Origin of the sequence: Mesorhizobium sp. B2-3-12, assembly GCF_006442205.1 — a bacterium.
Taxonomy (GTDB): domain Bacteria; phylum Pseudomonadota; class Alphaproteobacteria; order Rhizobiales; family Rhizobiaceae; genus Mesorhizobium.
This window is the reverse complement of sequence record NZ_VFVR01000001.1, coordinates 276,664-333,274: the sequence shown is the minus strand read 5'-3', so window position 1 is coordinate 333,274 and position 56,611 is coordinate 276,664. Positions and strand designations below refer to the sequence as shown.

The following is a 56,611-nucleotide window of genomic DNA, read 5'->3' as shown; positions in this document are numbered from 1 at the left end:
TGCAGCCGGAGCGCACCGAGATCCACTGGAACGATCTGGTGCGGGGCGAGGAGACGGTGGATCTGGCTTCGCTGTCCGATCCGGTGCTGGTGCGCGAGGACGGCACCTATCTCTATACGCTGCCCTCAGTCGTCGACGACATCGAGATGGGCGTCAGCCATGTCATCCGCGGCGACGACCACGTCACCAACACCGGTGTGCAGATCGCCTTGTTCAAGGCGCTTGGCGCCGAGCCGCCCGTCTTCGGCCACCACAATCTCCTGACCACGGTCTCGGGCGAGGGGCTGTCGAAGCGCACGGGCGCGCTCTCCATCGAGAGCCTGCGCGAAGACGGCATCGAACCGATGGCCGTCGCTTCGCTGGCCGTGCTGGTGGGCACATCGGAGAATGTCGCGGCCGCGCATGATTTGACCGAACTCGCCGGCCATTTCGACCCGGCCGCGACCTCGAAATCGTCGTCCAAGTTCGATCCGGCCGAACTGTTCGTGCTGAACCGGGTACTGCTGCATCACATGCCGTTTGATGAGGCTCGGGACCGGCTGATGGTGCTGGGCATTTCCGGTGAACAGGCCGAACCGTTCTGGCTGGCGGTGCGCGGCAATCTCGACCGGCTGGCCGATGCGGTTGCCTGGTGGCGTGTCCTGCGCGAGGGACCGCGGGAGAAGCCCGAATTTTCCGACGACGACCGCGATTTTCTGCACCAGGCGCTGGATCTCCTGCCCGAGGAGCCGTGGAACGGGACGGTCTGGAAGGATTGGACCGGCAAGGTCAGGGAAGCGACCGGCCGCAAGGGCAAGTCGCTGTTCATGCCGCTCAGGCTTGCCCTTACCGGACTGCCTTCGGGGCCGGAGCTTGCAGATCTATTGCCGCTGATGGGTCGGGAAGGAACGTTGGCCCGACGACCCTGATCTTGCGCTGTTCGGGAGGCACGGCCGAAACGGGCGATGTCACCGGCTTGGCCGAAAGGCGCTTGATGGCTTCACGGTCGAGCCCGCCTTCCATATTGGCCAGGGTCTCGGGATCGGCGCCCGGATCGGGCTTCGTGGCCGGCACCGGAACAAACGGCGCCGCATCCGGTTCGGGCTGTGCCTGTTGCTGGCTTGGCGGGTTGCCGCCAATGATCTGGAAATTCTGCGCGGCATTGCAGCCGCAAGCGGGCGGTCGCGACATGTTGGGCTGTTTGTAGAGATAGGCGGTCGGCAATTCGCCGTAGGGCCTGCCGGTGACCGAGGACGTCATCGATGCCGAATCGTCGTCCATGCCGCGCGAATAGAAGACCTGCATCTCCGTGCCGGGGCATGCCGATTCGCAATTCTTCTGGTCGCGCTCGAAATCGCCGGCCGAGGCGGCGTTCGACATGGGGAAGAAATAGCCGTCGCAAGTGCGCACGCAACTGGTGTGGAATTCGCCGCCGCCGCCCGCAACGTCCGGAATGCCGGGCTGATTCAGGACGCGGCTGACGTCGCCTTCCTCGCCCGAATCGTCAGGCTGGTCCAACGCATCGATCCGCCGGTTGTCGCCGCCGAAAAGCTGGTCGAACAGGTTCGCATTGCCCCCATCTTCCCGATCGGCGTCTTCACGGCTGGCTTCCCGCATGGGCGCGCGGCGGGGAGCCACGGCATCGTCACGGCAGTCATTGGCGTCGAGCGCCGCCAGGATGCGGCCCCGGTCGCGGCGTGAACCGCCGTCGGCAAGCTGGGCACGCTTGGCCTGCAGGCTGTCGAGATTGGCGTTCATGCGATCGATGGTGGCGTTCAGCCCGGCGCACTGGTTGATGTTGCGCGAAAACAGCGAGAACCCGCAGCCGGCGCTGTTCGCCTGGCCGCGAGCCTTGGAGATCTGTTCGCGCTGCCTTTCGATCGCGGCGTCGTATTTGCGGACCAGTGCCGGGCCACCCCCGCCGCCGCGCGAGGCCGCGGCGAGATCGGCCTCCAGTTGACGGCAGACCCGCGAAGCGGCTTGCGGCTCATTGACCGCCGCGCCGGACAGCAGCAGGCCAAGCAGAACGGCGGCATGCGCCTGCTTCAAACCTCCGCTTGCCATCCGCCTCGATCCCGCTTGCCTGTGGTCGCCAAGGCTACCCCGTTCGCGGTTAATCGTCCATTTCGGAAAGTCGCCTTGTTGCCGGCTGAAAAGCGGCAGCCATTCAATATGCCCGTCAGGCGATGGGCCCGGCCAGCCGTCAGAACTTGTAGTTCATGCCGATCCTGACGGTACTGAACGCGTTGTCGAAAACGGTGTTGGAGTTAGGCGCGTAGTTGATCGTCTGGTCCCGCAGGTCGACATATCGATATTCGGCATTCGCCGACCAATGATCGGTGATTGCCTGCTCCAGCCCCGCGCCAATGGTCCAGCCAACCTTGGTGCTCTTTTCGGAAAAGCTGTTGGCTGACCCATCGAGATATTGGTTCTCGACGCTACCGAAAGCGAGGCCGCCGGTCCCGTAGATGAGGGTGCGGTCGAACGCATAGCCCGCCCTGGCGCGGATGGTTCCGAACCAATCCACCTTGGTGTCGTAGACATCGGCCCCGCTGACATTGACCTCGTCGGAATGGCCCTTGATATCGGCACCCGAAATATCGGCCTCGATTCCCAGAACCGCGGCGTTGACCTGGTAATTGTAGCCGATCTGGACACCGCCCAGGAAACCGTCGGTGTCGTAATCCTGCGAACCCCGGATCGTCGGCGTGTTTGGCAGATTGTAGGTGGCATCGGTGCTGCCAAAACCATAGCCGAGATGCCCGCCGACATAGACGCCGGACCAGTCGTGCACGGCCGGCTCCGACCCGATGGCGTCGGCGGCGAACGCCTTTGCGCCAATCACAGTCAGCATTGCCGAAGCGAGCAACAGGGCTCTCATGACATTCTCACGGCCTGGTAAGACGGCGGTGACCATATCAAATTAACCGGTTCCGAGAAATCCGCATTCGTTCAATGTCGGATTTCTCGGTTAAGCGTTGTTGGTCCGCAACACTCGATCCGGCCAACGTCGCCCGCCGCGCGTCGGCAAGACGGCCGAATCTATCCGTGTCGCGGGGCCGGTTCAGTCCAGATTGGCGATCGCCTGCGCCTTGTGCGCGGCCTCGACCACGGCCAGCGCGGTCATGTTGACGACGCCGCGCGAGGTCACCGAGGGCGTCAATATGTGCGCCGGCTTGTCGGTGCCGAGAAGGATGGGTCCGACATGTAGCGCATCCATCATGGCCCGCAGCGCCGTCAGCGTGATGTTGGCCGAATCGAGATTCGGGAACACAAGAAGGTTGGCTTCACCCTTCAGGCGCGAATGCGGATAGACGCGTTGGCGCAGATGCTCCGACAAGGCCGAATCGGCGTGCATTTCGCCATCGCACTGCAGCTCTGGCGCGATACGCGCCAGGATGGCAGCGGCCTGCCGCATCTTCAGCGCGCTCGGCGAATCGCGCGAGCCGAAATCCGAATGCGACAACAGTGCCGCCTTCGGCTCGATGCCGAAGCGCTGGATTTCCTCGGCCGCCAGCACGGTCATCTCGGCGATTTCCTCGGCCGTCGGGTCGACGGAGACGTGGGTGTCGGTGAGGAAGATGATGCCGCGTTGCGAGATCAGCATGGACAGGGTCGACAGGTCGCGATCCTTGATGCCGGTGCGCGGCCCAATGATCAGCGTCACATTGCGCAGATGCCGCTCGAAACGGCCTTCGAGGCCGCAGACCATGGCGTCGGCATCGCCGCGCTTCAGGGCCAGCGCCGCGATCACCGTATTGTCGGTGCGCACCATGGTGCGTGCCGCCTCCGTCGTCACGCCGCGCCGTCCGGCGAGTTCGATCAGGAGGTCGACATAGTGGCGGTAGCGCGGATCGTCCTCCGGGTTGATCAGGCCGAAATCGAGGCCTGGCTTGATGCGCAGGCCGTAGCGCTTGAGCCTGACCTCGATGACATGCGGGCGGCCGATCAGGATCGGCTCGGCGATGCCTTCCTCCAGCACCACCTGGGCTGCTCGCAACACGCGTTCGTCCTCGCCGTCGGCGTAGATGACGCGCTTGGCGCTGGAGGCCTTGGCGGACGAGAACACCGGCTTCATCACCAGGCCGGAGCGGAAGACGAAGCGGTTGAGCTTGTCGATATAGGCGGCGAAATCGGTGATTGGCCGTGTAGCGACACCAGTGTCGCAGGCTGCCTTGGCGACCGCCGGCGCGATGCGCAGGATGAGCCTGGGATCGAAAGGCGAGGGGATCAGGAATTCGGGCCCGAAGACCGGCGTCTCGGCTGAATAGGCGCGTGCGGCGACGTCCGAAGGCTCTTCGCGGGCAAGGGCGGCGATGGCCCGCACCGCCGCCATCTTCATCTCCTCGTTGATGGCGCTGGCGCCGCAGTCGAGCGCACCCCTGAAGATGTAGGGGAAGCAAAGCACGTTGTTGACCTGATTGGGAAAATCGGAACGGCCGGTGCAAATCATCGCATCGGGACGCGCCGCGCGCGCCACTTCCGGCATGATCTCCGGATTGGGATTGGCCAGCGCCAGGATCAACGGTTTCGGCGCCATGTGCTGCAGCAGTTCCGGCTTCAGCACGCCGGCGGCCGAGAGACCGAGGAAAACATCGGCGCCTGGGATGACGTCGGCCAGCGTGCGCGCCTCGGTGTCCTTCACATAAGGGTCCTTCCAGCGGTCCATCTCGTCGACACGGCCCTTATAGGCGACGCCGAAACGGTCGGTGACCCAGATGTTCTCGACGCGCACACCGAGCGAAACGAGCAGATTGAGGCAGGCAAGGGCGGCTGCACCCGCGCCGGAGGTGACGACCTTGATCTCCGAAATGGTCTTGCCCGCGAACTCCAGCCCGTTGAGCACGGCGGCGGCGACGATGATGGCGGTGCCGTGCTGGTCGTCATGGAACACCGGTATGCTCATGCGAGCCTTGAGGCGCTCCTCGACTTCAAAACATTCCGGCGCCTTGATGTCCTCTAGGTTGATGCCCCCGAAGGTCGGTTCCAGTGCGGCAACGGTCTCGACCATGCGCTCGATTTCCGGCGCGTCGATCTCGATGTCGAAGACGTCGATGCCGGCGAATTTCTTGAACAGGACCGCCTTGCCCTCCATCACCGGCTTGGAGGCCAGCGGCCCGATATTGCCGAGGCCGAGCACGGCCGATCCGTTGGAGACGACACCGACCAGGTTGGCGCGCGCCGTGTAGTCGGCGGCTGTCGCCGGATTGTCACGGATCTCAAGGCAGGGAGCGGCGACGCCGGGCGAATAGGCGAGCGCCAGGTCGCGCTGGTTGCCGAGCGGCTTGGTTGCCTGGATCTCGAGCTTTCCCGGCGTCGGGTGCTTGTGGAAATAGAGGGCGGCTTCGTCGAGGTCCGAACGTGCCGTTTTCTTGTTCTCGCCTTCCATGCGGCCGCTCCTCGAAACCTGCTTCGGCAGTCCTTTTAGCATGAGGCCAAGGTTTTTCACGACGCTAATTGACGCGCCGGCAGCTTTAAATGCCGGCGCGTCAAAATCCGTATTTGTCAGATGGTTACGGCCGTTTCATGCCAAGCCGGGTTGCGTGCCGGGCGAGCGCGCCGATCAAAATGCGCTGACGTAGAGACCGCCATCGACGGGTATGTTCTGCCCGGTCAGATAGCCGGCATGAACAGAGCACAGGAAGGCGCAGATCTGGCCGAATTCCTCCGGCGTGCCGAGCCGCTTGGCCGGTACATCGGCACTGATGCGTGTCTTGCGCGCTGCGGCGGCCTTGGGATCCTCTGGCGTGCCGGCCTCATGCGGGCCGCGCAGCCGGTCGGTGTCGAGCTTGCCGGGCAAGAGGCTGTTGATGGTGACGTTGCGATCGACCACCGTGCGCGCCACGCCGGCAAGGAACGACGTCAGGCCGGCGCGCGCACCCGATGACAGGTCAAGGCCGGGAATGGGGACATAGACCGACAGCGAGGTGATGTTGACGATGCGCCCGAAGCCGCGCGCCGCCATGCCGTCGATGACCGCCTGCACCAGTTCGATCGGCGTCACCATGTTCTGGGTGACGCCTTCGAGGATTTTTCCGCGGTCGAGCTCGCGGAAATCGCGCAAGGGCGGACCGCCATTGTTGTTGACCAGGATGTCCGGCTCGGGGCAGGCGGCGAGCAACGCCTTCTGCACCTCCGGGTTCGAAACGTCGCCGACGACCTCCGTCACCGTCACGCCATGGCGCTGGCGCAGCTCCGCGGCGGTTTTCGCGACCAGCTCCGCATTGCGCCCATTGACGACGATGTCGCAGCCCGCCTCGGCCAGCGCCATGGCGCAGCCGCGCCCAAGCCCCTTGCTCGAAGCACAGACGATGGCTTTCTTTCCGCGGATACCAAGATCCATGACGATTTTCTCCTTTGATTTGCCCGGCAGGCTAGCCCTCGGGCTGGACCAATCGCAACCGTCATACGGTTGTTGCATGAATCGGCGCATAGGCTGCTTGAAAGCAAGGGTGAAATCGCGATGTCAGGCCAAGAGCCCCGCACTTTCCGCAGCATGTTCATTTCCGACGTCCATTTGGGCTCGAAGGCGGCCAAGGCCGATTTCCTGATCGATTTCCTGCGCTACCACGATGCCGACATCATCTATCTGGTCGGCGATATCGTCGACGGCTGGCGCCTCAGGCGCAGCTGGCACTGGCCGCAAAGCCACAATGACGTCGTGCAGAAATTGCTGCGCAAGGCGCGCAAGGGCGCCTCGATCACCTATATCGCCGGCAATCACGACGAATTCGCCCGCCAGTTCCAGGGCGTGCATTTCGGCGGCATCGTCGTTGCCGACCGCGCCATCCACGAAACCGCCGATGGCCGCCGGCTGCTGGTCATCCATGGCGACCAGTTCGACACCGTCGTCCACAACCAGCGTTGGCTCGCTTATCTCGGCGACCATGCCTATGACGCCGCCATGCAGGTCAACCGGGTGATCACCCGGCTGCGCCAGTTGCTCGGCCTGCCTTACTGGTCGTTTTCGTCCTGGGCCAAGGTCAAGGTCAAGAAGGCGGTGAACTTCATCGGTTCGTTCCAGACCGTGCTCAGCGAGGAAGCGCGCCGTTCGCATGTCGACGGCGTCATCTGCGGGCACATCCACCATGCCGCCATCGAAAGCTATGGGGACGTGCAATATATCAACACCGGCGACTGGGTGGAGAGCTGCACCGCCGTAGTCGAACATTTCGACGGCCGCATGGAAATCCTGACCTGGGCGCATGTCCTGCCCGAGGCGCCTGACGAGCCCTTCATTCCGATGCTCATCGAGGACAGGCCAATGCTGATCGAGAACAGGGTGCAAGCCGCCTGAGGCGCAAGCCGGCGCGCGCTTTCTGGTGTTGATCGACTGGTCCAGCCGGTTTCGCCCGGTTTTTCCTCATGTTAAGGATCGGCTTGCGCTGCTCGCCGGTCGTTGAGCGCAGCGTCATTGGATCGATTCATGCCGCTGCCGCCGCTTTCCCCCGAACAACTCGTAAAGCCGAGCCGTTTTGAGCTGCGGATGAGCTTGATCTTCGGCACGTTGTTCATATCGCTTGGCACCCATCTGCCCTATTTCCCGCTCTGGCTGCAGGCCAAGGGGTTTCACGCCGAGCAGATCGCCGTCATCCTGGCGGCGCCGATGTTCCTGCGTGTGATGACGACGCCGCTGCTGACGACACTCGCCGATCGGGCCAGGGACCGCGCCGATGTCTATGTCGTGCTCGTGGCGGCCTCGCTGCTGATCTCCGCGGGGTATTTTCTGACGCCGACCTACTCGACGGTGCTGGCGGTGTCCTTGCTGCTCACCATCGTCTGGACGCCGCATTCGCCGATCGCCGATTCGCTGGCGCTCTCGGGCGTGCGCCGCTTCGGGTCCAATTATGCCAGCATGCGCAAATGGGGGTCGATCTGCTATCTCCTGGCCAATGTCGCGGGCGGCTTCATCCTGGCGGCCACTGGTCCCGGCGCCGTTCCGGTGATCATATTCCTTGCCCTTGGCGTGGCACTCGTCGCAGGGCTGATGGCGCCGGGCCTGGGGCGGCCGCGCAAGGCCTCGCCGCTGTCGGCGGCGGAAATCCAGCATGCGGCGCCGGGCCTGTTCAACGCCTATTTCCTCTACTTCACGCTTGGCGTCGGCATCATCACCGCCAGCCACGCCTTCCTTTACGGTTTCGTCTCGATCTATTGGAAATCGATCGGCATCAGCGATTCCGTCGTCGGCCTGCTATGGGCATGGGGCGTGGTGTCCGAGGTCTGCATGTTCTTGTTTTTCAACCGTATATTCGCCTCCGTCTCCGTCGTCCAGGTGATGCTGATCGCCGGCATCGGCTCGACCGTGCGGTGGATCGCCTTTCCGCTGGTGTGGCCGCTCGGCCTTGGCGTCGGCGGTTTCTTCGCGGTGCAATCGCTGCATTCGGTGTCTGTCGCGATGGTGCTGATCGGCCTGCAGAAGATGATCGCCGAGACCGTCTCGGAAGAACGCACGGGTGCCGCGCAAGGCATCGCCTATTTCTTCAACGGCTTCTTCATGGCTGCCGTCACGCTTGCCTCCGGTCCGCTCTATGACCGTCTCGGCGTCGACGGATTCCTGGCGATGATCCCGATCGCGATCATTGGCCTCGTGCTGATCGGGTTTGCCGCGCGCTCAGCCCCACAGCGCCCGGTCCGGGGGTGAGACGAGCGATCCCTGGTAAAGGAGACCCGGCACACGATCCCGGGCAAGCAGCAGCGGGCCGTCGAGGTCGACGAAATCGGCGTCCTGGGCCAGCAGGATCGCCGGCGCCATTGCCAGCGAGGTGCCGACCATGCAGCCGACCAGGACGCCAAAACCCAGTTCACGGGCGCGCTTGCGCAGGATGAGCGCCGCCGTCAGCCCGCCGGACTTGTCGAGCTTGATGTTGACGGCGTCGTAGAGGCCGACAAGGGTTTCGAGATTTTTTGCCTCGTGCACGCTTTCGTCGGCACAGATCGGCACCGGGTGCGCGATCCTGCGCAGGATTTCGTCGCGGCCGGCGGGCAGGGGCTGTTCGATGAGCGCAATGCCAAGCTCCGCGGCAAAAGCGAGATTGGCCTCAATGTTTTCGTCGGTCCAACCCTCATTGGCATCGAGAATGATACGGCTTTGAGGCGCAGCTTCCGTCACCGCCCGAATCCTCGCAATGTCGTTGTCGCCGCCGATCTTGACCTTCAGCAACGGCCGGCCGGCGTTGGCGCGGGCTTGCGCCGCCATCGCCTCGGGTTCGCCGAGCGACAGCGTGTAGGCCGTTTCGAGCTGATGCAACGGGGCCGGCCAGATTGCCTCAGCCACCGGATTGCCGCTGATCTTGGCTTCGAGGTCCCAAAGGGCACAGTCGATGGCGTTACGAGCGGCCCCGGCAGGCATGGCATCGAGCAGGGTGGTCCGGTCCATCCCGCCTGCGATCCGGTCGCTCATCGCCTCTATCGCGTCGCGCACCCCGTCCATGGTCTCGCCATAACGCTTGTAGGGCACGCATTCGCCGCGCCCGACATGGCCGTTTTCGCTGATCGTGCACGTGATCACTTCGGCTTCGGTCTTGGAGCCGCGCGAAATGGTGAAGATGCCGGCAATCGGAAAACGCTCGGCCTCGACCGAAATGACACGCGCCATATTTTTCTGCTCCGGCTGTGCGAGAAGGGTTGTCGGCAAATCGACAAGGTCGGACCCATCAGGCTAAACAGGACGCCATGTTGACCATCGGTAAACGCGACGCAAGCGGCACAGATGCCACGGGGACTGACCACGACCCGCGCGTGGCGGTCGGCGAGGAGGCTGGCGTGCTCGGCTGCGCGTTCTCCGGAGTCTGGACGACGCGGACCGTGGCGCTGATTGACGCCGACATGCGCAACATCGAAAAACGAAGCGGTTTCAAAACCTTGGCGCTCGATCTTTCGAAAATCGAGAAGATCGACACCGCCGGCGCCTGGCTGATCGATCGGCTGGTCAGCGTTTTCGAGAAGAAGGATGTCGAGGTACGGTTGCAAGGCCAGAGCGAGATCGCTTCCATCCTGCTCGACGCGGTCGGCGAGGCCGTCCGACGCGAGCCCGAATCCGGGCCCAAGCGGCCGCCCAACATCGTTATCCGCACGTTGGAGGCGGTCGGCAGGCGCGTCTACGAGATGCGTGACGATTTCCTGGCTTCCATGAACATATTGGGCGCCACGATCCGTGGCGCGCAGATGAAGCTCGGCCGCGGCCATGCCGTCAATCCCGCGGCGATCTTCAACCAGATCGATCGCATGGGCGTGGGAGCCATCCCCGTGGTGGTGCTGATGTCGGCCATTGTCGGCGCCATCGTTGCCCAGCAAGGCGCCTACCAGCTCAGCTATTTCGGCGCCGATATCTTCGTCGTCGACCTGGTCGGCGTGCTGATCCTGCGCGAGCTCGGCGTCCTGATGACGGCAATCATGATCGCCGGCCGCTCCGGCAGCGCGATCACCGCCGAGATCGGCTCGATGAAGATGCGCGAGGAAGTCGACGCGCTCAAGGTCATCGGCCTCAATCCGATCGGCGTCCTGGTCTTTCCGCGCCTGGTGGCGCTGGTGATCGCCTTGCCGTGCCTGACGATCATCGCCAATTTCGCGGCGCTCGGCGGCGGCATCGTCGCGGCCTGGCTCTACTCCGACATCCCCCCGGCAGCGTTCCTTGACAGGTTGCGCGTCGCCATCGATCTCAGCACCATTTTCGCCGGGCTGATCAAGGCGCCGTTCATGGCGATGATCATCGGCACGATTGCGTCCGTCGAGGGCATGAAGGTCGGCGGCAGCGCCGAATCGCTCGGCCAGCACGTGACCGCCTCGGTGGTGAAGTCGATCTTCGTCGTCATCATCCTGGATGGGCTTTTCGCCATGTTCTACGCAGCGATCGAGTTCTGATGGGATGACCAAGGGAAACGGAGTCAAGGCGGAGCATGAGGACGAAGGCGAAACCGTGCTTTCGGTGCGCGACGTCACCGTCGCGATCGAGGACAAGCTGATCCTCGACAAGCTGTCGCTCGACATCAAACGTGGCGAGATACTGGGTTTCGTCGGTGCCTCGGGCGCCGGCAAGTCGGTGCTGTTGCGCACCATTCTGGGTTTGATGCCCAAGCAGTCGGGAACGATCAAGCTGTTCGACGTCGACGTCGACAAGGCCAGCGATCTCGATCGGTTGCGGATCGACATGCGTCTTGGCGTGTTGTTCCAGCACGGCGCGCTGTTTTCGGCGCTGACCGTCATGGAGAACGTGCAGGTGCCGATGCGCGAATATCTCGACTTGCCGAGAAAGCTGATGGACGAACTGGCGCTGCTCAAGATCGAGCTCGTGGGACTGCCGCCGGACGCGGCGCAGAAATTCCCCTCCGAGCTCTCCGGCGGCATGATCAAGCGCGCCGCGCTTGCCAGGGCGCTGGCGCTTGATCCCGACATCGTCTTTCTCGACGAGCCGACGTCCGGCCTCGATCCGATCAGCGCAGCCGAGTTCGACGAGCTGGTCGTCAAGCTGCGCGACACCATGGATCTGACCGTTTACATGGTGACCCACGACCTCGATACGCTGTTTACCGCCTGCGACCACGTGGCGGTGCTGGGCAAGAAGAAGGTATTGGTCGAAGGCACCATCGACGACATGCTGAAGAGCGAGGAGCCGTGGGTGAAATCCTATTTCCGCGGAAAACGCGCCCGCCAACTTGATCTTGCGGCGCGTGCATAGCCATAAGTGAAGCAATGGAAACCAGAGCCAACTACGTCATTGTCGGCATTTTCACGTTGGCTGCGATCCTCGCTGCCTTCGGCTTCGTCTATTGGACGGCCGCGATAGGCGACAAGGGCGAGACGACGCTTCTGCGGGTGCGTATTCCAGGCTCGGCCTCGGGTCTGGGCCGCGGCAGCTTCGTGCTGTTCAACGGCGTCAAGGTCGGCGACGTCAAGCGCGTCTATATCGACGTCGACAATCCGACCGTCGCCATCGCCGACACCGAGATCGACCGCTTGACGCCGATCACCAAGTCGACCCAGGCCGATATCGGCCTGGCCGGCCTGACCGGGCAGGCCAATATCGAGCTCAAGGGCGCCGATCCCAAGGAAGTGAAGCTGCTCGACCAGGCCGAGAAGGAAGGCAAGGTCGCAGAGATCGTCGCCAATCCTTCGGCCGTGACCAATCTCCTCCAGACGGCGCAGAACATCTTCACACGCGCCGACAAGGTGCTGACGGAGCTGGAAGGCTTCACCAAGGATGTTCGTGGGCCGCTGACGCAGACCGTGCAGAACGTGCAGACGTTTTCCGATGCGCTGGCCAAGAATTCCGACGGCATCGACAAATTCCTGTCCGCCGTCAGTGCGCTGTCGGATGAGCTGAAAGGCGTCTCAGGCAAGCTCGACGGCACGTTGAAGGCAGCGGAGGGCCTGCTCAATGCCGTCGACAAGGACAAGATCAAGAGCATCGTTGCCAATGTCGATGCGGTGACGGGGAATCTCAAGGAAACCTCGCAGCAACTGGATGGCGTGATCAAGAACGTCGATACGGCGGTGGGCTCGGTCAACGATTTCGCCAAGCAGACGCAAGGCACACTCGCCAAGGTCGACGGCGTGCTCGACGGCATCGACCCGGCGCAGGTGCGCGAAGCGCTCGCCAACATCAAGAAGGCCAGCGACAGTGCCGACAAGGCGGCCGCCGACATAGCGGAGGTGACCGGCAAGATCGCCAATCGCGCCGACGACATCGACCAGACAATCAAGGACGCCAGGCAGTTGGCGCAGCGGCTCAACGACGCCTCGGTGCGGGTCGACGGCATCCTCGCCAAGGTCGACAAGCTGCTCGGCTCCGGCCAGGCCGACGGCGTGATGGCCGACGCCCGGGCCACGCTGAAATCCTTCAAGCAGGTCGCCGATACGCTGAATGCCCGCCTTGGGGTCATCACCGACAATCTGGCACGCTTCTCGGGCCAGGGGCTGCAGAATGTCGAGGCGCTGGTACAGGACAGCCGCCGCTCGATCAACCGCATAGAGGAGGCGGTGACGGATCTCAGCCGCAATCCGCAGCGTATTCTTTCGGGTGGCGACGGCGAGGTTCGGCAATTCGACGGCAGGGCGCGGCGTTGACTTCCGCGCCGGCCCGCCGCAAGAACAGTGCTCGCGAATGTGGGTTGATCTTTAAGATCACGACGGGGATCACGCGTGACGTTGAGTAGGCTTGGAACGAGCGGGTTGAAAACGGCTGCGGCGCTGCTTGTCCTGGCGGTTGCCGGCTGCGCGGCGCTCGGTGGCAAGCCGGCCCCCCTCGACACGTTCGAACTGTCGGCGCCATCGATCGACGCGCATGGCCATAGCCGCAAGCAAATCCTGATCGCCCAGCCTTCGGCGCTGAAGGCATTGGACAGCCAGAACATCGTCATCAAACCATCCGACCGCTCGATCCAGTATCTGAAGGGCGCGCAGTGGGCCGACCGGCTGCCGCTGATCGTGCAGGCGCGGCTGGCCGAGACGTTCCAGCGCTCGGGCAGCTTCGCCGGCGTCGGCAAGCCGGGCGAGGGGCTGGCGATCGACTATCAGGTGATCGTCGAGGTCCGGTCCTTCGAGGTGCGCGTCAATGGCGGCGAACACGCCGAGGTCGACCTGTTCGTGCGCTTGCTGAACGATCGCAACGGCGAAGTGAAGGCTTCGAAGAGCTTCACCGCATCCGCGCCGGTCTCGGGCAGCGGCAACCCGGCCTATGTCGGCGCCCTCGACGCGGCCTTCGGCGATGCGGCCAAACAGATCGTCCGCTGGACCGATTCACAGATCTGAAGCAGTCAGGCGCCGGATTCCCTGAGATCTTCAACCTACTTGCGGTCGAAGACGTCCGGCCGCAGCATTCCAGCCCTCATCAGATGCTGCAGCGTATAGGTTAGGGACAGCGCATCATCCAGTGCGTCATGCCCCTGCAATGGCGGGTGTTCGACGCCGTAGTAGTCCGCAAGCTTGTTGCTCGGCGTCCTTGCCAGATCCTCGATCGGCATGCCTGCGGCGATCAGCAGCTTGACGGCGTTGTCGAACCGCGTTGCCGGGATGGAAGGCTCGATGCCCGCGACATAGCAACTGATGGCGACCATGTTGAGTTCGTCCTTGCCCCAGGACCACAGCCGCGCCCCTTCGGAAAACCGATCGACGCCGGCAAGGGCCTCTTCCAGTGCGACGCCCTCGGCTTCGACGATTTCTTCGGTGATGCCGGTCAGTCCGGTGAAGAACGGATCGAGCGCGTACCGCTCGCCAAACCGGTCGATCGGCCTGACATAGGCCTTGTGCGTGCCCAGGATAGGGAAGTCGCCTTCGAGGCCGAGCCTTGCCGCGCCGATCTGCGCGATGACCGGATCGGGATCATGAGCCGCGCACCAGAACCTGCGTTGTGACCCCTCGAGGCAGAGAAACTCGCAGTCGAAGATGATTGCCGTTTTCAACAACTCAGGATCCGGTTCCGGAAAAGCGAGACTAATGCGGATGCGTCTTCCGGGTGGCGAAATTAGTCCCTTCAAGAAAAAAGGCGGGAGACAAGTCCCCCGCCTTTTTCATTCTGGCTTGCCGATCGCTTAGTGCAAGCGGCCGCTGGCGTGGGCCAGCATGGTGTAAACCTTGCCGGTGTCCGACGTGAGATAGGTCTGCGCCATGATGTTGTCGCGATCGTTGCGCGAGACATCCTTGAGCAGCTTCTCGAAATCGTCGCAGTAGCGGTCGACGGCGGCGCGGAATTCGGCCTCCGCTTGGTACTTGCGGCGGATTTCGTCGAACGTCTGCTGGCCCTTCAGCGTGTAGAGCCGGCGCGTGAACACGTCACGCTCGCCACGCCGGTAGCGGTTCCACAGCTCGATCGAGGCATCGTGGTCGATGGCCCGCGCGATATCGACCGAGAGCGAGTTCAGCGATTCCACGACATGCAGCGGCGAACGCTGGGCAGGGGCCGCCCGCGGTGCTTCGGCCGGTGCCGAGGGGGCTGCCGGCCTGAGGTCGGCATCGTTCGACGCGGCGGTCAGCAGGTCACGCACCCAGCCGCCCTGCGGCGTACGGGCGCTGGCGTCAGGACGCGGGCGCGGCGCCTGCTCGGCCGGACGCTCAAGGTCGAGCGTGCCACGCAACGCGGTGCCACCCAGAGGCGTCTGAGGCGTGCGAAGCTCCGGCTGCGGTGCTGACGGCGCGCGACGCTGCGGCTCGGCGGGACGTGCCGCCGGGGCCTGCGGCGCCGGGCGCAAGGGGCGCGGTTCCGAAGTGTCGCCGCGCCCGGACTTGGCAACGATATCCGAAAGCTCCTTCAAGGCGTTGATCTGCTCGGAAACGGCGCGCCGGATGGCCGAGGTCGATTCCTTGGCCTCTTCCGGCATCTCGATGACGCCCTTCTTGAGTTCGGCGCGGGTGAGGTCGAGTTCGCTCTTGATCGAGCCGGCGGTGCGCCGCATCTCCTCGGTCGCGTCGGCGAAGCGCTTGGTCGCGGAATCGACGACGTCGGTGATGGCGTTGCGGATCTTGTCGGCCGACTCCATCGTCTTGCCCTCTGCGTTCTGCAGCGTCTGGCCGACGAGATTTTCGAACGAACGCATGACCCTTTCGAGATCTTCCGACTTCTTGACCAGTCCGACGGCGAGATCCTCGAGCGAGGACTGCCTTTCCAGCGTGTGTTCGAGGTTGCTCTGGGCCGAACTCAAGAGATCCGAGGCGCTGGCCAGCAAGCGGCTGTGCTCGTCGAACTTGGTGGCGATGGAGGCCACTTCGCGCAAGGTCGACGACGATAGTTCCGTCAGCCTCGTGGTGTTCGAATCGACCAGGCGCGCCGAGCTGGCAAAGGTCTGCGCCGCCTTTTCGGTGGTCGCCGCGAAGCTTTGCGTGCTGCCGGTCAGGCGTTCGTCGACCTGGCCTAGATTGACCGCGGCCTGCTCGATCAACTGACCAAGTTGCGAGCTGGAGTTGGTCATGCGGCCGATGAGATCGGCGACGCTATCGGACAGCGACGAACGTGCGCCTTCGACAGCCGACAAGGTTTCGGCGGTGCGGCTGGCAAGCGCGTTGACCAGGGCCGCGTTCTCGCTGCGCAGCTTCTCGGTCGCGCGCTCGGTGACCTCTTCCATGCTCTTTTGCAGTTCCGAGCCGCCCTGGGCGAAACGCTCGACCAAGGGCCGCGCGGTTTCATCGAGGATTTTCGACATTTCGGCCGACCGCGCCGCGAGCATGGTGTTGAGCTCGCGGGTGTTGGCGCCGATCGTCTTGGCGGCGTCGTTGGTGCTCTGGCCGATATGCTGGCCGACCGCGGTGAAGGTCTCCGCGATCACATTGGCGCGCGATACGAGTTGCGCCTCGGCGGTCGACACCTGCTCGTTGAGCTTCTGTCCCATCGTCTCGGCCGTGTAGGCGAGCCGGTTTTCGACGCCGGCGATCTGCTCTTCGACACGGGCGGCAGCGGCCGCCGCGCTCGACGCCAGACGCTCGTCGGCGCCGGCAAGCGCCTGCTCGATCTCGCGGGCGTGCACGGCCAGTTCCTGACCGGTCTGGCGGGCGCGATCGGCGACCCTCTGCTCGGTGTTGGCGAAGGCGCCGACAATGGTCTGCGCGTGCTCGCCGATCGTCGTGGTGCTGTCGGCGATGCGCGAAACCAGGCGCTGGTCGGCGTCGTCGAAGATGCGGGCGATTTCGGAGGCCCGGCTGGACAGCGCGTCCGAACCTTCGGCGATGCGCGACACCAAATGCTGGTCGGCGGCGTCGAAGATGCGGCCAAGGTCCGACGCGCGGGCGGCGAGCGCCTCGGCGGATTCGCCGATGCGCATGCCGAGCCGCTGGTCGGCGCTTTCGAAGTTGCGCAGGATGTCGCCGGCGCGGGCGGCCAACGACTGCGCCGTCTCCACGGCGCGGGCGACCAGCTTCTGGTCGGCCGCGTCGAAGGTGCCGGCGATCTCGCTTGCACGGGCGGCCAGCTGATCCGCGGTCTCCTGAGCGCGGGCGGCCAGTTGATCGGTGGTCGCTTGCGCGCGGGCGGCGAGCTTCTGGTCGGCCATGTCGAATGTGCCGGCGATCTCGCCGGCGCGGGCAGCCAGTTGATCGGCGGTTTCATGGGCACGGGCCAGCAGCGAACTGGAGGTGTCGTCGGCGCGGGCGAGCAGGGCATTCGAGGTATCTTCCGCACGGGCGTGGAGCCGACGATCGGCTTCCTCGAATGTGCGGGCGATGTCTTCGGCCCGAGCCAGCAGGGCGGCGGACGTCTGTTCTGCGCGCTCGGCGATCTTGCGATCGGCGTCGTTGAAGGCCGCACCGGCCTGCTCGTGGAGCGTGCTGGTGACTTCCAGGACCTTTTCGCGCAAGGCGCCGGCGACGAAGACCGCGCTCTTCTCGAGCACTGAGCGGACATTGTCGACACCGGTCGACAGCGCGCGCTCCATGGTGCCGGCGCGTTCCTCGATGATGCCGGTCTGGCGGCTGAACGCCTGCTCGATCTTGTCGACATCGGCAGCGATCGCTGCGGAAATGTCCGTGCTCCTGGCCGCGATCTGGTCGATGTGGCCAGACAGCGAGCGATCGACCTCCTTGCGGCTCTCGGCGAGCTTGCCGAGGTCATCTTCCAGCGCCCGGCTGAGCATATTGCGGCCTTCGGACAACTTGCCGACATGTCCGGCGATGATGTCGTCGATATCGCCACGGCTTTCAGTCAACCTCTGCAGGTCGGCTTCGAGAGCGCGCTTGAGGATGTCGCGGCCCTCGGCGAGCTTCTCGACCTGGCCGGCGACCAGCCCGTCGATGCTGGAGCGGCTTTCGGCCAGCTTGGCGAGATCGGCCTCCAGCGCACGCTTGAGGACATCGCGGCCTTCGGCGAGCTTCTCGACCTGGCCGGCGACCAGACCGTCGATGCTGGAGCGGCTTTCCGCCAGCTTGGCAAGATCGTCTTCGAGAGCCTTCGACAAGGTCGAACGCTCCTGCACGAGCCGTTCCGCGTGATTGTTGACGTGGCCGCTAACGGTCAGCAGGTCGGCCTCGAGGGCTCTCGACAAGGTCGAACGATCCTGGGCAAGCCGCTCGGTGTGGCTGTTGACATGGCTGCCGACAGTTTCGAGGTCGGCCTCAAGCGCCTTCGACAGTGTCGAACGCTCCTGGGCAAGCCGGTCCGAGTGGCTGTTGACAAGGCTGTTGACGGTTTCGAGATCGGCCTCCAGCGCGCGGGCGAACTGGGCCCGGTCGTCGACCAGTTTCTGCGACTGATCGGCAACGGTGTTTCTGACCGTGTTGAGGTCGGATTCCAAGGCGCGGCGTAGAATGTCGCGCCCTTCGGCAAGCTTCTCGACCTGGCCGGCGACCAGTCCGTCGATGCCCGAGCGGCTTTCCGCCAGCTTGGCGAGATCGTCCTCCAGCGCCTTCGACAATGTCGAGCGATCCTGAACCAGCCTGTTCATGTGATCGGCGATGACGCTGTTCACATTCTGCAGGTCGGCTTCCAGAACGCGCGAGAGCTGCCCGCGATCCTCGGCCAGCTTCTCCGACTGGCTCGATATGACGCTCTTGATCGTGTTGAGGTCGGATTCCAGCGCACGCTTGAGAATGTCGCGGCCTTCAGCGAGCTTCTCGACCTGGCCGGCGACCAGCCCGTCGATGCTGGAGCGGCTTTCAGCCAGTTTGGCGAGGTCGGCTTCCAGCGTCTGCGATAGCAGGCCGCGATCCTCCGCCAGGCGCCCCGAATGGCTGTCGATCAGGCCGCGTATGCCCGACAGGTCGCTTTCGAGCGAACGGCCGAGCTCGGTGCGGTCTTCGGCCAGTTTCGCCGAATGCGCCTCGATCATGCTCTTTATGCCGGCAATGTCGTTTTCCAGCGCCTTGGCGAGCACCGCGCGGCCCTCGGCGATTTTCTCGACCTGGCCCGCGACAAGGCCGTCTATGTCGGCGCGGCTGTCGGACAATTTGCCGAGATCGGCCTCCAAAGCGCGCGACAGGATGTTGCGCCCTTCAGCCAGTTTTCCGACGTGTCCGGCGACCATTTCATCAATGATCGTACGAGCTTGCACCAATTTACCTGAGTCTTCGTTGAGGGCCAGTGAGAGCCGGTTGCGGCCTTCTTCCAGCCTTTCGAGGTGGCTGCCGAGCGACGCATCGATGGCGGCGCGCGATTCGTTGACCTTGCGAAGGTCTTCTTCGAGCGCACGCGCTATCAGGCTGCGGCCTTCGGCCAGCTTCTGCACCTGGTTGGTCACCGCGGCATCGATGCCGGCGCGCCCTTCAGCGAATTTCGCAAGGTCCGCCTGCATGGCGGCCGCCATGCGCTCGCGGCTCTCGGAGAGCTTGCGGCTGTGGTTCTCGACGGCTTCCTCGATGCCGACGCGGGCATCGGCGAGCCGCTGGATGTCGCTGTCGAAGGATCGCGACACGACATGGCGAGCCGCCTCCATGCGGCCTGCGAAATCGCTGGCGCGCGCTTCGAGCATGGAAGAGGTCGAGGTGACGATGTCGGCCATGTCGGCGCCGATCTGGGTCTTGCCCTGATCGATCATCGCGGCCAGCGTGTCCTTGCTCTCGGCGAAGGTGTGGGCGATTTCGCGCGCACGCTCGACCAGCGTTTCGTTGATCTGGCGGGCGCGGGCTTCGAGCGCGGCATTGAGTTTCTGCGTGCCCGTATCCAGCGCTTCGGCGCGGGTCTGGAACTCGCTGATCAGCGCCTGGCCGCGTTCGGCCAAAGTGCGCTCGATGCCATTGAGGCTGGCCTCGAACTCGGAATTGAGGGTGCGCGCGGCGCCGCCGAGCAGTGACACCATGCCGGTGGTGCGGTCGTCGAGCAGGTCGGTCAACGAGCGGGTCAGGCCGTCCGTGGTGTCGGTCAGCTTGGCGATACGGGTGTCGAGCAGGCTGGCGAAAGCCTCGCCGGAGGTCGAAAGCCGGTCGGTGATGGTGTCGAGCCGGCCTTCCACCGAATCGAAGATCGACATCGAGCTTTCGTTGATGCGGTCGATCAGCGTGTCGCCGGAATTGGTGATCGTCATCGACAGTTTGGTCGACGCATTGAGGATGCTGTCGCGGATGATGTCGCTCGCCGCGCCGATTTCATCGCGCAACGTCTCGTGGGCGCCGGAGATCGAGGCGCGGACGCGCTCGGCATGGGTGACCACGGCTTCTCGTTCGCTGCCCAGTCCGTCGACCAGCGATCGAATCCGGGTTTCGTTTTCCGAATAGGAGCGCTCGATCTGGTTGACCTCGCTGTGGACCAGCGTTTCCAGCTCCACGGCACGGGCAAGCGTGCGTTCGATGCCTTCGCCCATGGCGGCCACCTCGCGGCGGACGGCCTGGCCGATCATCATGACGCGATCCTGGGCCATGTTTTCCGGCTCGGTCAGGCGGAAGGCCACTTCCGTCATCGACTGCGCGGCGATGCGCATGTCCTGGGCGCGGCGAATCATCGCCGCGAAGGCCCAAAACAGGATGACCGGCACGATTGCCGCGACGGCAAGGCCGATCAGTTCGGGGCGGGCAAAGAACTGGTCCAGCGTGCGGATGCGCCAGATGCTCGGGCCAAAAAGCAGGTTGGCCAATCCGCCAGCGCCCGCGATCCAGGCGAGCGAGACAAAGGCGATGACCCAGTAGATGGTGTTGGAGGCGCGCCTGTTCAGGCTGTGCAGGAGGGTCTTGTAATCTTTCTGGCGATCGTCGTTGGCTGGCGCGAAGCTCGTCGGCTGGCCACCACCATTGCGCGTCTCCACGGGGCGAAGTTCGGCCGGCTTGGCCTTTGGCGAGGGCTTCGCGGCCTGGGTCTGATTGACGACGGGCGCCGGCCCGACAGGCGTCGACTGCTGATTGCGTCCCTCGCGTGCCAGTTCGTCGGCCGCCTGCGATATCTGCGCTTCCAGATCTTCCATCGAAGCCGCGATATCGAGGTCGCCGCTGTCGGTATCGCTGCTCAGGTCGAGATCGAGCGCTTTTTCGAGCTCCCTGGCTACGTCGCTGTCGAGAGTTCTGGTCGTCGTTGGTTTCTTCGCCATGCCTTCGCTACCCTGTACTAGCTGCCGCGGGGGCTTATAATTCTGTTTGTCTTACCCCCGCGCAGGAGGCTGAAAATGGACCCTCGTATCGTAATGACACAGGGGGGTAAAGAAAACATGCATTCCGCGGGATACGTAAAACTTTAAATATAAGGTTAACGGAACTGTGATTTGGGGGCCGTTTTCGCAACATTTTTCCGGGCCATTCATTAACCCGTTGTCCACTGGATTCGCCTAGCTTTTTGGCGGCCGAAAGAAAATGGAGTTCGAGTTCATGCGTGGCGAAAGCGGCATTGCCTTCTCAATGCCCGGGGGCGACGTATCGGGAACCAGGCAGTCCCGGCCGGTCGATTTGGCACACCTTGCCCGCCAGACGATGGGCGATCGCGCCCTCGAGCAAGAGGTGCTGGCGCTGTTTGTACAGCAGGCATTGTCGGTGCGCGACAAAATTGTCGACGCCGACATCAAGGACCGGCTTCTGCTGGCTCACGGTTTGAAGGGATCGGCCCGCGGTGTTGGCGCCTTTGCCATCGCCGATTGCGCCACAGACATCGAGCGCCGGCCGGAGGACGTCCAGACCCTCAAGCGGCTTGGCCGGCTGATCGACGAAGTGCGCGACTTCATCGCCGCCATCAATCGCTGAACCGGGTTTGCGACAAAAACGTCACCGAGCGCCGCTTTCGCGCGGCAGTTGACATGTTTGCCGGAGTGATTATCTCCGGCGAAACTCCCCTTCGTCGGGGCGAAATTCTTTTCGTCCCGGGTGAAACTCCCTTCAGGTGACAAATGACCAAGCTGACCTTCATCGCCCATGACGGCACACAGTTCGACGTGGACGCCGAAAACGGCTCGACGGTCATGGAAAACGCCATCCGCAACGCCGTACCGGGTATCGAGGCTGAATGCGGCGGCGCCTGCGCCTGCGCAACCTGCCATGTCTATGTCGACGAGGCATGGACGGCCGAAGTCGGCGAACCCGAGGCGATGGAAGAAGACATGCTGGACTTCGCCTACGACGTCCAGCCGAACTCGCGCCTGTCCTGCCAGATCAAGGTGCGCGACGCGCTCGACGGCCTGGTCGTGCGGGTGCCCGAACGTCAGGGCTGAAATCAGCTCGGTGATTTTTCCCGCTGACGCTTGGCAGCGGGGCAATGCTCATGCAGTCTCGCCTGGTCTTTCGCAGCGAGGCGCATCATGACCGGCATCATCACCACAGACGTCCTCGTTATCGGGGCAGGGCCGGTCGGCCTGTTCGCCGTATTCGAGCTCGGCCTGCTGGACCTGAAGTGCCACCTGATCGACATTCTCGACAAGCCCGGCGGCCAATGCGCGGAGCTCTATCCGGAAAAGCCGATCTACGACATTCCCGGCTGGCCCTGGATCTCGGCGCAAGGGCTCGTCGACAAGCTGCTCGAACAGGTTGCGCCGTTCAATCCCGACTTCACCTACAACCGCATGGTCTCCAGCCTCGAAAAGCTCGAGGACGGCGGCTTTCGCGTGACCACGGACGAGAACGAGGTGTTCGAGGCCAAGGTGGTGGTGATCGCCGCCGGCGGCGGCTCTTTCCAGCCGAAGCGCCCGCCAATTCCCGGCATCGAGGCCTATGAAGGCACGAGCGTGTTCTATTCCGTTCGGCGGATGGAGGATTTTCGCGACCATGACCTGGTTATCGTCGGCGGCGGCGACTCGGCGCTGGACTGGACGCTGAACCTGCAGCCGGTGGCGAAGAGCGTGACGCTCGTTCACCGGCGGCCCGAGTTTCGCGCGGCGCCCGACAGCGTCAACAAGATGTACGCCATGCAGGAGATGAAGCAGCTGGAATTTCGGGTCGGTCAGGTGACCGGGCTCACCGGGGCCGATGGCCGGCTGGCATCGGCCACCGTCAAGGGTGGCCCCGATGGCGACGTCGAGGTGCCTTGTACCCGCATGCTGCCGTTTTTCGGCCTGACCATGAAGCTCGGCCCGATCGCGGAATGGGGTCTCAACCTGCATGAGAACCTGATCCCGGTCGATACCGAGAAGTTCCAGACCTCGGTGCCAGGCATCTTCGCGGTGGGCGACATCAACTGGTATCCGGGCAAGCTGAAGCTGATCCTGTCGGGTTTCCACGAGGTGGCGCTGATGGCGCAGGCCGCCAAGCGCGTCATCAGCCCCGGCGAACGCATCGTGTTCCAGTATACGACTTCGTCCACCAGCCTGCAGAAGAAGCTCGGCGTCTCCGGCTAATCACTCCCCCAGGATAGGGGCCGTATCGTCGACATGGCCGCGAAGTTCTTTCTCGGGCATCAGCGTCAACGTGACGAGGCCCAGTCCAAGAGTGCCGGCCGCGACGAGGAAGATCATCACGAAGGGTTGGGCCGATACGGCATGTCCAGCCGTCTGAATACTTTCGCCCGCCAACGGCAGCCCAAAGCCCAGAGCGACGGCACCGAGCATCGCGACCCCCAATGCACTGCCCAGCGACCGCAGAAAGGTTAGCACCCCTGTCGCCACGCCAAGATGCATACGGTCGACGGCGTTCTGCACGGACACGGTGGTCACCGGAAATGTCGTCCCGGTTCCCAGGCCAATGCAGATGGTCAGCACTTCGACGACAAGCAGCGATGCATGGCCGGCGACAAAGGCCAGCAGGCCCATGCACAGGATGGCGAAGATGACGCCGACCATGGCGATGCGCTTGTAATGGGTGAAGCGCGGTATCAGCCGGCCGCTGGAAGCGGCGCCGCCCACGGTTCCAAGCAGAAGCCCAAGCATTGCTATGCCCGACTGGCTGGCCGTCAGGCCAAGTATCGATTGCAGATAGACCGGCAGATAGACGGCAAGGCCGACGCTGGAGGCCTGGAGCAGGAACATCGACAGGGTGCCGGCCAGGACGATCGGGTTGCCCAGTACCTCGAGCGAAATGAGCGGTTCGGCCGCCCGCATCAGCCGCAGGGCAAAGGCGCCCCAAAAAAGCGCGGAGCAGGCCAGGACGCCAATGACTTCCGGCGACATCCAGGGGTAGGCGCTGCCACCCCAGTTCAACGCCAGCAGCAACAGCGCCGTGGCCACGATGAGCAGCAGCGCGCCAAGACCATCTATGCTGTGGTTCTTGGCCGCGATCGGCAGCTTCTTGAGCGGCTTGTTGATGATCGCCATCGCAACAAAGCCCAGCGGAATATTGATCCAGAAGATGAGTGACCAGTGCAGATGTTCGGCGAAGGTGCCGCCCAACAGCGGCCCTGCGACGCTGGCGACTGCCCACGTGCCGGAAAACCACGCCGCGTAGCGCGCCCGCTCGCGCGGCGGCACAAGGTCTCCGACCACGGTCTGCGTCAGCGCGAAAAGGCCGCCGCCACCGGCCCCCTGGATCGCGCGCCCCAGGATAAGGATGAACATGTTGGGGGCCATTGCGCTGACCAGCGATCCGGCAAGAAAGATGAGAATTGCCGCATAGACGGTCGGTCGACGCCCATAGACGTCGGAAATCTTGCCGTAGAGCGGCGCCACGGCGGTCGCGGTCAAGAGGTAGCCGGTGACGATCCAGGGCAGGTAGTCGGCATGGCCGAGCGAGCGCCCGATTGTCGGCATCGCTGGCGCGACGATGGTCTGGTCGAGGGCTGCCAGCAGCATCGACAAGAGGACGCCGCCGATGATGGCGTTCTTTTCGCTTTCGCTCAGCGGCGTGGCTGCAACCGCCATGGTCTGCTTGTCGACAGCCTGGTCCATAATCGTTTGTCCGTGTGCTTGCGCGCCGTGCGGTTAGTCACCGGTTGGGCTTGTCTGGTGCTACCGCCGCGCGATCGGCCTTGGTGCTCGTGTCGAAGGTTGTGCCCTGCCAACCCGTGATATGTCGTCCGATATAGGCCGATTTGGACCGTCGTCCGAAATTTTTCGAATCTGGTCCTATGCTTCGGTCCGTTTGGCCTGCGCCGGTCCCGTTGCTCACGCCCGAGGTTCACGCCGGCGGCGGTAACTGACCGCTTTCGATGCGCTGCATACGGTAGCGCAGCAGCCGCAGGATGCGGCTTTCGAAATTGACGCCTTCGACGCGGTCGAACCGCACCTGGTCCTGATCATGCCTGGCAAGCTCTGCCGCCGTGATCTCGGCGGCCTTGGCCTTGGCGGCGTCGCAATCCTTCCGTGGATACGTTGCCTTCAGTGCGTCTTCCAGCGCGCGGGCGTGGTTCTTGGCGATCTCGACGTGACGGTCCTCGTGGCGCTTGATGTCGGCGGACAATGTATCCCAGAACAGCCGCACGTCGGCGTCGGCTCTGCGCGGGCGGCGCCATTCGGGAAGGATCACCTTGACCTTGACGGTCACGACCGCGTCGGCGATCCGGCAGGAGCCGGGCTGGCTGGCGTAGCTGATGCGTGTCGTGAAGGCCATCTGGGTGGCGCCAGGGTGGCGCGACCCCGTGCTTTTGACCTGCGGCCCATGTTTGGCGAGTTGTTTTTCGATGTCCTCCAGCGTTCTGCCGCCAATTGGGAAATAGCTGTAGGTCTTCACCAGATTGGCCGCATCCGCCGGAACGGCGGCGACGGTAAGCAGCAATGCGCAGAGCAGGGATCGTTTCATCATGTTGCCTCTTCGGTCACCTTGCTTTACGGCCTTTGCCGGCGCAACGGAACTGATCCGATGCGCATCACACATCGTTGATGACCCTATGGTAGATGAGCAATGACGGCGAGGCGATGGCGGCTGGCGCACGGGCGTCATCTCGAGCTTGGCGGCAAGGCCGTGGTCGTCGGCATCCTCAATGTCACGCCCGACAGTTTTTCCGACGGCGGCCTGTTTGATGCACCCCAGACGGCGCTGGCCCAGGCGCGCCGCATGATCGGCGAAGGCGCCGCGGTCGTCGATGTCGGAGGAGAATCGACCCGGCCGGGCGCCGCGGCGATCTCGGCCGGCGAGGAGCAGGCCCGTATTCTGCCGGTGATCGAAGCGCTGGCGCGGGCCGGCGACGTGCTGATTTCGGTCGACACCTATCGTGCGGACACCGCGCGGCTCGCCGTCAAGGCCGGTGCGCATATCGTCAACGATGTCTGGGGCGTGCAGCGCGAGCCGGACATCGCGCGGGTGGCGGCCGAGACCGGTGCCGGATTGATCATCATGCATACGGGCAGGGGGCGCCAAAAATTGTCCGACGTGATTTCGGACCAGGTCGTGTTCCTGGAAAAATCACTCGAAATCGCCCGACGTCATGGCGTCGCCGACGACCAAATCGTGCTCGACCCCGGATTCGGATTCGCCAAGGAGACGGCGGAGGAAAATCTCGATCTGATGGCGCGGTTTCGCGAACTTTCGGCGCTCGGCTTCCCGCTGATGGCGGGTACGTCGCGAAAACGCTTCATCGGCACGGTCACCGGCCGCGACCCGGGCGACAGAGGGGCGGGCACGGCGGCGACAAGCGTCATCCTGCGGCTCGAGGGCGCCGACCTGTTTCGCGTCCACGATGTCGCAATCAACGTGGACGCGCTGGCGGTGGCGGATGCTATGCTGGCGCGACAAACCGTCGGATCGGAACGCTGAGCCATGTATGTCATCCGCATGAAGAATTGCGCCTTCTTTGCCCGGCACGGCGTGCTGGATGAGGAAGAAGCGCTGGGACAGCGCTTCTATGTCGATGCCTCGCTCACCGTCGAGCCCGGGCGCGCGCTCGTTGACGACGCCATCGGGGAAACCGTCAATTACGGCGTTGCCTTCACCGTCATCGAGGAGATCATCACCGGACACAGGCGCTTCCTGATCGAGGCCTTGGCGCTTGAAGTCGCAAAGGCTCTGACCGGGCGCTTTCCCCAGATCAGGAAAGCCGAGATTACCGTTCGCAAGCCGAATGCGCCGGTGCCTGGCGTGCTCGATTACGTCGAGGTGACCGTTGTCTGGCCCGAGTAACACCGTCTATCTGAGCCTCGGCGGCAATCTCGGCGATCCGGCGACGTCGATGGGGGCCGCGTTGCGCCTGCTCGACGCCGATCCCGCTACCGAAGTGGCCACTGTTTCCTCGCTCTACCGGACGCCGCCCTGGGGCAAGCTCGACCAGCCGGATTTCCTCAACGCGGCCGCCGGACTGTCGACCCGGCTGGCGCCGCGGGCATTGCTCGACCTCTGCCTCGATGCCGAGCGGAAGCTCAAACGCGTGCGCGAAGAGCGGTGGGGGCCGCGCCTGATCGACATCGACATCCTGGTGTTCGGCGACCGCATCATCCATGAAACGGGCTTGGAAGTGCCGCACCCGCGCATGCTGGAGCGCGCCTTCGTGCTGGAGCCGCTGGCCGAGATCGCGCCGGATCTTGCCATCGCCGGCAGAAGCGTGGTCGATCGGCTGGGCTCGGTCGACGCGGCCGGCATCGAGCGACTGCCATCCGGCCGCGACTGGTGGCTGCGGTAGGGCCGAGCCGGTTACAGCATCCGCCCCAGCACATCATCCCTGCGGAAAAGATGATGCCAAAGGGCAGCCAGCACATGGAGCCCAAGGATCGCATACAGGCAATAGGCGCCAAACTCATGGATTTGGGCGGCGACCCTCTCCAGCGGCTTGTCGAGCGGCAGGACGTCAGGCCACTGGAACAGTCCGAACCATGGCAGATCGTGACCGCCTGCCGCGGAGGTGATGTAGCCGGCGAGCGGCATCAGGATCATCAGCGCGTAAAGCAGGACATGCGTGCAGCGAGCGGCATAGTGAATCAAGGTGCCAAGCGGTTGCCGGTTTGCGGGTTCACCGAAAGAAAGCCTGAGCGGCAGGCGGATCGCGATCAAGACAAGCGCTGTCATGCCGAGCGACTTGTGCACGTCGAGCAATGCACGGCGCAGCGCCGTGCCCTGCTCGAGATACGAGCAGTAAAGGCCGATGACGAGCGCTGAAATGATGATGACGGCCATCAGCCAGTGCAGGATGCGTTGAGACAGCCGGTAGCGTGGGGTTGGCGTATCCGAGGTGGCCCCGGCAACAGTGGACATGCGATTCTCCGGTCGCCCTGGCGGCGATCAGCCTGGCGATCGACCGGAATATGGTTGATTTGAGGGCTCGTCCGTTCACCTCTTCGCGAGGTGACTGGCCCTCGATTGCAGTCCGCTGCAATGGCGACGCACGCTGCAGCGGAAAGCGTCAGCCCGCGAAACCACCTTCGTCCAGGAATGCCTTTTCCTCCGCCGTCGTTTCGCGTCCGAGCATCCTGTTGCGGTGCGGAAAGCGGCCGAAGCGCTGGATGATGTCGCGGTGCTCCAGCGCGTATTTCAGATTGAACTCGGCCCTGGCGGTGTGAAGTTCGACCGACCGCTCCTGGTCGGCAAGGTTTTCCGAATGTTCGAACGGCAAATAGAGGAACACGCGGACCGCCGGTTCCAGCAGCACATCGTGGCCGGCGAGGACTGCTTTTTCAGCGAAATGCTTTGCCAGCGGGTCGGTCGCACACATGTGTCCGGTACCGCGAAAGCAGTTGCGCGGAAACTGGTCGAGCAGGATCATCAGCGCCAGTGAGCCCTCTGCATGATCCGACCAGGCGTCGCACTCACGCCGCGCGGCGGCGTAGTGCAGGTCGAGGAAGCGGTTGCGGAAATCGGCATCGAAAGCGTCGTTCTTCTCGAACCATGCGTCCTCGCCGGCATCGCGCCAGAATTTGGTGACCGACAGGGCCCTGCCGTCCAGTTCCATGCATGGTCTCCTGTTCAATCGGTGGTTTCGGATTTATGAAGGACGCCGGCCGTTTCCTCGTTGAGCGCCTGGCCGGGACGGCGCGGCGTCGACAGCGGGGTCGGGATCGGCGTACCGATATTACCCCTCAGGAAGCGTTGGCCGGCGCGGATGCCCTCGGCGAGCTGGGTTTCGAACCGGTCGGTGTCGCGGCGCCTGACATCCTCGATCGTCTCGGCGACGTCTTCAGGATCGACGCCGAGCGATTCCAGGGCCGAGCCGCCGAAAACCAAAGCCGATTCGAAAGTTTCGCGCAGTTGATAGTCGACGCCGGCGCGAATGAGCTGCAGGGCCGTGCCGCGATCGAAGGCACGCGCCAACACCGTAAGCAAGGGAAACTCGGCCTTGACGAGCTCGGCGATGCGAACGGCGACATCGGCCTTGTCGACGCAGATCAGCACGGCCCGCGCCCGGCCGGCGCCGGCGGCATGAAGGATGTCCAGCCTTGTGCCGTCGCCATAATAGACCTTGAAGCCGAAATCGGCCGCCGCCTGGATCATCTCGACATCGTTGTCGATGATCGAGACGTCGATGCCGCGCAAGAGCAGCGGCTGGCTGGCGATCTGGCCGAAACGGCCGAAGCCGATGATCAGCACGCTGCCGGTCAGCCCTTCGGCGACATCGACGCCGTCCAGCGACTGCTCGTCGCGCGGCGTGACATAGCGCAAGGCAATGATCGCCAGTGGGGTGAGCACCATGGAGATGATGACGATCGCCGTCAGCGTCGCGTTCGCCTGGCCGTCGATGATGCCGACGGCCGCGGCCGCCGAATAAAGCACGAAGGCGAACTCACCGCCTTGCGCCATGAAGACCGCGCGCTCCAGCGCCTCGCGGTGGCCTGATTTCAGGACGCGGGCGACGATGTAGATGCCGATGGCCTTCATCACCATATAGGCGACGACATAGACGGCGATCATCTTCCAGTTCGCGGCCACGACATGCAGGTCGAGCGACATGCCGACGGCGAGGAAGAACAGACCGAGCAGGATGCCGCGAAACGGCTCGATGTCGGCTTCGAGCTGATGGCGGAAGGTCGATTCCGAGAGCAGCACGCCGGCCAAGAACGCACCCATCGCCATCGAGAGACCGCTGAGCTGCATGGCGAGCGCCGAGCCGAGCACGACGAGCAGAGCCGCGGCCGTCATCACCTCGCGCGCACGGGCATCCGCCAGGATGCGGAAGAAGGGGTTGAGCAGGTAGCGTCCCGCCACCACCAGTCCGACGATCGCGGCGAGGCCGATACCGACCTCGGTCAGCCGCTCCGACAGGCTCGTGTCGGCACCGCCGGGCGCCAGGAAGGCGATCAGGGCCAGCAGCGGCACGATGGCCAGGTCCTCCAGCAGCAGGATGGAGACGATGCGCTGGCCCTTGGGCGAGGCCATTTCGCCGCGCTCCTCCAGAAGCTGCATGACGATGGCGGTCGAGGTCAGCACGAAACCGGCGCCGGCGACGAAGGATTGCGCGATCGGAAAGCCTCCGGCCATGCCGACAACGGTCAGGAGCACCGCGCAGACCCCGACTTGAAGCGCGCCCAGCCCGAAGATCTCGCGGCGCAGGCCCCAGAGCCGCGACGGCTGCATTTCCAGGCCGATGATGAACAGGAACATGACGACGCCAAGCTCGGCGACATGCAGGATGGCTCCCGATTCGGAAAAGACGCCGATGCCGAACGGGCCGATCACAACGCCGGCGGCGAGATAGCCGAGAATCGAGCCGAGGCCCATGCGCTTGAAGATCGGCACGGCCACCACGCCCGCCGCCAGCAGCGCCACCACCTGAATGAGATCGCTCCCCGATGCCTCTGCCGCCATGCGCTGTCCCTTCTCGTTCAGCACTCCTTGCATGCAGTGGGAGCGGGAGGCAAGGGCGGGAGGCCTGCCAGGAAGGGTAGGGTGCCGTTGGCGCGACTCCCTGGTTGGAACAACGGTCCGCGCTTGTCTGCCGGACGTTCGGCATCTATATCAGCTATATGCTTGACCGTTCGTCCCAGCCGTCTTCGCCGTCCCATATCCCGATGGATGCACTCAGTGAAGTCCTGCAAGACTTTCGCTTGAGTGGTGTCAACTATGGCCGCTGCGAGCTCCGACACCCCTGGAGCATAGAATTTCCGCAACAACCGCTGCTTCGGTTTCATTTTGTCGGCCAGGGTCCATGCTGGATTCATACCGAAGCGCAGGGATGGCAGGAGTTGCGCGACGGCGATCTGGTGCTGCTGCCGCAAGGCATCGGCCATCGGCTGGCGAGTGCGCCCGATGTCGTCGGCTCCTCCCTCGAGGGTTGCCAGGTGACCAAGTTGGGGGGCAACGTCTGCGAAGTGATAAGGCAGGGAACGGGCGCGACAAGCACGCTCTTCTGCGGCTCGATGAGCTTGGGCTCCTGTGCGCTTAATCCATTGATCACGTTGATGCCGCCTATCATCAAGGGTTGCGATGTGGCCGGCAACGACCCGGTCGTCGGTCCTTTGCTGACGGCTATGACGGTGGAGGCCGCGCAACCGCAGATGGGCAGCGCCACGATTCTGTCGCGTATGGCGGACTTGCTGACAGCCCGGCTCATCCGCTGTTGGGTCAATTGCAACGGCGCCTCGACCACCGGTTGGCTCGCGGCCATCCGCGACCCCCATATCGGCCGCGCTCTGGCAGCCATGCATCGAGACCCGGGCCACAACTGGACGCTGGGAAGCCTCGCCGGCGTGGCAGGCCAGTCGCGATCGATTTTCGCCGAGCGTTTCAGCGCTGTATTGGGTGAGGGTGCCGCACGCTATCTCGCCCGCCTGCGCATGCAGCTTGCCCGTGAGTTGTTAGGGCAAAACGGTTTGTCGGTCGCCGAAGTCGCTACCCGTTTGGGCTATGATTCCGAGGCATCCTTCGCTCGCGCGTTCAAACGCATCACCAATGTCTCGCCGGGCATTGTGCGCCGCACCATTCCCGGACGAATAGATATGAATTTCGGATTTTGAGACACATATCATCCGACGGGACTGGTCTATGAAGATCTCCAAACTTTGGAGATCCTTCCCGTGACTGACACAACATTACAGCTTGAAGACGCCGCGATCGGCCTTGATGCCGATGCTCCAGCCGCATGGAGCGCAGCCACCTGGTTCGCGGTCCTTTCACTGGCGGCCACCAGCTTTGCCCTGGTGTCCGCCGAATTCCTGCCGGCAGGTCTGTTGACGCCGATGGCACGCGATCTCGGCATCAGCGAGGGAACGGCCGGTCAGGTCGTCACCGCCACCGCTTCCGTCGGCGCCGTGACGGCCATGTTGAGCAATGTTCTCATCGGCCGATTGAATCGCAAGACGGTGCTGGTCGGTCTCATGGCCTTGGCGATCGCTTCCAATATCCTTGCGGCGCTGGCGCCCAATTTCTGGCTGTTGTTGTTGGGCCGGGCCGGACTGGGGATCGCTCTCAGCGCTTTCTGGGCACTTTCGGTTGCCGTGGTTGCGAGACTGGTTGGCGCCAATGCGACAGGCCGGGGCATGGCTATCGTCACCCTCGGCGTCTCGCTCGCCACCATTGCCGCGCCGTCGATGGGGGCGTTGATCAGCGACTGGCTGGGATGGCGCAGCGCCATGGCCATGACTGCGGGCCTGGCCGTGTTGGCCATGCTGGCGCAATTGCTCAGCCTGCCGACCTTGCCCGCGACAGCTAGCAACAGCCTCGCGGACGTATTTCGGCTGACACGGCGGCGCGGCATTCAAATCGGCATGCTGGCTATTGTCCTGCTGATGACGGGGCATTTTGCCGGCTCTGTCTATGTGCGCCCCTTCCTCGAACACGTGACGCTGCTTGCGACAGGTCCTATTGCCTTGGCCCTGCTCGGGTTTGGCATCGCCGCCGTGATCGGCAACGTTGCCGGCGGCCGCATGGCCGACGCCAATATTCACATGGCTCTCGTGGTCACCGCCGCCTTGATGGCGGTTGCGGCGCTGGCATTGGTGCTTTGGGGCGTGCACATCGGCGTTGCCTTCGGGTTCGTCACGCTTTGGGGCTTCGCCTTCGGCATGGGGCCGGTGGTGCTGCCAACCAATCTGTCGCGTGCGGCACCTGACGCGCTGGAAGCAGCGGGCAGCCTGATGGTCGTCTCTTTCCAGGTGGCGATCACGATCGGCGCGGTTGTCGGTGGCTATGTCGTGGACACCTATGGCGCCACGGCGCCCTTGACCCTTACAGCCGTCCTTGCCGCATCGACAGCCGTGCTTGCGTTGCTGCAGCCTCGCGGCTGAACTTTGCCCCCAGCCGACATAGGCGGCCCGAAATCCGGGCCGCCGCATTGTTGCAGGCGCATTACACAAGTTTACGCCATGCGCGCGTTGCGTCCTGCCACAATCGAAGGCTAAGGACGCTCGGCTTCGGCCATTGGAGGGTGGGCGACGATCAAGTCGCGCCCTTTTGAGGAGATGACTGACATGAAGAAGTTTTTGCTCGTTGCCGTCGGGCTGGCGGTGCTTGCCGGTTCGGCCTGTTCAAAGGCGCCGGAATGCACGACCGAGATTGCGACCAAGAAGGCGCAGGACATGGCCGCAGCGCTGCAGGAAGCGATCACCAAGGACCCGTCCAAGGCGGCTGACCTGACGGCCAAGGTCCAGGCGGTGACGACCAAGTATAAGGGTTCCACGACTTTGGCCGACGCCTGCAAGGCGTATGACGAGGTGACCGCAGCGATCAAGGGCTGACGCCCGGTTCGTCCGTTTCGAAAAGGAGGCGGTGGCGATGGGCCGTCGCCTCTTTCGTTTTAGGGGGTCGGGTAGGGCGCGATACGCGCTCAGTTCGGCGCGATGGAGCCGACTTCGACGGCGTCGACCCGCTTCAGGCTCATGCCGATGACCGGCACCAGCTGGTCCTGCACGCGCACGGCGACCGTCACCGTCATCGAATTATCATCGGGAATGCGGGCCTGCATGACGCCGCGCAACTGGTTGCGGTTGATGGTGAAGACCACCTTGCGGGCGTCGACGACATTGCCGCCGATGATATCCAGGCCCGCCCCGGCCGAGCCGCCCATGAAAGAGCCCTTGTAGTCGCGGCCCTTGCGCTCGATCCTGGCCGACATCGGCTGGGTGAACACGCCGACCCGGCAGCCGCCGTCAAGCGTCATGCCCATCTTGCCGTCGGGCGTGGAGCCGGTGAAGCTGCAGTTGAATTTCGTGCCCTTGTACTTGCCGGCGACGATTTCTCCGGGGCCGACCCACTTGCCTTCGGCTGACTGGAAAAACTGCTTGTCCGGCTCTCCGGCGCTGGCCCCCGAGCTAAGACCGGCGACTGCAGTGATCGCCGCGGCCAAGGGCAGGATGCTGGACAGAATTACGCTTTTCATCGACGACACCCGGCAACAACGAGGCTGTTTGAGACCGGTTTGACCATGAAGAAGATTGGTTAATGCTTCGTCACCTCGGGGCCTCGAAAGCGCAATCCGGCAATGCCGCGAAAGAGATGCGCGTCATTTGCCTGGCTCGTCCGTTTCGGCGCCTTTCCTTGTCGCGAACGATGTCAGCGCGGCGAGGAAATCGCCCAGTCCCGGGCGCCTGGCGGCGCTGAAGGGCAGGGGGCGCGCCGTCTCCATGGCCGCGATGCCGATGCGCGCCGTCATCATGCCGTTGACGACGCCCTCGCCGAGCTTGGCCGAGAGGCGAGCCGCCAGGCCGTGACCGACGATCTGCTGGACAAAACTGTCGCCGACGGCGATCGAGCCGGTGACCGCCAGATGCGCCAGCACGCTGCGTGCCAAGCGGAAGAAACCCAGCGTTCCGGGCCGTCCGCCATAAAGTTCCGACAGGCGGCGGATGAGGCGCCCCGCCTCGAAGACGACATAGGCGACATCGACGAGCGCGCGCGGGCTGACCGCCGTCACCAGCGAGACGCGCTTGGCGGCCTCGAGGATCATGACCTTGGCCCTGGCATCGAGGGGGCCGAGAATCTCGGCTTCCGCCAGGCGCACCAGATTGGCGCCGTCGATGATCTCGCCACGCAGTTCAGCCAGCGCGCGCCGGCCGGCCGCGGTCTCCGGTTTGGCCGCGACAAAGGTCGACAGCTCATCGACCACCGCGCGTGCCGCCTTCGGATCGTCGCGAGCGATGGCGTCGAGGGCGCGCTTCTGCAGCATTTCGACCTCCGCAAGGCGGGCAATGGCCAGGAATTCGCGAATCAGGATCACCAGAAGCGCCAGCAGGGCAATCGCCGCCATGCCGGCGGCGAGCCAGCCCAGCCATTGCGCGCGGGCAAAGAGATCGCGTATCAACTGGTCGGTCCACAGGCCGACAGCCAGCGAAACCAGCACGCCGAACGCGCCGAAGAAGATGCTGCCGAGAACAGAGCGTTTTCTGGGGGCGACCGACGGCGGCGGCTCGGCGGCAACAATGTCGGGTTCGTCGAAGACGTCGACCTCCGCCGGGATGACCAGCGCCACATCGGCCTTCATCGGGCGGGGCTTGCGCGCCGGTTCGGCCTGGCGTGGTTGGGGCGCGTCTTGTTTCAGCGCCGCTTCCGGCTCGATACGGAATGCCGCCGGTTTGCGGGGCGCGGTCATGCCAGATGATCTCCGATCAGGAACTGCAAGGCGCGGTCCAGCCTGATATGCGGCAGCGACAGCGTGACGCCTTCGGCCGTGCGTTCGAGTTTCGGCGGACGAAACCGGACGAAGCGGATTGCCGGGTCGGTGGAGTCCTGCCTGTGATCCGGTCCCGAAAGGTCGAACACAGCATCAATGTTTTCCGGTAAGTCTCCAGGAAATATGGCTGTTTCCGTCGTTCCGTCGAAGGTCTCGCCATTGATTTTCTCGCCGGCGATCGGCGTGCCGATGATGACAGGCAATGTCTCCCGGCCTTGTTTGACCGTGCCTTCGCGGGTGGCGCGCACCGCCGCCATGGCGACCACGTCGACATCGGCGCCGGTGAAATTCGCCCGCGCCACCGCCCGGTCGGCCAGGCGTCGCACGATCGCCTGCAACCGGTCATGGCTTTCGTGATGCAGATGATCGGCCTTGGTCGCGGCAACCAGGATGCGGTCGATACGCCGGGAGAAAAGGTCGGTGAGGAAGCTGCCCCGGCCGGGACGGAAACAACCGAGGATCTCGGTGACGGCGCGTTCCAGGTCGGCCATGGCGCCGGGTCCGGCGTTCAGCGCCTGCATGGCGTCGATGAGCACGATCTGGCGGTCCAGCCGCGTGATATGCTCGCGGAAGAACGGTTTGACGACATGCGTCTTGTAGGCCTCGTAGCGCCGTTCCATCATGGCGTGCAACGAACCGTTGCGCGCCCGCCCGTCGCCGAGGCCGGCCAGCGGCGCGAAGGTCAGCGCGGGCGAGCCTTCGAGGTCGCCGGGCATCAGGAAGCGGCCGGGCGGCAAGGTCGAAAGCGCCCGCTCGTCGAGCTTGCAGGCCTTGAGATAGGCGGCGAAGCTTTCAGCCAGCCGGCGTGCCGTCATTTCGTCGGCGTCGGCATTCGGATCGATTTCCGCCGAGATCGCCCGCCAGGCCCGCGACAGGTCCTCGCGCACCGGCAGCGTGGCCATTTCCAGGGCCTCGCGCGAAAAATCGGCGAAGGATTTGCCGAGCAGCGGCAGGTCGAGCAGCCATTCGCCGGGATAATCGACGATGTCGACCGACAGTTTGCCCGACGAGAACATGCGGTTCCAGCCGGAGGCCGATTCATATTCGATCGTCAGCCGCAGTTCTGAAATGGCGCGGGTCGAGTCCGGCCAGACGCGATCGTTGACCAAAGCGGCGATGTGGTCCTCGTACTGAAAACGCGGCACGGCGTCGTCAGGCTGCTGTTCGAGGAAGGCACGCGCGATACGCCCGGATTTCTGCGCCTCGAACAGCGGCAGGCGTCCGCCGTGGATCAGATTGTGGACGAAAGCCGAGATGAAGACGGTCTTACCGGCACGGGAAAGACCCGTGACCCCCAAACGCAGCGATGGAGAAAAAAGCCCGGTGGCGCGTCCCGACAACGTGTCGAGGGCAATTCTTGCCTCGTCGGTGAAGGTGGTCAGCGATGATGCCAAAATATGATCTCTCGGACTTGCATCCGCCCGATATAGGCGCTGGAACCCGGCTTTGAAATGGCGCTGGGGACCGGCATCACAGATCGGCCGGTGTCAGGAACGCTTCTAGATAGCCCGCGCCCCGGGTCGCTTTCGCCAGATCGCCGGGGAAACGGACAACCGCCAGGCCCGAGGTCGGAAAGCCATGATTGAGCATTGTCCGTTCCGTCTCGCCACCATCGCCCGAAACCGCCATGGCGAGATCTTCCGTCATCGGGTTGTGGCCTATGACAAGCAAGGAACCGGGTCCGCCATGCTCCTGGATGAGGCGGAGATAGCCGGCCGCGTCCTCGCTGTAGAGCGAGTCGAAAAACAGCACCTTGCCTGTATCGGTCTGGCCGGCCAGTCCCTCAAGCGTTTCCCGGGCGCGTCTGGCATTGGAGCACAGCGTCAGGTCCGGCACATAGGAGCGGGATCGCATCGCACTCCCCAGCTTTTCGGCGTCGGCGTGGCCGGATGCATCGAGTGGACGATCGAAATCACGCATGCCCGGCAAGGCCCATCCGGCCTTGGCGTGTCGCAACAGATACAGCTTGCTCACCCGACCTCCAATGATGCCCGAAAGCTGAAGTCCTGCCGCGATTAGCCACGAGAAAGCCGCGGGCACAATGGCGCGCGTGTGTCAGTGCGGCGAATCACCTGCAGGGGGAACGGCGTGGATCGTCGTACTTTCGCCATCAAAACAGATTTATCCGGCTCCGGAGAAGGCCGGAGACACACTTTAACAATTGCGTGAGTCGGTGGCTGATTGCGCTTGTGCAGGCGTCTGGTGGCGAATATATAGGCGCCAAATTTGGGGCTGTTTGGGTGAGTCGAATGAACGACATCGTTACCGCCGATTACGTACCCTCCGAAGACGAGCCGTTCATGAACGAACGGCAGAAATCCTACTTCCGCCTGAAGCTCGTCACCTGGAAAAATGACATCTTGCGCGAAGCGCGCGAAACCCTCGAAATCCTGCAGCAGGAAAACGCCAACCATCCCGATCTCGCCGACCGCGCCTCTTCGGAAACCGACCGCGCCATCGAGCTCAGGGCCCGCGACCGTCAGCGGAAACTCATCTCGAAGATCGATTCGGCGCTGCAGCGCATCGATGAAGGCACTTACGGCTATTGCGAAGAGACGGGTGAGCCGATCGCGTTGAAGCGGCTCGACGCGCGCCCGATCGCCACCTTGTCGATCGAAGCGCAGGAGCGGCATGAGCGTCGTGAAAAAGTCTATCGCGATGACTGACGGGGCGCCTTCGCATTGATTCCCAAATGGCCGGTTCTCCGGCCATTTTTGTTTGCTGCTCGCCGCGCACTGCAACAGGCCAAGGCACGCTTGAACGTCGACCGGTTCAATTCACTGGCAGCCGGCCCAAATCATCTCTTCTGGCTTGAAAGTTCGCCCAACAGCCTGGTCATTTCGTCATCGAGCGACGGCGGCGCCTTGGCTGCCGGTTTGCCGACCGGGCCGCCTGAGCGGGGCTGGTCGAGCGAAACCTCGAGTTCCTTCATCAGCGTGTCGTCGATGCTGTCTTGCCTCGGCGGCGGCGGTGGCGTGTGCTTGACCACGTTGGCGTTGGCGGAGCCATAGGCAGGTAGCGGCGTGACATTGGTCGACTGATAGGCTTGCACAGGCGGTTTCGGTGCGGGCGCCGGGGCCGGTGGCGGCGCTGCCGGACGCGGGCGGGCAGGCGCTGCCATGGGCGCCGCCTGCGGAGGCGGTGCTTGTCTGGGGGGCACGGGCGCGGGCTGCGGCGGCCGCGGTTTCGCGGCCGGCGCCGCTGTGGCGGCGACAGGCTGCGGGCCGCCATCTCCGGTCAACGCCGGACGGCGCGGCGCGGCGAGGCGGATGTCGCGTTCGACAACGACGTCGGTCGGGCCGCCGATCAGAAGCAGATGTTCGATGTCGTCGCGTCGCACCAGCACCAGCCGGCGATGGCTGTCGACGGCGGTGGCGTCCATGACGGCGAGCCGCGTCTTGCGGTTGCGGCCACCGGCGACAAACGTGCCGAAGGTCAGGTTGCGCACGAGCCTGATGATGACGAGAACGATGACCAGCAGGATCAGCGCCGCGAAGGTCCACAGGAGTGCCGCCGCATAACCGGGGCCCGCCACGCTATCCAGCCACTGCATTGGTTTCCCCTGATCGTTTTGGAAAGTGACGCGACACTAGACCGTTGCGACTGGCTACCGCAAGTTGCCTTTCACGCATCGTGAACAGCTTGAAACACTGGGAAGGTCGGTCAACATGATTTTTATCCGACATTTGCGGCCCGGGCCTTTTCCGGACTAGGAGAATGTGATTCAACCGGCTAAAGCGCGTCGCGCTGAAACGGATTCATGCGACGCGCTTCAGGTTCTTGTTTTTCATGCATGTTGTTTTCCCAAAACCGCAGTCACTTTTGGGCGATATGCATTAGGGGCGGGTGTCGGAACCTCGGATTTCACGAGCAGGGGGCATATGGCCAAGGAAGCGCGCGGCGATTTCTATCCGGTACCGATCGTCGACCAGAATACGCGACCGGGCGCGGTCACCCGCCTCATCATCTTCATCGTCGTCCTGACGGGCGCGGCAATCGCCTTCGGCCTTTTCCGCGAGCGCCTCGGCGATCCCTTCCTGCTCGGCATGCTCGGCGTGCTGGCGATGATCGGTGTCGGCTTCCTGTTCGCGACCGCGATCGGCTTCGTGCAGATAACGCCGCGCTCGACGGGCGACGAACTGTCCAAGGCTTTCGTCGATTCGATGGGCCAAGGCCTGCTGGTGACCGACACCAAGGGCCGCGTTGTCTACGCCAACCGCGCCTATGCCGATATGACGGGGGCCTCTTCGGCCGCCGACCTGAAGACGGTCGAAGGGTTGCTCTCGGATGTCCCCGAAGCCTCAGTGACCATTTACCGGCTGGCATCCGGCTTGCGTGACGGGCAGCCGGGCGACGGCGAGTTCCGGCTCGCGCAATCGATCCGGCCCGGCGCCGAACCGGGTGCCCGCTGGTACCGGGCGCGCGCCCGCGCGTTCAGCGTTCCGGGCCAGCGCTTGCCGATGCTGGCCTGGCAGCTGGCCGACATTTCGCAGGAACGGGCCGAGCAGGAACGATTCTTCCTCGATCTGCAGAAAGCCATCGATCACCTCGACCACGCACCGGCCGGTTTCTTCTCGGCCGACCAAGATGGCCGCGTCACCTACATCAACGCCACGCTGGCCGGGTGGCTGGGCATCGATCTTGCCAGCTTCACGCCGGGCGCCGTCACCTTGCCCGATATCGTTGCCGGCGACGGAATGGCGCTGGTGCGATCGGTCAAGGCGGACCCCGGCACGACGCGCAATGCGGTCGTCGATCTCGACCTGACGACGATGACCGGCGAGGCACTGCCGGTGCGCTTCATGCATCGCGTTTCGGCGAGCCGGGAGGGCGTCAGCGGGCCAACCCGCACCATCGTGCTCAACCGCACGCAAGGCGAGGATTCCTCGGCCGATCTGCGCGCTTCGGAAGTGCGCTTCACCCGTTTCTTCAATTCGACACCGATGGCGATCGCCGGTGTCGATGCCAGCGGGCGCATCCTGCGCACCAACGCGCCTTTCCTGTCGCTGTTTTCCTCGGTCGTCGACCGCGATGCCGTCGATCGCCGCGTGCGGCTCGACACGGTGATCCACGACCGCGACCGGCCTGCCTTTGCCGCCGCGTTCGAGAAAGCCCGGCAGCGGCAGGCCGACATCGATCCGATCGACACCGTGCTGCCCGGCAACGAAGAGCGGCACATCCGCTTCTACGTCAACGCCGTCGCCGACGGCACCGGCGGCGAAGGGGCCGAGGAATCGGCCATCGTCTACGCCGTCGAGACGACCGAACAAAAGGCGCTCGAAGGGCAGATGGCGCAAAGCCAGAAGATGCAGGCCGTCGGCCAGCTCGCCGGTGGCATCGCGCACGACTTCAACAATGTGCTCACCGCCATCATCATGGCGTCCGATCTGCTGTTGACCAACCACCGGCCGTCGGATCCGTCCTTCCCCGACATCATGAACATCAAGCAGAACGCCAATCGCGCTGCCTCCCTGGTCAGGCAGTTGCTGGCCTTCTCGCGCAAGCAGACGCTGCGGCCGGAGGTGCTCAACCTCACCGACGTGCTCGCCGATCTCAGGATGCTGCTTGCCCGGCTGGTCGGCAACGACATCAAGCTCAAGATCGACCATGGCCGCGACCTGTGGCCGGTCAAGGTCGATATCGGCCAGTTCGAGCAAGTGGTGGTCAACCTGGCGGTCAATGCGCGCGACGCGATGCCGGCCGGCGGCGATCTCACCGTGCGCACCCGCAACGTGACCACCGAGGAGTGCAAGACCTTCCCCTACCGCGAACTCACGGCGGCCGATTATGTCGTGGTCGAGGTTGAGGATACCGGCTCGGGCATAGCGCCCGACGTGCTGAAGAAGATCTTCGAGCCGTTCTTCACCACCAAGGAGGTCGGCAAGGGCACGGGCCTTGGCCTGTCCATGGTCTACGGCATCATCAAGCAGACCGGCGGCTTCATTTTCTGTGATTCCGAAGTCGGCAAGGGATCTACCTTCCGCATTTTCCTGCCGCGCCACATCGCGGAAGCGAAAAAGGCGGCCGAGCCCGGCGAGGCGCCGGCCGCGGCGCCGGCCAAGCCGGCCGACAACACCAAGGACCTCTCCGGATCGGCGACGGTGCTGCTGGTCGAGGACGAGGATGCCGTGCGCATGGGCGGCATGCGGGCACTAACCTCGCGCGGCTACACCGTGCATGAGGCGTCCTCCGGCGTCGAGGCGCTGGAAGTGTTCGAGGCGTTGGGCGGCAAGGTCGACATCGTCGTTTCCGACGTGGTGATGCCGGAAATGGATGGGCCGACGCTGCTTGGCGAGTTGCGCAAACGCCAGCCGGACATCAAGTTCGTCTTCGTCTCCGGCTATGCCGAGGATGCATTCGCCAGGAACCTGCCGGCGGACGCGCAATTCGGCTTCCTGCCAAAGCCGTTCTCGCTCAAGCAACTCGCCACGATCGTCAAGGATGTGCTTGAATCCTAGGTATTTCCAGCACCGCGCCCCTTGCACAACGCCGTAACAACGCCATGATTATTGACAATACGGCAGGCGGGCTTGGGGAGCAGCTGTTGACGCCACACATAGAGGCAGCCAAGGGCGACTACGCCGACACGATTTTGTTGCCGGGCGATCCGCAGCGCGCGGAATGGATGGCGCGGACATTTCTGGACGGGCCACGCTGCGTCAATCGTCGACGCGGCACTCTCGGCTTTACCGGCGCGTTTCGCGGCAGGCCTGTCAGCATCCAGGCGACGGGTATCGGCGTTTCATCATTCCTGATCTACGCGCATGAATTGCTTGATTATTATGGCGCCCGAACACTGATCCGAACTGGGACCTGCGGTGGCCTGAGCGCCGAGACAAGGCTGCGCAGCCTTGTGATCTCGCAATCAGCACGGCCTGAAAATACCGAGAACGGCCGGGTCTTTGGCCTTTACGAAGCTGACGCCGGCCCGGATCCGGCGCTGCTCGCTTGCGCATTGGCCAAGGCAGCCGAACTCGGCATCGACCACCACGCCGGCCTGACAGCCTGCACCGACATATTCTACCACCCTGACGCGCGTGCCCGGTATGCCGACGCAAGGACGCTCGGAGCGCTGGCCGTAGACATGGAAACCAGCGCGCTCTATCGCATCTCGGCGCATTTCGGCGCGAGGGCATTGTCGCTGCTGACCGTCGTCGACAATCTGGTGACCGGCGAACAGACCGACTATTCCGAACGCCAGGAGCTTTTCACCGATATGAGCCGTCTGGCATTCGAAATCGCCGCGCAAGGGCGCTAGGCCGCCTCCCGCTTCAGCACCTCCTCCATGGATGGCCTGTGGCCACGCAGATAGAGTGCGCAGGTGGTGCGCAGCATCGACGCGAAGTTCGGAATCTCGCCGTTGATCTCGATCGCTTCGTCGTAGAGTTTCGAGATGAATTTCGGCGTCGTCAGGTTCTGGCTTTCGGCGATTTCGTCAAGCAAGGCCCAGAACGTCGCCTCGAGCTGGATGCTGGTCGAATGTCCGTCGATGCGGATCGACCGGTTGATTTGGCGATAGCCTTCCGGATCCTGTGCGGCAAAGACTCTGCACATCGTTACCTCCCATTTTTGTTGGTCTTGGGCGCCGACGGGGCGGTCGGTGCCTTTTGAACACTGCCTGCGATTTCATCTTCGACCGGACGGTCGAGAACGGCAATCAGACTTTCGTCCTTACGAGCCGACATAGCCGTTTTTGCTATCTCATGCGTGGTAATTGGCTGCCACCACCTTTCTTCACCAGCGCGCATAATCACCTTCGAAGCACGAAGCTGCGGAGTTCGATTTGGCGAAGGCAATCCACACCATGATCCGGGTTCTCGACGAAGCCCGGTCCATCGATTTCTACACCAGGGCATTCGGCCTGGAGGTCGCCCAACGGCTGGATTTCGAAACGTTCACGCTGGTCTACCTCGGCAATGCCGATGCACCTTTCGAGGTGGAATTGACCGTCAACAAGGGGCGTGCGGAGCCCTATGCGCTGGGCGATGGCTACGGCCATCTGGCGGTCTCGGTCGCCGATCTCGACAGCGAGCACGACCGGCTCGGTGCGCTCGGCCTCGACCCGAAGAAGATCGTCGAGTTCAACCGCGACGGTTCGCTGATCGCCCGCTTCTTCTTCATCGAGGATCCCGACGGCTACAAGATCGAGGTCCTGCAGCGCGGAGGGCGCTTCCAATAGGGAACAACCGGCCGCGCGAACCGGCGCGGCGCCAGCAACGGCACTCTTTTCGAGTGCGAACAGCAAGCAGGGAGGAAAATATGGTCACGATCTACGAGAGGAAGCCCGGGCTTTCACGGCGCGAGCTTCTCAAACGCGGCGGCGCGGGTGCGTTGCTTGTCATTTCGGGCAGCGCGATCATCAGCCCGCAGCACGCCTGGGGGCTGGAAACCTCGTCTCTGAAGCCCGAGACGATGGCGACGCTTATCCAGGTGGCGCGCGACATCTATCCGCACGACCAGGTGCCGGACAAATATTACGCCATCGCTGTCAAGGGTCATGACGAGACAGCCGCCAAGGATCCCGCCCACAAGGAACTGATCGAGAAGGGCATTGCCGATCTCGACAAGAAGGCCGGCGTGGGCGGCTATCGCGGGCTCGGCTGGGAAGAGCAGCGTGTGGCGCTGCTCACCGAGATAGAGAAGACGCCCTTCTTCCAGGCGGTGCGCGGCGGCCTGGTCGTCAGCCTCTACAACCAGAAAGAGGTGTGGCCGATCTTCGGTTACGAGGGCGAGTCCTACTCCAAGGGCGGCTACATCGCGCGCGGCTTCAGCGACATCGAGTGGCTCTGAGCTGCTTGGTCGAACCGCATCCAATTGATTTCATGGGAGGAAACCATGGCAGCAGCATTTGATCTGAAAAACGACGGCGTGGTCGTCATCATCGGCTCCGGCGCCGGCGGCGGTACGCTCGGCAACGAACTGGCGCAGAAGGGCATCGACGTCGTCATCCTCGAGGCCGGCGCCCGCCACGAATATGAGGACTTCATCAACGACGAGTGGGATTCCTTCGCCCAACTCGCCTGGACGGACAAGCGCACCACATCCGGCGACTGGCGCGTGGCCAAGGATTTTCCCAATCTGCCGGCCTGGATCGTCAAGTCGGTTGGCGGCTCGACCACGCACTGGGCGGGCGCATCGCTGCGCTTCCAGGAGCATGAGTTCAAGACGTTGTCGACCTACGGCAAGCTGGAAGGCGCCAATCTTCTGGATTGGCCGATCACGCTTGCCGAAATGGAGCCCTATTACGCCAAGGCGGAGGCCAAGATGGGCGTCACCGGCACCAATGACTGGCCGAGGCTGCCGGGCAACAACAATTTCAAGGTGCTGAAGGCCGGCGCCGACAAGCTCGGCTACAAGGAATGCCATACCGGCAACATGGCCATCAACTCGGTGGAACGCGACGACCGCAATTCCTGCCAGCAGACCGGCTTCTGCTTCCAGGGGTGCAAATGGGGCGCCAAATGGTCGACGCTCTATACCGAAATCCCGAAGGGCGAGGCGACAGGCCATCTCGAAGTGCGGCCGAACGCCATGGCGATCAAGATCAACCACGACGCCAGCGGAAAGGTCACCGGCGTCGTTTATGCCGACAAGGACGGCAAGCTGCAGGAGCAGAAGGCCCGCATCGTGGCGGTCGCCGGCAATTCGATCGAGAGCCCGCGGCTGCTGCTCAATTCGCAATCGGCAAAATTTCCGCACGGGCTTGCCAATTCGTCGGGGCAGGTGGGCAAGAACTACATGCGCCACACGACGGGATCGGTCTATGCGATCTTCGACAAGCCGGTGCACATGTATCGCGGCACCACCATGGCCGGCATCATCCGCGACGAGGCGCGCCATGATCCATCGCGCGGCTTCGTCGGTGGCTACGAGTTCGAGACGCTGTCGCTTGGCCTGCCGTTCATGGCTGCCTTCCTGGACCCCGGCGGCTGGGGGCGTTCCTTCACCACGGCGCTCGACCATTACGACCACATGGCCGGCCTGTGGATCGTCGGCGAGGACATGCCGCGCGAAGAGAACCGCATCACACTGCATGCTGACGGGAAGGACGAGCACGGCATGCCGATCGCCGACGTGCATTTCGACGACCATCCCAACGACACGGCGATGCGCAATCACGCCTACAAGCAGGCCTCGGCGCTCTACGACGCGGTCGGCGCCACGCGCACCTTCCCGACCCCGCCCTATCCCTCGACCCACAATCTCGGCACCAACCGGATGAGCGAGAAGGCGTCCGACGGCGTCGTCAACAAGCATGGCCAGGCGCACGACATCAAGAACCTGTTCGTGTCGGACGGCAGCCAGTTCACGACCGGTGCGGCTGAAAACCCGACATTGACCATCGTGTCGCTGGCGATCCGCCAGGCCGAATACATCGCCGCGCAGATGTCGGCCAAGACCATTTGACCTCCCGACTGCCTGCTGGCGCGGGACCCGAGAGGGTTCCGCGCCTTTTTTGTGAGTCTACGGCTTCATGCGCCGACCGGCTGGCCATCCTTGCGGCGGATGGCGACGACCGACGGCCGAGGCGGTTGGCCATCCCTGAAATCGGGCCATAGCGACTGCGCCTTGTCGAGCGTTTCGGCATCCTCGGACGGGTGCTGAACCGAGAGAAACAGCGTCGTGCCATCCGGCGTGAAGCACGGTCCGGTTGCTTCGGCGCCGTGCGGGCAGGTGAAGAGCAGTTTCGGCAGGCCACGCGCGGCACCTTCCGTGTCGACGCCATAGACGCCGTCCGGCAGGCCAAAGTCATTGGCGCCGTCGGTCGCTACCCAGAGGCGGCCGGCCGGGTCGAAAGTGATGTTGTCAGGGCAGACGAACCAGCCATTGTCCGAGGTGTCGGGATGGAAGGTGGCGCCGACCTTGGCATCGCCGGGGTTGCCGCACAGCACGAACAGGTCCCAGGCGTATTTGTCCGCGGTGTGGTCGGCATCGGCGCCGCGGCCGCCCGGAGGGATCAGTTCGACGATGTGGCCCCAGAGGTTTTCCGGCCGCGTGTTGGCCGGATTGACCTTGGATTCGTCGCGCTTCTTGTTCTTGGTCATGACGGCGTAGACGCGGCCGGTGACCGGGTTGGCCTCGATGTCCTCCGGCCGGTCCATCGGGGTCGCGCCGAGCGCGTCGGCCGCAAGGCGTGTCTTCAGCAGCACCTCGGCCTGGTCGGCAAAGCCGTTTTCGGCGGTGAGCTTGCCCTGGCCATGAACCAGCGGCAGCCAGGTCATCGAACCATCGGCGTCATAGCGGGCGACCGAGAGCACGCCGTCGTCCAGCAGATCCTTGGCCGAAGCCGGGTTCGCCTTGTCGTAAACCCCGGCCGAGACGAAGCGGTACATGTATTCGAAATAGTCGTCGTCGCCCATATAGACGACGATCCGGCCGTCCTTGTTGACGACGACGGTCGAGGCCTCGTGCGACATGCGGCCGAGCGCCGTGCGCTTTACCGGCTTGGACTGGGGATCATAGGGGTCGATCTCGACCACCCAGTCGAAGCGGTTCGGCTCGTTCGGCTCCTTGTCGATGTTGAAGCGGTCATGGAAGCGGCCACGGCCGTAAATGTCGGAACCGTCAAAGCCATAGCGGCCGAGGATGTCCGAGGTCGGCGCTTTTTTCGGGTCACCGCCAAACAGGTCGGAAACGCCTTCCTCACAGGTCAGCACGGTGCCCCACGGGGTGAAGCCGCCGCTGCAATTGTAACTCGTGCCGAGCACCTTTGTGCCGGTGGCATCAGTGGACGTCTTGAGCAGCGCATGGCCGGCCACCGGACCGGAGACGGTCATTTCGGTGTTGGCGGTGATGCGGCGGTTGAGCGGGCTGTCCTCGACGGTTTGCCACTTGCCGTCCTTGAGCATGACTTCGACGATCGAGTGGCCCATCGCCGCGAGGCCGAGATCGACCTGTTCCTTGCTCATCATTTTGCCGGCGCCGTCTTCGGTCATGCCGGGAAACATCACGTTCGGCGAAATGTACTCGTTGTTGACGCAGAGCAGGCCGTGGTCGGAATTCACCGAGCCTTTGGGCAGCGGCATGAAAGCGATGTAGTCGCAATTATAGCCGAAACGCTTCTCCTGCTCGTCGGCCGCGATCGCATTGCCGTCGAAATCCGGCAGGCCGGCGGCGAGCGGATCGCCCCAGCGCGCAACGATGGTTGTTTCATAGCCATCGGCGGCGGCGTGGGTCTTGTCGTAGACGCGCTTGAGTTCGGGGAAGCCGAGTGTGGAAAGAGCGGCGGCCGCATGTGTTTCGCCGGCAAATAGCGAGCCGACAAAGCTACCGCCGGCGATCAATGCGCCGGATGCAAGGCTGCCTTTCAGGAGCGCGCGGCGCGAAACGCGCTCGGCGATGACGTCGCGAATGACAGGGGAGGATGAAGACGGGGAATTGGCCATGGTGTCTGCCTCTCGAGGTGGAATGTGACGGCGCACCGCTGCCTATCCAGCTTCGGCAACATCCAGATGACATGAGAGGAGGCGGGCAGGGGTTGCGGACCGCATGGAGGCGGCTGCCTTGCCGGGCAAGGGCTTACTGATTGTCTCCCCTGGTGCAGGTCGAGGCGGTGAAGGCGCCATCGGGCTGCTTCATGATGATGTCGAAGGAGGGCGGGCTCTGGCCGTCCAGCGTTGCCTGGGTCATGGAGAGCGAGTTGCCGCCGGCGGTGTAGCCACCGAGCGGGCCCAGCCACGAGATCACGCCATTTGCGTCCATCTGATAATTGTAGCCCTGGCGGGCCGTGCCGAAGGTGACCGGGCCGGTATAGACATTTCCCTTGATGGTGATGTCGCCGAGGTTGAGGAACATGCCGAGCAGGTAGACTTCGCAGTGATAGGTGCCATCGGGCATCTTGCCGTCGCTGAAGTCGGCCCGTGCGGACCCGGTTGCGGCCGCCAGAAACAATATGCCGGTGCCTATGCGTAAAATGCCTGATGTCATGACGTCGCTCGGTTAAGCAGCGAGCTTGCCCCATTTTTGCGCGGTGCCGCAACATGCGTCGACTGCGAAGGGTGTGTTGAGGTCAAAATCTAGGCATTTGGAAAAATTGGGCAAAAATTAGGCGTTTGCCTTGTACGCTGCGCAAATTTCCCTCAATCAATTGTTAACCAGCTCTCTTTGTCAGATTCAATCTGATATAATAAATAGCTGATAATGTTTGATTATTTCGCTGTATACGGCATGCCCGAAGCGGTTGGCATGGGGGTTGCATTGCATTGTTGCGGCGCAATCAACCAGCTTGGGAGTCTTCCGATGAGGGGTAATTTCTCGACAATAACAAAAATGGTCTCGGCGAGCGTGGTCGCCGCCGGTCTGATGATGGCCGCTCCGGCCAGGGCCGCCGACGACACGATCAAGGTCGGCATTCTGCATTCGCTGTCGGGCACGATGGCGATTTCGGAGACGACGCTGAAGGATGCCATGCTGATGCTCATCGACGAGCAGAACGCCAAGGGCGGCCTGCTCGGCAAGAAGCTCGAAGCTGTCGTCGTCGATCCGGCTTCCAACTGGCCGCTGTTCGCCGAAAAGGCGCGCGAACTGATCTCCAAGGACAAGGTCGCCGCGGTGTTCGGCTGCTGGACCTCGGTGTCGCGCAAATCGGTACTGCCGGTGTTCTCGGAACTCGACAACATCCTGTTCTATCCCGTCCAGTACGAGGGCGAGGAGAGCGAGCGCAACGTGTTCTACACGGGTGCGGCTCCGAATCAGCAGGCCATTCCGGCCGTCGATTATCTGATGAGCGAGGATGGCGGCTCGGTGAAACGCTGGGTGCTCGAAGGCACCGACTACGTCTATCCGCGCACCACCAACAAGATTCTCGAGGCCTATCTGAAGTCGAAGGGGGTCGCGGCCGAGGACATCATGGTCAACTACACGCCGTTCGGCTTTTCCGACTGGCAGACGGAAGTCTCGGCGATCAAGAAATTCGGCTCGGCCGGCAAGAAGACCGCCGTCGTCTCGACCGTCAATGGCGATGCCAATGTGCCGTTCTACAAGGAACTCGGCAATCAGGGCATCAAGGCCGAGGACATCCCGGTCATGGCCTTCTCGGTCGGCGAGGAAGAACTGGCCGGTCTCGACACCGCGCCGCTGGTCGGCCATCTCGCCGCCTGGAACTATTTCGAGAGCGTCGATACGCCCGAAAACAAGAAGTTCATCGCCGACTGGCACAAGTTCATCAAGAACGACAAGCGCACCACCAACGACCCGATGGAAGCCCACTATATCGGCTTCAACATGTGGGTGAAGGCGGTCGAGAAGGCCGGCACCACCGATCCGGACAAGGTCATCGACGCCATGATCGGAGTCTCGGTGCCGAACCTGACCGGCGGCTATTCGACGATGATGCCGAACCATCACATCACCAAGCCGGTGCTGATCGGTGAAATCCAGGCCGACGGCCAGTTCGAGACGGTGTCGCGCACGCCCGGCCTGGTGATGGGCGACGAGTGGTCCGACTATCTGCCGGACTCCAAGGATTTGATCTCCGATTGGCGCGCGCCTCTGTCCTGCGGCAACTTCAACGTTGCCACCGGCAAGTGCGGCGGCAAGGGGACGAACTGATCCTCCCAGGTCTGTCGGTCTGGACCGTCAGGTCCATGACCAAGACCGCGCGCGTCCGGACGGTTTCCTCCACTGTCCGGACGCCCACTTCACTCCTCAGGGGTCACTGAAGCAGATGAACGTGTTGCATGCGATTGGGCTGACGCTGCTGTTCCTGCTGACGACGTTGTCGCCATCGGGCGCCGCGGAGTCCGATCTGCGCGCCATCATCGCCAAATTCGCGACGGCCAAGGGTTTTTCGGAGACAGGAGCTGTCGTCCACGAACTGACGGCCGCCGGTGACCCAGCCGTCGAGCGCCCGTTATCAGCACTTGCCGACGGCAACCTCTATGTCCGCAAGGCCGATTCCCTGGTGTTCATCGGCAAGGAAACCGGCGAAAGCGTCCAGCTTTTCGACCCGCTGAGCGGCGAAGCCTCTGGTGAGGCGGCCAAGGACGACATCACCAAGATCAAGGTCAACAACACGCTGCGCCGCGTCATCCGCGATGCGCTGGGCACATTGACGCTTGGCGCCAAGGATCCGGCCGTGCGCATCGCCGCCGCCGATACCATGTTCAAGACGCCCGATGCCGCGAATATCGGACCGCTCGAAACCGCGATTGCCGGTGAAACGGTGGCCAGTGTCAAGGCTCTGCTCGAACAGGCTCGTGCGGCCTCGGTGCTTGTTTCCGACAGGCCGGAGGCCGACAAACTCGCCGCGGTCGCACTGATCGGGGCGCGCGGCGATCGCGATGCGGTTTCGCTGCTCACCTCGGTCGAAGCCAGCGCGTCAGGCGCGGTCAAGGACGCGGCGACGGCCGCGATCGCCAATATCAGTTCAACGCTGGCCTTGTGGGATGCCGGCCAGAACATCTGGTACGGGATCTCGCTGGGTTCGGTGCTGCTGCTGGCGGCGATCGGGCTTGCCATCACCTTCGGCGTCATGGGCGTCATCAACATGGCGCATGGCGAGATGGTGATGCTCGGCGCCTATACGACCTTCGTCGTCCAGCAGGTGATCAGGACATCCTTTCCCGGCCTGTTCGACTGGTCGCTGGTCATAGCCTTGCCGCTTGCCTTCCTGGTCGCGGCATTCGTCGGCCTCGCCATCGAGCGCGGCGTCATCCGCTTCCTCTATGGGCGGCCGCTGGAAACGCTGCTGGCGACCTGGGGCGTCTCGCTGATCCTGCAGCAGGCCGTGCGCTCGATCTTCGGACCGACCAACCAGGAGGTCGGCAATCCCTCCTGGATGTCCGGCTCCTTCGACGTCGGGCAACTGGCCATCACCTGGAACCGGCTCTGGATCCTGGTCTTCGCACTCACGGTGTTCGGCGTGCTGCTCTACGTGATGAAGCGCACGCCCTGGGGTCTGCAGATGCGCGCCGTCACCGCCAACCGGCGCATGGCGGCCTCGATGGGCATCAGGACGCCATGGGTCGACGCGCTGACCTTCGCGCTGGGATCGGGCATTGCCGGCATTGCCGGCGTCGCGCTCAGCCAGATCGACAATGTCTCGCCCAATCTCGGCCGCGGCTACATCATCGACAGCTTCATGGTCGTCGTCTTCGGCGGTGTCGGCAACCTCTGGGGTACGCTGGTCGGCGCCTTTTCGCTCGGCATCGTCAACAAGGTTCTCGAACCGTACGCCGGCGCCGTGCTCGGCAAGATCGTCGTGCTGGTGCTGATCATCCTGTTCATCCAGAAGCGCCCGCGCGGCCTGTTCGCGCTCAAGGGCAGGGCGGTGGAAGCATGATCACAGGACATTTCTTTGCCGCCGGTGCCGACCGCCGCATCGCCATCACCATCTTCATCCTGTTGGCGGTGGCCATCATCGTGCCGCTGCTCAACCTGGCTGTTTCGCCGACCAGCGCCTTCTATATCCCGTCCTACATCGTGGCGCTGACCGGCAAATATCTCTGCTACGCTCTGCTGGCGCTCTCGCTCGACCTGGTCTGGGGCTATTGCGGCATTCTTTCGCTCGGCCACGGCGCCTTCTTCGCGCTCGGCGGTTACGCGATGGGCATGTATCTGATGCGCCAGATCGGCTCGCGCGGCGTCTACGGCAATCCGATCCTGCCCGATTTCATGGTGTTCCTGAACTACAAGGAATTGCCGTGGTTCTGGACCGGGTTCGACCATTTCTGGTTCGCGGCAATCATGGTGCTGGCGGTGCCCGGCCTGCTTGCCTTCGTCTTCGGCTGGTTCGCCTTCCGCAGCCGCGTCACCGGTGTCTATCTCTCGATCATCACCCAGGCGATGACCTATGCGCTGCTGCTTGCTTTCTTCCGCAACGACATGGGTTTCGGCGGCAACAACGGCCTCACCGATTTCAAGGATATTCTGGGCTTCAACGTGCAGGCCGACACGACCCGTTCCGCGCTGTTCGCCGCCAGCGCGGTGATGCTGGCGCTCGCGGTTTTCGTCACCTGGGCAATCGTCGGCTCCAAATACGGCAAGCTCTTGATGGCCGTGCGCGACGCCGAGAGCCGCACACGCTTCCTCGGCTGGCGGGCGGAGAATGTAAAACTGTTCGCCTTCACGGTTTCGGCGATCATGGCCGGCATTGCCGGCGCGCTCTACGTGCCGCAGGTCGGCATCATCAATCCCGGCGAATTCGAACCGTCCAATTCGATCGAGGTCGTGATCTGGGCTGCTGTCGGCGGGCGCGGCACCATTGTCGGGCCGATCGTCGGGGCGCTGCTCGTCAATGCCGGCAAATCCTGGTTCACAGGCGTGCTGCCTGAATTCTGGCTGTTTGCGCTCGGCGGCCTTTTCGTCGCCGTCACCTTGCTCCTGCCGAAGGGCATCATCGGCATGTGGGACGGTTGGCGCGGCAATGCGAGGGGGTTGCGCGCGGCGTCTCTGGCCGAAGAAGCCGGCACCGAGGTTCGGGTCGCGTCCGCGACCTCGAAGCCCGCTCGCTCGCCAGCGAGAAATCCGGGCGAATGGTCATGGTCCGACCCCGAACCGCAGGCGGCGGAGTAAGCGGCCATGAGCAAATCCAACACCATCCTCTATCTCGACGGCGTCTCGGTTTCCTTCGACGGCTTTCGCGCCATCAACAATCTGTCGCTGGTGCTCGACAAGGGCGAGATGCGCGCCATCATCGGCCCCAATGGCGCCGGCAAGACGACGATGATGGATATCGTCACCGGCAAGACCCGGCCCGACGAGGGCGAAGTGTTCTTCGACGGCCAGGTGGACCTCACCAGGCATGACGAAGCCGAGATCGCCATGATGGGCATCGGCCGCAAATTCCAGAAGCCGACCGTCTTCGAAAGCCACACGATCGAAGAAAATTTGATGCTGGCGCTGAAGGGACCGCGTTCGATCTTCCCGGCGCTGGTTCATCGCCGCTCGGCCGCCGAGGCGCGGCAGATCGATGCCATCCTTGGCATTATCCGCTTGGGCGACAAGCGCAGTCAACTCGCCGCCAACCTCAGCCACGGCCAGAAGCAATGGCTCGAGATCGGCATGCTCTTGGCGCAGGATCCGAAGCTGCTCCTGGTCGACGAGCCGGTCGCCGGCATGACCGACGCCGAGACCGAGGAAACCGCCCGGCTGCTCAAGGATATCGCGCGCGACCATTCGGTCATCGTCGTCGAGCACGACATGCATTTCGTGCGCGAACTCGGCGTCAAGGTCACCTGCCTGCATGAGGGTTCGGTTCTGTCCGAAGGCACGCTCGATTTTGTTTCGGCCGACGAGCGCGTCGTCGAAGTCTATCTGGGGAGATGAGCATGCACTGGCGGGTTCAATTCCATCGCTTCGATCTGTCTTTCCTGAAGGTCTGGAGAAGGCGCTGAGAATGCTCGAAGTTTCCGATGCCACGCTGCATTACGGCGCCGCCCAAGCGCTGCGCGGCGTGTCGCTGAAGGCGGGCGCCGGCAAGATCACCTGCGTGCTCGGCCGCAACGGCGTCGGCAAGACAAGTTTGATGAGATCGATCGTCGGCCACCATCGGCTGACGAGCGGAAGCGTTGCCTTCGAGGGGAAGGCGCTCGACCGGAGCGCGGCGTATGACCGCGCCCGGTCGGGCATCGCATTCGTGCCGCAGGGCAGGGAGATCTTTCCGCTGCTCAGCGTGCAGGAAAATCTCGAATCCGGCTTCGCCCCCTTGAAACGCGCCGACCGCAACGTGCCGGCGCACGTCTTCGAACTGTTTCCGGTGCTGAAGCAGATGCTTGGCCGCCGTGGCGGCGATCTTTCCGGCGGCCAGCAACAGCAGCTCGCCATTGGCAGGGCGCTGGTGATGCGGCCGAAGCTGCTGGTGCTCGACGAGCCGACGGAAGGCATCCAGCCCTCCGTCATCAAGGATATCGGCCGCGCCATCCGCTATCTGCGCGATCAGGCCGGTATCGCGGTGCTGTTGGTCGAACAGTATCTCGATTTCTGCCGCGAGCTTGCCGACGAGGTCAACATCATGGACCGCGGCCAGATCGTGCATACCGGTCCGGCGGAAGATTTAGACCGGGCTGATGTTCGCAAATTCCTCACGGTCTAGAATCGGCACCGGATTTCGGTTGAAGATCCGAAGTCCTTGGCAAGTCCAATATTTCTCCGATCTGGTCATCGCTGTCCCTGGCACACGCAATATCTGATGCTAGTCTTGTCTTGGCTTTGTGAGTCGGCCGCTTCCGTATCAGTCTGGTTATCGCGGATCGAGGCGCGGCGAAGGCTCTGCAAGTTCCACGCAAGCAAGGCTTCCTAGCTTCCCGGTCTGATTGTCGTTCAAACGCGTTTGAGCACACAGGCTAAGGGACAGCCATGGAACGTTTCGTCGAGGACTACCAGAAGCGGCGGCTTACCGAGCGTGTCGACATCATCGCCGCCATCAACATCCTGAGGTCACAGGGCTGCGACTATGACGATCTGATCGAGGAGATCACCAAGGTCTTCTACGTCGACCTCGATGCCTTCAATGAGATCGTGATGGCGGCCTAAGGGCTGCTTCGCCTAACTCGACAATCACCGACCGGCGCTGATACGCGCTGTCAGCTCGCGCGCCGGAAGGGAGAGGCGGTGACGCGGTTGCGGCCGCCGCGCTTGGCATCGTAGAGCGCCTTGTCGGCGGCGCTAAGCACCTTGTCGAAGCTGAGCCCTTCCTTGCTGCCAAACGCAAAACCGGCACTGACCGTGCAACTCAGCGAGCCGGCTTCGGTTTCTATCAGCCGCGTTGCGAAAGCGGCGCGGATGCGCTCCGCCGATTCCTCGACCGTTTCCGGCAGGGTGCGCTTCAACACCAGTGCGAATTCCTCGCCGCCCATGCGCGCGGCGACGTCGGTCTGGCGAAGATTGCCGGCGAGTTCACTGGCGAACACCTTCAGCACCGCGTCACCCGCGGCGTGTCCGAATTCGTCGTTGATGGCTTTGAAGTTGTCGAGGTCGAAGACCACCACCGCGGTAAAGGCGCCGATCGGGACATGGCCATGCATGTCGAACAGAGCGCGCCGGTTGAGCAGGCCGGTCAGGGGATCCGTCAGGGCGTTCCGATGGTGGTGCCGCGCCAGGCGCCCCTGGTTGAGGGCAAGCGAGAGCGCGCCAATACCGGTCATGCTGGCGATCACCACGATGAGGCTGAGTTCCTCCGCCCAGTTGCTTGGTGCGTGTCCCAGGATCAGTTTGCCATCCCAGGCGAGAACCATGGCGCAGAGCGCGAAGGATGTGGCCGTGGCCGAATAGAGCGCGGTGATGCCGGTCGTCAAAGCGGGCGCTTCATCGCGGCCCCTCCAGTATTCGAACGCCGTGGCGAACAGGAGCAAGGCGGCGAACATGTTCTCGAACATGAAGCCGATGCCATCATAGCCCAAAGCCATGGGAGGCAGCGCTGCCACCAGGGAAACGCAACCCCACAGCGCCCGCGGCAGCGGAGAGCCCCCGGTTCGGAACTGATAGGCAGCCCCCAGCATGGCCGAAAAGCCGATCAGCAGGAACGCCGAGGTGGCGACGCCGAGCAGGCGTCCGGGCATGTCGATATAGGCGTCGTAGATAAAAATGTCGCCGACCACGAACACCAGGCTGATTGCCCAGGTCAGGAGGAATTTTTCCGAGCGGGCGGTCAGCCACATGCCGAACAATGTCAGACCGAGGCACGCGGCGGAGAACCCGACAGCCAGCAGAAGTGAAGTGTAGTCGAGCGACATGCCCTCTTTCCCTGCCGGCGGCGGCTCAAGCCCTGCGGTTTGGCGTCCCGTATTCATGCGGCAAGGAAGTGTCGATAAGGTTACGATCATGGCGAAGATGCCCTGGAATGGGCACTCCGCTACGCGCAAAACGCATAGGCGAGGGACTTATAGTGTGTAGCTTGAAGCCGGCTGATGCTTTTTCAGTCGGCCACGCGCGTCATCAGCGCCATCGCCCCGAAAGGCGCGCGCACCTTGCCTTCGGTGATGAAGTAGACGAACACGTCGCGCGGCTTGACCGGCGCATCCGTCGCCGGATCGGCGCGCCGCAGATCGGCCGGCTGCTTGCCTTCCGCCCAGGTTTTTGCGCGCGCCGCCCATTCGTCGAGGCCCTTCGGCGTGTAGCAATCGGGATTGTCGTCGCTGCCGGTCTGCAGCCGCGCATAGACGAAATCGCCGGTGATGTCGGCGATATCTGGATATTTGACGTGGTCGGCATAGACGATCGCCGCCTTGTATTTGCGCGCGAGCGCTGCGAATTCCGGCACGATGAAGCTGTCGTTGCGCACTTCGAGCGCGTGGCGCAGCGCGACGCCGTCCTGCTTTTCCGGCAGCAGTTTCAAAAACGCCTCGAAATCGTCAGGGTCGAATTTCTTGGTCGGCGCGAACTGCCACAGGATCGGTCCCAGCTTTTCACCGAGCGCGGCCACGCCGGAACCGAGGAAACGCATCATCGATTCACCGGCCTCGCCCAGCACGCGCCGGTTGGTGA

Annotated in this window: 50 protein-coding genes (2 of these 50 running past the window's edge); 28 read left to right on the top strand and 22 right to left on the bottom strand. The window is 63.5% G+C overall.

Annotated features, from left to right (window positions below):
- Positions 1-908: the 3' portion of a glutamate--tRNA ligase gene (gene gltX, locus FJ948_RS01740; protein ID WP_140701490.1), read on the top strand. It extends 466 nt beyond the left edge of the window; the window shows 908 of its 1,374 coding nt (coding positions 467-1,374); its start codon lies off the left edge, out of view; the stop codon is at positions 906-908.
- On the opposite strand, the gene FJ948_RS01735 is transcribed toward gltX, so the two are convergent.
- The 4 genes from FJ948_RS01735 to FJ948_RS01720 form a co-directional block, all read right to left on the bottom strand.
- Positions 826-2,043, bottom strand: coding sequence for a DUF2865 domain-containing protein (locus FJ948_RS01735; RefSeq protein ID WP_140701489.1), 1,218 nt, complete (start codon positions 2,041-2,043; stop codon positions 826-828). The genes gltX and FJ948_RS01735 overlap by 83 nt on opposite strands.
- A 139-nt stretch (positions 2,044-2,182) precedes the next feature.
- On the bottom strand, positions 2,183-2,860 hold the full coding sequence (locus tag FJ948_RS01730; RefSeq protein WP_140701488.1) for an outer membrane protein: 678 nt from the start codon (positions 2,858-2,860) through the stop codon (positions 2,183-2,185).
- A 183-nt stretch (positions 2,861-3,043) separates the two neighbouring features.
- On the bottom strand, positions 3,044-5,368 hold the full coding sequence (locus FJ948_RS01725; protein WP_140701487.1) for an NADP-dependent malic enzyme: 2,325 nt from the start codon (positions 5,366-5,368) through the stop codon (positions 3,044-3,046).
- Positions 5,369-5,542: 174 nt separating this feature from the next.
- Positions 5,543-6,322: an SDR family oxidoreductase gene (locus FJ948_RS01720; protein ID WP_140701486.1), complete on the bottom strand. Its 780-nt coding sequence runs from the start codon at positions 6,320-6,322 to the stop codon at positions 5,543-5,545.
- 120 nt (positions 6,323-6,442) lie between these two features.
- Here FJ948_RS01720 and FJ948_RS01715 point away from each other — a divergent pair, with 120 nt between their 5' ends.
- Both FJ948_RS01715 and FJ948_RS01710 read left to right on the top strand, forming a co-directional pair.
- Positions 6,443-7,276, top strand: coding sequence for a UDP-2,3-diacylglucosamine diphosphatase (locus tag FJ948_RS01715; RefSeq protein WP_140701485.1), 834 nt, complete (start codon positions 6,443-6,445; stop codon positions 7,274-7,276).
- A gap of 129 nt (positions 7,277-7,405) precedes the next feature.
- Positions 7,406-8,620, top strand: a complete 1,215-nt coding sequence (locus FJ948_RS01710; protein WP_140701484.1) for an MFS transporter — start codon at positions 7,406-7,408, stop codon at positions 8,618-8,620.
- On the opposite strand, the gene dgcA is transcribed toward FJ948_RS01710, so the two are convergent.
- Positions 8,591-9,574 carry an N-acetyl-D-Glu racemase DgcA gene (gene dgcA, locus FJ948_RS01705; protein WP_140701483.1) on the bottom strand — a complete coding sequence of 328 codons (984 nt, stop codon included), beginning with the start codon at positions 9,572-9,574 and terminating at the stop codon, positions 8,591-8,593. The genes FJ948_RS01710 and dgcA overlap by 30 nt on opposite strands.
- 77 nt (positions 9,575-9,651) lie before the next feature.
- Here dgcA and FJ948_RS01700 point away from each other — a divergent pair, with 77 nt between their 5' ends.
- The 4 genes from FJ948_RS01700 (at position 9,652) to FJ948_RS01685 (ending at position 13,725) form a co-directional block, all read left to right on the top strand.
- On the top strand, positions 9,652-10,839 hold the full coding sequence (locus FJ948_RS01700; RefSeq protein ID WP_140701482.1) for an ABC transporter permease: 1,188 nt from the start codon (positions 9,652-9,654) through the stop codon (positions 10,837-10,839).
- Positions 10,840-10,843: 4 nt separating this feature from the next.
- Positions 10,844-11,653 (top strand): ABC transporter ATP-binding protein, encoded by an 810-nt coding sequence (locus FJ948_RS01695; protein WP_140701481.1) that lies wholly within the window; start codon positions 10,844-10,846, stop codon positions 11,651-11,653.
- 14 nt (positions 11,654-11,667) lie between these two features.
- Positions 11,668-13,041 (top strand): MlaD family protein, encoded by a 1,374-nt coding sequence (locus tag FJ948_RS01690; protein ID WP_140701480.1) that lies wholly within the window; start codon positions 11,668-11,670, stop codon positions 13,039-13,041.
- 105 nt (positions 13,042-13,146) lie between these two features.
- The gene (locus FJ948_RS01685; RefSeq protein WP_224534910.1) at positions 13,147-13,725 is read left to right on the top strand and encodes an ABC-type transport auxiliary lipoprotein family protein; all 579 of its coding nucleotides are present in this window, start codon (positions 13,147-13,149) and stop codon (positions 13,723-13,725) included.
- 35 nt (positions 13,726-13,760) lie between these two features.
- Here the strand turns inward: FJ948_RS01685 and FJ948_RS01680 are convergent, their stop codons facing one another.
- Both FJ948_RS01680 and FJ948_RS01675 read right to left on the bottom strand, forming a co-directional pair.
- A complete protein-coding gene (locus tag FJ948_RS01680) occupies positions 13,761-14,375 on the bottom strand; it encodes a 3'-5' exonuclease (protein WP_140701478.1) in 615 nt (204 codons plus the stop codon).
- Between the two features lie 129 nt (positions 14,376-14,504).
- A complete protein-coding gene (locus FJ948_RS01675) occupies positions 14,505-20,906 on the bottom strand; it encodes a kinesin (RefSeq protein ID WP_140701477.1) in 6,402 nt (2,133 codons plus the stop codon).
- 274 nt (positions 20,907-21,180) lie between these two features.
- Here FJ948_RS01675 and FJ948_RS01670 point away from each other — a divergent pair, with 274 nt between their 5' ends.
- The 3 genes from FJ948_RS01670 to FJ948_RS01660 all read left to right on the top strand — a co-directional run bounded on the left by FJ948_RS01670 (position 21,181) and on the right by FJ948_RS01660 (position 23,132).
- Positions 21,181-21,549: an Hpt domain-containing protein gene (locus FJ948_RS01670; RefSeq protein WP_140701476.1), complete on the top strand. Its 369-nt coding sequence runs from the start codon at positions 21,181-21,183 to the stop codon at positions 21,547-21,549.
- A gap of 143 nt (positions 21,550-21,692) precedes the next feature.
- Positions 21,693-22,013: a 2Fe-2S iron-sulfur cluster-binding protein gene (locus FJ948_RS01665; protein ID WP_010909663.1), complete on the top strand. Its 321-nt coding sequence runs from the start codon at positions 21,693-21,695 to the stop codon at positions 22,011-22,013.
- Positions 22,014-22,100: 87 nt separating this feature from the next.
- The gene (locus tag FJ948_RS01660) at positions 22,101-23,132 is read left to right on the top strand and encodes an NAD(P)/FAD-dependent oxidoreductase (protein WP_140701475.1); all 1,032 of its coding nucleotides are present in this window, start codon (positions 22,101-22,103) and stop codon (positions 23,130-23,132) included.
- Here the strand turns inward: FJ948_RS01660 and FJ948_RS01655 are convergent, their stop codons facing one another.
- Positions 23,133-24,614, bottom strand: coding sequence for an MDR family MFS transporter (locus FJ948_RS01655; RefSeq protein ID WP_140701474.1), 1,482 nt, complete (start codon positions 24,612-24,614; stop codon positions 23,133-23,135).
- 229 nt (positions 24,615-24,843) lie between these two features.
- Complete coding sequence (locus FJ948_RS01650; protein WP_181173532.1) at positions 24,844-25,467, bottom strand: DUF922 domain-containing protein; 624 nt, start codon at positions 25,465-25,467, stop codon at positions 24,844-24,846.
- 99 nt (positions 25,468-25,566) lie between these two features.
- On the opposite strand from FJ948_RS01650, the gene folP reads away from it, so the two are divergent.
- The 3 genes from folP to folK are packed head-to-tail and all read left to right on the top strand — an operon-like array spanning position 25,567 to position 27,277.
- Positions 25,567-26,418, top strand: coding sequence for a dihydropteroate synthase (gene folP, locus FJ948_RS01645; protein WP_140701473.1), 852 nt, complete (start codon positions 25,567-25,569; stop codon positions 26,416-26,418).
- Between the two features lie 3 nt (positions 26,419-26,421).
- Positions 26,422-26,781, top strand: coding sequence for a dihydroneopterin aldolase (gene folB, locus FJ948_RS01640; RefSeq protein ID WP_140701472.1), 360 nt, complete (start codon positions 26,422-26,424; stop codon positions 26,779-26,781).
- Positions 26,765-27,277, top strand: a complete 513-nt coding sequence (gene folK / locus FJ948_RS01635) for a 2-amino-4-hydroxy-6-hydroxymethyldihydropteridine diphosphokinase (protein ID WP_140701471.1) — start codon at positions 26,765-26,767, stop codon at positions 27,275-27,277. Before folB ends, folK begins: the two co-directional genes overlap by 17 nt.
- A gap of 11 nt (positions 27,278-27,288) precedes the next feature.
- On the opposite strand, the gene FJ948_RS01630 is transcribed toward folK, so the two are convergent.
- The 3 genes from FJ948_RS01630 to FJ948_RS01620 form a co-directional block, all read right to left on the bottom strand.
- Positions 27,289-27,846 carry a cytochrome b gene (locus FJ948_RS01630; protein WP_140701470.1) on the bottom strand — a complete coding sequence of 186 codons (558 nt, stop codon included), beginning with the start codon at positions 27,844-27,846 and terminating at the stop codon, positions 27,289-27,291.
- Positions 27,847-27,994: 148 nt separating this feature from the next.
- A complete protein-coding gene (locus FJ948_RS01625) occupies positions 27,995-28,540 on the bottom strand; it encodes a DUF924 family protein (RefSeq protein ID WP_140701469.1) in 546 nt (181 codons plus the stop codon).
- A gap of 14 nt (positions 28,541-28,554) precedes the next feature.
- Positions 28,555-30,390, bottom strand: a complete 1,836-nt coding sequence (locus FJ948_RS01620; RefSeq protein ID WP_140701468.1) for a monovalent cation:proton antiporter-2 (CPA2) family protein — start codon at positions 30,388-30,390, stop codon at positions 28,555-28,557.
- Between the two features lie 158 nt (positions 30,391-30,548).
- Between FJ948_RS01620 and FJ948_RS01615 the strand changes: the two genes are divergently transcribed.
- The 3 genes from FJ948_RS01615 (at position 30,549) to FJ948_RS01605 (ending at position 33,257) form a co-directional block, all read left to right on the top strand.
- Positions 30,549-31,538, top strand: a complete 990-nt coding sequence (locus FJ948_RS01615; protein WP_140702184.1) for an AraC family transcriptional regulator — start codon at positions 30,549-30,551, stop codon at positions 31,536-31,538.
- Between the two features lie 60 nt (positions 31,539-31,598).
- The gene (locus FJ948_RS01610) at positions 31,599-32,807 is read left to right on the top strand and encodes an MFS transporter (RefSeq protein ID WP_140701467.1); all 1,209 of its coding nucleotides are present in this window, start codon (positions 31,599-31,601) and stop codon (positions 32,805-32,807) included.
- Between the two features lie 183 nt (positions 32,808-32,990).
- Positions 32,991-33,257, top strand: a complete 267-nt coding sequence (locus FJ948_RS01605) for a hypothetical protein (protein WP_140701466.1) — start codon at positions 32,991-32,993, stop codon at positions 33,255-33,257.
- Positions 33,258-33,346: 89 nt separating this feature from the next.
- Here the strand turns inward: FJ948_RS01605 and FJ948_RS01600 are convergent, their stop codons facing one another.
- The 4 genes from FJ948_RS01600 to FJ948_RS01585 all read right to left on the bottom strand — a co-directional run bounded on the left by FJ948_RS01600 (position 33,347) and on the right by FJ948_RS01585 (position 37,162).
- Complete coding sequence (locus FJ948_RS01600) at positions 33,347-33,898, bottom strand: hypothetical protein (RefSeq protein WP_140701465.1); 552 nt, start codon at positions 33,896-33,898, stop codon at positions 33,347-33,349.
- A gap of 123 nt (positions 33,899-34,021) precedes the next feature.
- Positions 34,022-35,107 (bottom strand): TIGR01620 family protein, encoded by a 1,086-nt coding sequence (locus FJ948_RS01595; RefSeq protein WP_140701464.1) that lies wholly within the window; start codon positions 35,105-35,107, stop codon positions 34,022-34,024.
- A complete protein-coding gene (locus tag FJ948_RS01590; RefSeq protein ID WP_140701463.1) occupies positions 35,104-36,582 on the bottom strand; it encodes a YcjX family protein in 1,479 nt (492 codons plus the stop codon). Before FJ948_RS01590 ends, FJ948_RS01595 begins: the two co-directional genes overlap by 4 nt.
- 76 nt (positions 36,583-36,658) lie before the next feature.
- Positions 36,659-37,162, bottom strand: coding sequence for a histidine phosphatase family protein (locus FJ948_RS01585; protein WP_140701462.1), 504 nt, complete (start codon positions 37,160-37,162; stop codon positions 36,659-36,661).
- A 275-nt stretch (positions 37,163-37,437) separates the two neighbouring features.
- Between FJ948_RS01585 and dksA the strand changes: the two genes are divergently transcribed.
- Positions 37,438-37,854, top strand: coding sequence for an RNA polymerase-binding protein DksA (dksA, locus tag FJ948_RS01580; protein WP_006202025.1), 417 nt, complete (start codon positions 37,438-37,440; stop codon positions 37,852-37,854).
- Positions 37,855-37,985: 131 nt separating this feature from the next.
- On the opposite strand, the gene FJ948_RS01575 is transcribed toward dksA, so the two are convergent.
- Positions 37,986-38,741, bottom strand: a complete 756-nt coding sequence (locus FJ948_RS01575) for a flagellar biosynthetic protein FliO (protein WP_140701461.1) — start codon at positions 38,739-38,741, stop codon at positions 37,986-37,988.
- A 328-nt stretch (positions 38,742-39,069) separates the two neighbouring features.
- Between FJ948_RS01575 and FJ948_RS01570 the strand changes: the two genes are divergently transcribed.
- Together FJ948_RS01570 and FJ948_RS01565 are read left to right on the top strand one after the other, a co-directional pair.
- Positions 39,070-41,646 carry an ATP-binding protein gene (locus FJ948_RS01570; protein ID WP_140701460.1) on the top strand — a complete coding sequence of 859 codons (2,577 nt, stop codon included), beginning with the start codon at positions 39,070-39,072 and terminating at the stop codon, positions 41,644-41,646.
- An 86-nt stretch (positions 41,647-41,732) separates the two neighbouring features.
- Positions 41,733-42,446 carry a DeoD-type purine-nucleoside phosphorylase gene (locus FJ948_RS01565; RefSeq protein ID WP_140701459.1) on the top strand — a complete coding sequence of 238 codons (714 nt, stop codon included), beginning with the start codon at positions 41,733-41,735 and terminating at the stop codon, positions 42,444-42,446.
- Here the strand turns inward: FJ948_RS01565 and FJ948_RS01560 are convergent.
- Complete coding sequence (locus FJ948_RS01560) at positions 42,443-42,742, bottom strand: ribbon-helix-helix domain-containing protein (RefSeq protein ID WP_140701458.1); 300 nt, start codon at positions 42,740-42,742, stop codon at positions 42,443-42,445. The genes FJ948_RS01565 and FJ948_RS01560 overlap by 4 nt on opposite strands.
- Positions 42,743-42,971: 229 nt before the next feature.
- Here FJ948_RS01560 and FJ948_RS01555 point away from each other — a divergent pair, with 229 nt between their 5' ends.
- The 3 genes from FJ948_RS01555 to FJ948_RS01545 all read left to right on the top strand — a co-directional run bounded on the left by FJ948_RS01555 (position 42,972) and on the right by FJ948_RS01545 (position 45,595).
- Positions 42,972-43,367 (top strand): VOC family protein, encoded by a 396-nt coding sequence (locus FJ948_RS01555; RefSeq protein WP_140701457.1) that lies wholly within the window; start codon positions 42,972-42,974, stop codon positions 43,365-43,367.
- 80 nt (positions 43,368-43,447) lie between these two features.
- On the top strand, positions 43,448-43,978 hold the full coding sequence (locus FJ948_RS01550; protein WP_140701456.1) for a gluconate 2-dehydrogenase subunit 3 family protein: 531 nt from the start codon (positions 43,448-43,450) through the stop codon (positions 43,976-43,978).
- 45 nt (positions 43,979-44,023) lie between these two features.
- Positions 44,024-45,595: a GMC family oxidoreductase gene (locus FJ948_RS01545; protein ID WP_140701455.1), complete on the top strand. Its 1,572-nt coding sequence runs from the start codon at positions 44,024-44,026 to the stop codon at positions 45,593-45,595.
- 65 nt (positions 45,596-45,660) lie between these two features.
- On the opposite strand, the gene FJ948_RS01540 is transcribed toward FJ948_RS01545, so the two are convergent.
- Complete coding sequence (locus tag FJ948_RS01540) at positions 45,661-47,574, bottom strand: PhoX family phosphatase (protein WP_140701454.1); 1,914 nt, start codon at positions 47,572-47,574, stop codon at positions 45,661-45,663.
- Positions 47,575-47,707: 133 nt separating this feature from the next.
- Positions 47,708-48,115: a hypothetical protein gene (locus FJ948_RS01535; protein WP_140701453.1), complete on the bottom strand. Its 408-nt coding sequence runs from the start codon at positions 48,113-48,115 to the stop codon at positions 47,708-47,710.
- A 342-nt stretch (positions 48,116-48,457) separates the two neighbouring features.
- Here FJ948_RS01535 and urtA point away from each other — a divergent pair, with 342 nt between their 5' ends.
- The 6 genes from urtA (at position 48,458) to FJ948_RS01505 (ending at position 54,661) form a co-directional block, all read left to right on the top strand.
- Positions 48,458-49,738 carry an urea ABC transporter substrate-binding protein gene (gene urtA, locus FJ948_RS01530; protein ID WP_224691903.1) on the top strand — a complete coding sequence of 427 codons (1,281 nt, stop codon included), beginning with the start codon at positions 48,458-48,460 and terminating at the stop codon, positions 49,736-49,738.
- 115 nt (positions 49,739-49,853) lie between these two features.
- A complete protein-coding gene (urtB, locus tag FJ948_RS01525; RefSeq protein ID WP_140701451.1) occupies positions 49,854-51,470 on the top strand; it encodes an urea ABC transporter permease subunit UrtB in 1,617 nt (538 codons plus the stop codon).
- Positions 51,467-52,702 carry an urea ABC transporter permease subunit UrtC gene (gene urtC / locus FJ948_RS01520; protein WP_140701450.1) on the top strand — a complete coding sequence of 412 codons (1,236 nt, stop codon included), beginning with the start codon at positions 51,467-51,469 and terminating at the stop codon, positions 52,700-52,702. Before urtB ends, urtC begins: the two co-directional genes overlap by 4 nt.
- Before the next feature lie 6 nt (positions 52,703-52,708).
- The gene (gene urtD / locus FJ948_RS01515) at positions 52,709-53,455 is read left to right on the top strand and encodes an urea ABC transporter ATP-binding protein UrtD (protein ID WP_140701449.1); all 747 of its coding nucleotides are present in this window, start codon (positions 52,709-52,711) and stop codon (positions 53,453-53,455) included.
- 70 nt (positions 53,456-53,525) lie between these two features.
- Positions 53,526-54,221, top strand: a complete 696-nt coding sequence (urtE, locus tag FJ948_RS01510; RefSeq protein WP_140701448.1) for an urea ABC transporter ATP-binding subunit UrtE — start codon at positions 53,526-53,528, stop codon at positions 54,219-54,221.
- A 263-nt stretch (positions 54,222-54,484) separates the two neighbouring features.
- A complete protein-coding gene (locus tag FJ948_RS01505) occupies positions 54,485-54,661 on the top strand; it encodes a hypothetical protein (RefSeq protein ID WP_140701447.1) in 177 nt (58 codons plus the stop codon).
- Positions 54,662-54,711: 50 nt separating this feature from the next.
- Here FJ948_RS01505 and FJ948_RS01500 read toward each other — a convergent pair whose 3' ends face one another.
- Together FJ948_RS01500 and FJ948_RS01495 are read right to left on the bottom strand one after the other, a co-directional pair.
- On the bottom strand, positions 54,712-55,860 hold the full coding sequence (locus FJ948_RS01500) for a GGDEF domain-containing protein (protein WP_140701446.1): 1,149 nt from the start codon (positions 55,858-55,860) through the stop codon (positions 54,712-54,714).
- Positions 55,861-56,042: 182 nt separating this feature from the next.
- Positions 56,043-56,611, bottom strand: the 3' portion of a protein-coding gene (locus tag FJ948_RS01495; RefSeq protein ID WP_140701445.1) for a DUF72 domain-containing protein. It continues 238 nt past the right edge of the window; 569 of the gene's 807 nt are visible here — the last part of the coding sequence; its start codon lies beyond the right edge, outside the window; its stop codon occupies positions 56,043-56,045.

What these genes read in the sequence shown, in the direction of transcription:
- FJ948_RS01735 (WP_140701489.1), bottom strand. Translation starts at nt 2,043, where the DNA reads ATGGCAAGCGGAGGTTTGAAGCAGGCGCATGCCGCCGTTCTGCTTGGC.
- FJ948_RS01730 (WP_140701488.1), bottom strand. Translation starts at nt 2,860, where the DNA reads ATGAGAGCCCTGTTGCTCGCTTCGGCAATGCTGACTGTGATTGGCGCA.
- FJ948_RS01725 (WP_140701487.1), bottom strand. Translation starts at nt 5,368, where the DNA reads ATGGAAGGCGAGAACAAGAAAACGGCACGTTCGGACCTCGACGAAGCC.
- FJ948_RS01720 (WP_140701486.1), bottom strand. Translation starts at nt 6,322, where the DNA reads ATGGATCTTGGTATCCGCGGAAAGAAAGCCATCGTCTGTGCTTCGAGC.
- FJ948_RS01715 (WP_140701485.1), top strand. Translation starts at nt 6,443, where the DNA reads ATGTCAGGCCAAGAGCCCCGCACTTTCCGCAGCATGTTCATTTCCGAC.
- FJ948_RS01710 (WP_140701484.1), top strand. Translation starts at nt 7,406, where the DNA reads ATGCCGCTGCCGCCGCTTTCCCCCGAACAACTCGTAAAGCCGAGCCGT.
- dgcA (WP_140701483.1), bottom strand. Translation starts at nt 9,574, where the DNA reads ATGGCGCGTGTCATTTCGGTCGAGGCCGAGCGTTTTCCGATTGCCGGC.
- FJ948_RS01700 (WP_140701482.1), top strand. Translation starts at nt 9,652, where the DNA reads ATGTTGACCATCGGTAAACGCGACGCAAGCGGCACAGATGCCACGGGG.
- FJ948_RS01695 (WP_140701481.1), top strand. Translation starts at nt 10,844, where the DNA reads ATGACCAAGGGAAACGGAGTCAAGGCGGAGCATGAGGACGAAGGCGAA.
- FJ948_RS01690 (WP_140701480.1), top strand. Translation starts at nt 11,668, where the DNA reads ATGGAAACCAGAGCCAACTACGTCATTGTCGGCATTTTCACGTTGGCT.
- FJ948_RS01675 (WP_140701477.1), bottom strand. Translation starts at nt 20,906, where the DNA reads ATGGCGAAGAAACCAACGACGACCAGAACTCTCGACAGCGACGTAGCC.
- FJ948_RS01670 (WP_140701476.1), top strand. Translation starts at nt 21,181, where the DNA reads ATGCGTGGCGAAAGCGGCATTGCCTTCTCAATGCCCGGGGGCGACGTA.
- FJ948_RS01665 (WP_010909663.1), top strand. Translation starts at nt 21,693, where the DNA reads ATGACCAAGCTGACCTTCATCGCCCATGACGGCACACAGTTCGACGTG.
- FJ948_RS01660 (WP_140701475.1), top strand. Translation starts at nt 22,101, where the DNA reads ATGACCGGCATCATCACCACAGACGTCCTCGTTATCGGGGCAGGGCCG.
- FJ948_RS01655 (WP_140701474.1), bottom strand. Translation starts at nt 24,614, where the DNA reads ATGGACCAGGCTGTCGACAAGCAGACCATGGCGGTTGCAGCCACGCCG.
- FJ948_RS01650 (WP_181173532.1), bottom strand. Translation starts at nt 25,467, where the DNA reads ATGATGAAACGATCCCTGCTCTGCGCATTGCTGCTTACCGTCGCCGCC.
- folP (WP_140701473.1), top strand. Translation starts at nt 25,567, where the DNA reads ATGACGGCGAGGCGATGGCGGCTGGCGCACGGGCGTCATCTCGAGCTT.
- folB (WP_140701472.1), top strand. Translation starts at nt 26,422, where the DNA reads ATGTATGTCATCCGCATGAAGAATTGCGCCTTCTTTGCCCGGCACGGC.
- FJ948_RS01630 (WP_140701470.1), bottom strand. Translation starts at nt 27,846, where the DNA reads ATGTCCACTGTTGCCGGGGCCACCTCGGATACGCCAACCCCACGCTAC.
- FJ948_RS01625 (WP_140701469.1), bottom strand. Translation starts at nt 28,540, where the DNA reads ATGGAACTGGACGGCAGGGCCCTGTCGGTCACCAAATTCTGGCGCGAT.
- FJ948_RS01620 (WP_140701468.1), bottom strand. Translation starts at nt 30,390, where the DNA reads ATGGCGGCAGAGGCATCGGGGAGCGATCTCATTCAGGTGGTGGCGCTG.
- FJ948_RS01615 (WP_140702184.1), top strand. Translation starts at nt 30,549, where the DNA reads ATGCTTGACCGTTCGTCCCAGCCGTCTTCGCCGTCCCATATCCCGATG.
- FJ948_RS01605 (WP_140701466.1), top strand. Translation starts at nt 32,991, where the DNA reads ATGAAGAAGTTTTTGCTCGTTGCCGTCGGGCTGGCGGTGCTTGCCGGT.
- FJ948_RS01600 (WP_140701465.1), bottom strand. Translation starts at nt 33,898, where the DNA reads ATGAAAAGCGTAATTCTGTCCAGCATCCTGCCCTTGGCCGCGGCGATC.
- FJ948_RS01595 (WP_140701464.1), bottom strand. Translation starts at nt 35,107, where the DNA reads ATGACCGCGCCCCGCAAACCGGCGGCATTCCGTATCGAGCCGGAAGCG.
- dksA (WP_006202025.1), top strand. Translation starts at nt 37,438, where the DNA reads ATGAACGACATCGTTACCGCCGATTACGTACCCTCCGAAGACGAGCCG.
- FJ948_RS01575 (WP_140701461.1), bottom strand. Translation starts at nt 38,741, where the DNA reads ATGCAGTGGCTGGATAGCGTGGCGGGCCCCGGTTATGCGGCGGCACTC.
- FJ948_RS01570 (WP_140701460.1), top strand. Translation starts at nt 39,070, where the DNA reads ATGGCCAAGGAAGCGCGCGGCGATTTCTATCCGGTACCGATCGTCGAC.
- FJ948_RS01560 (WP_140701458.1), bottom strand. Translation starts at nt 42,742, where the DNA reads ATGTGCAGAGTCTTTGCCGCACAGGATCCGGAAGGCTATCGCCAAATC.
- FJ948_RS01550 (WP_140701456.1), top strand. Translation starts at nt 43,448, where the DNA reads ATGGTCACGATCTACGAGAGGAAGCCCGGGCTTTCACGGCGCGAGCTT.
- FJ948_RS01545 (WP_140701455.1), top strand. Translation starts at nt 44,024, where the DNA reads ATGGCAGCAGCATTTGATCTGAAAAACGACGGCGTGGTCGTCATCATC.
- FJ948_RS01540 (WP_140701454.1), bottom strand. Translation starts at nt 47,574, where the DNA reads ATGGCCAATTCCCCGTCTTCATCCTCCCCTGTCATTCGCGACGTCATC.
- FJ948_RS01535 (WP_140701453.1), bottom strand. Translation starts at nt 48,115, where the DNA reads ATGACATCAGGCATTTTACGCATAGGCACCGGCATATTGTTTCTGGCG.
- urtA (WP_224691903.1), top strand. Translation starts at nt 48,458, where the DNA reads ATGGTCTCGGCGAGCGTGGTCGCCGCCGGTCTGATGATGGCCGCTCCG.
- urtB (WP_140701451.1), top strand. Translation starts at nt 49,854, where the DNA reads ATGAACGTGTTGCATGCGATTGGGCTGACGCTGCTGTTCCTGCTGACG.
- urtC (WP_140701450.1), top strand. Translation starts at nt 51,467, where the DNA reads ATGATCACAGGACATTTCTTTGCCGCCGGTGCCGACCGCCGCATCGCC.
- urtD (WP_140701449.1), top strand. Translation starts at nt 52,709, where the DNA reads ATGAGCAAATCCAACACCATCCTCTATCTCGACGGCGTCTCGGTTTCC.
- urtE (WP_140701448.1), top strand. Translation starts at nt 53,526, where the DNA reads ATGCTCGAAGTTTCCGATGCCACGCTGCATTACGGCGCCGCCCAAGCG.
- FJ948_RS01505 (WP_140701447.1), top strand. Translation starts at nt 54,485, where the DNA reads ATGGAACGTTTCGTCGAGGACTACCAGAAGCGGCGGCTTACCGAGCGT.
- FJ948_RS01500 (WP_140701446.1), bottom strand. Translation starts at nt 55,860, where the DNA reads ATGTCGCTCGACTACACTTCACTTCTGCTGGCTGTCGGGTTCTCCGCC.